Below are 54,683 nucleotides of genomic sequence, written 5' to 3' on the forward strand. Positions count from 1 at the left end.
ACGCGGGAGAGTAGGTCGCTGCCAGGCCTGCAAAGCACATGCGCATAATGCCCTATCCACAATCCCAAAAGCCCCCGTCCTGCAAATGCAGGCGGGGGCTTTTGCGCGTCTAAGCCATCGCCGCCGCACGCACACGCTGCAAGCGCCGCCTGCGCCTAAACACCGCACGCCCGCCGAAAGGCCGCGGAAAGCCCCGCCAGCGCGGCCTGCGCGGGGCTTTCCTTGGCCCGGTTGTGCAACATGATCGGCTGCCGGGGAAGGGCCGGCAGGCCGAGCCGCGGGCCGACATCGGCGGCGCCAAACGGCACCATGCGCGGCGAGAGCGCGGCCACGCCGAGCCCGGCCATCACGGCGGCCGAGACCGCCATCACGCCGCCGCCAACGAAGATTTCCGTCCACGGCACGCCCGCGCGATCAAGCAGTTGAGAGGCGAGCGCTCGGACACCGCATGGCTCGGCCATGGTTGCGATCGGCAGGGGCTCATCCGGGCGGTGTTGCCAGCCCGGTGCGGCGAACCAACCGAACTGCTCCTCGGCGATCAGCCTGCCATCGTCTCGGTCGGACCGCAGTCGCACCAGGACGCTGTCGAGCTCACGGCGATCAAATCGCTGCAGAAGTTCTGCGGAGGAGCCGATCCGGATCTCGATCACGAGCTGAGGATCCTGCCCGTTCATGCGGGCGATCAGGGCCGGAAGCTCGGGGCCCGCCACATGATCGCTGATTCCGATGGTCAGGCGCTGGCGCTGTCCCGACAAGGAGGCCAGGGCCCGGTCATGGGCTTCGAGCAAGCCACGCGCCTGATCGAGAAAGGCGGCGCCGCGGGCGGACAATTGAACGAAGCGGGGCGTGCGTTCGAACAGGCGGCAACCCAGCCTTCCCTCAAGCCGTTTCAGCTTGAGGCTTACCGCGGCCTGCGTCGTCCCCATGGCCTCCGCCGCGCGGGTGAAGCTTTCCAGTTCCGCGATGCGGACGAAGGTGCGCACGGCGTCGAGGTCGAGGGGTGGCTCATTCATTTCATCCTGATATTACAATAAGAACATCTGATAGCATATTGAAATGATGCCTCAGGTCGTATGGTCCATCCGTCTGCAATCGGACGGAGCTGACCATGCCCCTCACGCACATTTCTCTCAGGGCCGGCAAGACAGAGGCATATCGCCAGGCGATTTTCGACGGCCTGGCGCGCGCCATGCACGAGACGTTCAACGTGCCCAAAGACAACCAGTTCATGACCATGACCGAGCATTCGGCAGAAAACTTCAGGTTCGATCCGTCCTACATGGGCATCTCGCGCACGCAGGATCTGGTGTTCATCCAGATCACCGCGAACGACACGCGAACGATCGAGCAGAAGAAGGACATGTTTCGGCGTATCGCCCTCTATCTCGGCGAAAGCCCCGGGCTTCGTCGCGAAGATGTCTTCATCAACCTGATTGAAGTGAAGAAGGAGAACTGGTCTCTCGGCAACGGTCTCGCGCAATACGCCTGATCTCCCGCGCCAGACGGATCCGATTCCCGGATGGGGCAACGGCCCAATGGTCCGGGCCCCGAGCGTTGCCTCAGGGTCGCTTATTTACCCGGATGAAAAATCATTATATCATCCGGGTAAAATAGGAGACTTCATGGATCGTCAGGAGCGAAAGGCTGCCGTCGCGGTCTACAGGCAACGCAAGCCCGCATTCGGAATCTATGCGGTCATCTGCACCGCCACAGGGGAGGTGTGGGTGGGCACCAGCCGTACCGTCGACACCCACAAGAACAGGATCTGGTTTGAGCTCGGCATCGGCACCCACGCCAACGGCGCGCTGCAATCGGCGTGGAAGGCGCACGGCGCCGCGGAGTTCCGGTACGAGGAACTGGATCGTCTGCGGGAGGATTTTCCCGATTTCGAGCGGGACGACGAGTTGAAGAAGCGCCTGGACCTCTGGCAGAAGCGCCTTCGCGCCGCGCGTGTCTAGAGCGCAGTCCGATCATGTTGAAACAACTCGATCGATGAACCGCCCTCTCACGCGAAGAAAGAAAGCGCGTCAGCCGATCTGATTGCGCTGCAGCCAGATCGGCGGATGCTTTAAAGCGACGTGACACTGCGCTCGGCGGGGGCAGACAAGGCGCCGCCGGTCCCCCCTCGCGTGGTGATGATGGCGACCGGGCCGCCGCCGTCCGGTCCCTGATGTTCGGCGCCGCCGGACACATAGATCTCCGTGTGGCCGACCACGCCGGCCAGGGCACCGGCGACGAAGGCGCGGGCGTGGCGGGTGGAGGAGATGTCGCTGTCGTCCAGCATGGTGTGGCGTCGGCCGCGGATGAGGCCGCTGCGACTGGCCTCGGCTTTTGCGAGCACGATCATCTCGTCCCCCGGCGCGCCGCCCAGCGTGCCGATGGCGTGCCGGACCGGCGCGACATCGATAGCGTCCGCCATGACCGCATGGGCGATGGCGAGCGGTCCGCTCCAGTTGTTCGACATGCCGAGCACGACGATCTCGTGGCCCAGAAGCTCGATGCCGCTGGAACAGCTCGCGCGCGCTGACCACAAGCCGTAATCGGCGCAGATGGCGGCGTCGGCGAGGGCGTCCTGCGCAATCTCGCCCAGCGCGAGCGCAATGCCGAGCGCACTCGCACCGCGTGAGAGGCCCATGGATTTCAGCGTGTCAGAAGTGGCCGTCCGCGCGCCCCGCGTCTCGGCTTCGCGCACACGCGCGGCGGTGAGGAGCGGGCACTTCACCTGCACGAAGTGGACGTCGCCGGCATCGGTGATGCCCGCCGCTGCCATGGCGCGGCGCACCCCTACTGCCACGGAAAGAACCTGACCCATCCGGCCGAGCTGTTCGGGCGGAAGGTCCGGTGTATGGGCGCGGCCCACGGCAAGGGCCGGGGAGGGGGCTCCGGCGGCGTCATCCGCCACCTCGAAAACCAGAAGATGCGGCGACATCCCGCCCTCGGTTCCGCCCGACATGACGAGACACACCTCATCCGCCGCATCGCCGAGATGCGCGCGCAGCAGCGTCTGCAAGGCGGCGACTGCGAAGCCGCGGGAGAAGTCGTTGACGCAGCCGTTGCCCTCGGTCTTTCCGAAAATGGCAAGGATGCCCCCCGGCACGATTGCGCCGGAAGCGATGGCGGCGGCAAGGCCCGACACGTCGTCGGGGCTCGCCGTGGGGATGCGATGGACCTTGGCAGTGGGCATGGCGTGTCTCAGGCGAAGTCTGCCCCATCCTTGCGTCGCGCCCAGCCGATCACCCGCCCTTCGATAAGGGAGAAAATGGCGTAGAGGCCGACGCCCAGCAGCGCCAGCACGAGCAGCCCGGCGAAGACGAGGGGCACGTCGAAGGAGGAGGAGGCGATCATCATGAGGTTGCCGATGCCCTGGTTCGACGCCACCGTTTCGGCGATCACCGTGCCGACGAAGGCGAGCGTCACCGACACCTTCAGCGACGCGAAGAAATAGGGCATGGCGCGGGGCAGGCCGACATTGAACAGGATGTCGAGCTTGGTGGCGCGCAGCGCCTTCATCACGTCCTCCAGTTCCGGCTCCGTGGTGGCAAGGCCGGTGGCGACATTCACCACGATGGGGAAGAGGCTCATGATCATGGCGGTGAGCACCGCCGGGACCGTGCCCGCGCCGAACCACAGGACGAAGATGGGCACCACCGCCACCTTCGGGATGGAGGAGAAGCCGATCAGCAGCGGATAGCCCGTGTCATAGGCGAGCCGCGAGGAGCCGATGAGCACCCCGAGCAGCACGCCGGAGACGATGCCGAGGGCGAAGCCCACCAACGTGGTGTAGAGCGTCTGCACCGTATGCGGCCAGATGGCGGGAGCCTGGAGCCACAGGGTGGCGAACACCTGGCTGGGGCGCGGCAGCACGATCTCCTTGATGTGGAAGATCACGCAGGCGAGTTCCCAGACGACGAAGAAGCCGATGATGACGGCAGCGGAATTCAGGCGGCGGCGCAGGGCGTAGGTCATGCGGCGCTCTCCACTGCGGCGTCGGGTGTGGCGTCGGGCGCGCGGGCCGAGACGATGAGTTCGCGCAAGCGCTGGGTGAGGGAGACGAAGCCCGGCTCGTAGGTCATCTCGATGGTGCGGGGGCGGGCGAAGTCCACCGCGCAATCTTCGACGATGCGACCCGGCCGGGCGCGCATCACGCACACGCGGTTGGCGAGGTAGCCGGCTTCCTTAAGATCATGGGTGACGAGCAGCACGGTCGGCCGCCGCGTGAGCCAGAGATCCTGGAGGATGGCCCACAATTCCTCGCGCGTGAACTGATCGAGCGCGCCGAAGGGCTCGTCGAGCATCAGCAACTGCGGATCGTGAATGAGCGCGCGGCACAGCGAGGCGCGCTGGAGCATGCCGCCCGAGAGCTGCCAGGGAAACTTGTCGCCGAAGCCGGAGAGGCCGACCTGTTCCAGCAGGGCGTCGGCGCGGTCGCGGAACTCGGTCTTCTTCTTGGCCCGGTATTGCTGGCGGAAGGGCGGCACGATCTTCAACGGCAGCATCACGTTCTGCCGGATGGTGAGCCACGGCAGGAGCGTCGGGTTCTGGAAGGCCATGCCCACCCGCACCGGCTCCGCGCCCACTTCGCGCTGCGCGACGAACACCCAGCCAGCCGAGGCCGGGATGAGCCCCGTCACCAGCTTCAGGATTGTGGATTTGCCGCAGCCGGAGGGGCCCACGAGGGCGACGAAATCGCCCTTGCCGACCTTGAGGTTGGTCGTGCCGAGCGCCTCCACGGTGCGCTCGCCATGGCCGTAGGTCAGGCGCACGTCCTGGAGATGGACGAAGGGCGGGGCATCCTCGTTCATGCCGCCGCCTCCGGCCGCTGGGCGACGACCGCCGCCATGGTCTCGTCCGTGTGCAGCGGCTTCGCCTCCGGCATCTGCTGGATGGCGTGGACAGAGCGGCCATGCCCCTTCGTGTCCGCCACCAGCGCGCGATCCTTCATCACGAAGCGTCCGCGCACCATGGTGTGGCGCGGCAAGCCCACCACCTTCCGACCGTCCCACGGGGAGATCTTGGAGCGGGACTGGAGGTCCGCATCACGCAGGGTCCAGGCGTGGTCGAGGTCCACGAACGCGAGATCCGCGTCGGCGCCGGGCAGGATGGCGCCCTTCTTCGGGTAGAGGCCCCACACCTTGGCTGGGTTTACCGCGCTCCAGCGCACATAGTCGCGGATGTCATAGCGGCCAGACGCGACCTCGGTGAGCATCAGGGGCATCTGCGTCTCGACGCCGGGGAAGCCGCAATCCACGCTCCAGATATCGGCGCGGGTCTTTTCCTCGGGCGTGTGCGGGGCATGGTCGGTGGCGATCATGTCGATGGTGCCGTCGAGAAGGCCGGCCCAGAGCGGTTCGTTGTTCACGCTCTCCCGCACCGGCGGGTTGACGCGGATGATGCCGCGGCAGCGGGCATAATCGGCCTCGCCCAGCATCAGATAATGCGGACAGGTCTCACCGGTGATGTCCACACCGCGCGCCTTGGCGTCGCGCAGCGGGCCGAGCTCGGCGGCGGAGGAGATGTGCAGGATGTGGATGCGCGCCCCCGTCCATTCGGCGAGGATGGCGGCGCGGGCCACCGCCTCCACCGCCACCACGGCGGGGCGGGAGGCGAGATGGGCGAGGGGGTCGGTACGCCCGCTCTCGGTCAGGCGCTTCTGGCGCCGCTCCATCACCGAATTGGTCTCGGCATGCAGCGAGATGCGCTTTCCGGTGGGCGCCACCATCTCGAACGCCTCCAGCATCGCCCCCGTGGAGGGCGTCGGGATGCGGCCGAAGGTATTGCCCATGTAGCATTTGAAGCCGATGATCCCGGCCTCGATCAGCTCCGGCACCTTGTCGATGGTGTCTTCGCCGAGCACCGCATAGAGGCCGTAGTCCACATGCGCCTTGGAAGCGGCGATGGCGTGCTTGGCCTTGAGTGTTTCGCCATCCGCGACGGTCGGGATCGTGTTGGGCATGTCGAACACGGTCGTCACGCCGCCGAAGGCCGCAGCGGCGGTGCCGCTCTCGAAGTCTTCCTTGTGGGTGTAGCCGGGATCGCGGAAGTGCACATGCACGTCGATGGCGCCGGGCAGGATGTGGAGGCCCGTGGCGTCGAAGGTCTCCTTCGCCTCCGGCATGGCATCGGGCGCGCCCACAGCGACGATGGTCTCGCCGCGGATGGCGATGGAGGCTTCGATGACCGTCTCCGGGGAGACGATGCGCCCGCCATGGATGACGAGATCGACCGGTTCGTTCATGTCATCCTCCTCAGAGCATCGCCCAGCCGCCGTCGACCGGCATGTCGATGCCGGTGAGCTGGCGGGATACGTCGCTGGCGAGGAACAGGCAGGCGTTGGCCACGTCCTCGTCGGTGGTCACACGGCGCAAGGCATAGTCCGCCGCGTGGCGGGCCATGGCTTCCTCCAGCGTGATGGAAAGCTTCTTCGCCATGTCGGCGCAGACCTTCTCGCGGAAGCGCGGGCCGTCCACCATGCCCGGCTCCACGCAGTTCACGTTGATGTTGTGCGGTCCCACCTCCAGCGCGAAGCTCTTGGTGATTCCGCGCAGGCCCCATTTGGAGGCCGAATAGGCCATGCGGCCGGCCCGCCCACGCATGCCGAAGGTGCCGCCCACATTGACGATTTTGCCATAGCGGCGCGCGATCATGGTGGGCAGCACGGCGCGCATGGTGTGAAAGCAGCCGTTCATGTTGAGGGTGACGATCTCATCGAACTCTTGCGGCGTCGTCTCCACCCCGGTCTTGCCGATGGGGCCGGAGCCGCCAGCCACATTGACGAGGATGTCCACCGTGCCGAAGGCCTCGACCGTGCGCGCGGCTGCGGCGTCGCAGGCGTTGGCGTCGGTGAGGTCGCAGGCGATCACGATGGCCTCCGAGCCGGCGGCGCGCACCTCGTCGGCGACCGGGCCGATGGCCGCCGTATCACGGCCGATGAGGGCGAGGCGGCAGCCTTCGGCCGCAAACGCGCGGGTGATGGCGGCGCCCATGCCCTTGGCGGGGCCGGTGATGAGCGCGACGCGATCCTTGAGCTTGAGATCCATGGGAAGTCCGTTGGGTGCGGGGCGGGCGCCGCTCCGCTTCAGGGAGCGGCGCCGGATCGGGACGTCGAAGCGTCCAGTTCAGAACAGCTGCGTTCAGAACAGCTGCGTTCAGAACAGCTTCTTGGGCAGGTCCGCCACCGGCGGCAGGAAAGCGGGATCGAAGATCTGCGACGCCTTCGGCGTGGTGGGCAGCTTGTTGGCCTCCACCAGGATGTCGATGGAGTCCTGCAGGCGCTTCATGTCCACGTTGCCGAGGCCGATCTTCGCGATCTCCGGGTGGTTCATCTCCGCCTTCAGCGTGGCGTCGAGGCGCTCCTTCTCGAGCGGAACCTTGATGAGCGGCTCGCGCTTCGCCACGGCCGCCACCGCAGCGTCCGGATCCTTCAGCGTGTCGATGACGCCCTTGTTGAGGGCGCGCAGGAAGCCCTTGATGGCTTCGGGATTGTTCTTGATGAGATCAGCCGAGACGATGATGCCGTTGGAATAGAGGTCCATGCCGTAGTCGCCGAAATTGATGTAGCGCAGCTTGTCATCATCGGCGCCGATCAGCTTGGCGGAGAAGCGGATGGTGTTCACATAGCCGAACACACCATCCACCTGGCCCTGCATCAGCATCTGCTCGCGCAGGTTCGGCTGCATGTTGGTGATCTTGATGCCGGAGCAGTCGATCTTCGCCACCTTGCAGAAGGCGGGGAAGAGCTTCAGCGCGCCGTCATTGGCCGCGCCGCCCAGCGTCTTGCCTTCCAGATCCTTGGGCGTCTTGATCGGGCTGTCGGCCTTCACCGCGATGGTGAAGGGCGGCTGGTTGAACATGATGTAGACGGCGACAGGGGCGCCCTCCGGCTTCTTCGCGGCGAGCTCGATGAGCGCGTTCACGTCGCCGAAGCCCATGTCATAGGTGCCGTTCGCCACCAGCGGCACTGCGGCGCCGGAACCGTTGCCCTGGTCGAAGGTGACGTCGAGGCCTTCCGCCTTGAAGTATCCGCGGTCCTGCGCCAGGAAGAACATGCCCTGCGGGCCCTGATACTTCCAGTTCAGCACCATCTTCAGCTTGGTGTCCGCCAGCGCCGGCAGGCCAGCGGCAGCGGTGGAGGCGATGCCGAGGGCGAGGGCAAGCGCAAGTCGTCGGGAGAGTGTCCGGAGTGTCATTCTGAAGGTCCCGTCTGGCTCTGGTTATTGTTGAGGCTGGTCGGCAAGGGCGGACATGAGGTCGCCGCTCGAAAGCGTGACGCCGTAGAGCTGGCGCACGAGGAAGAGGATGGCGTCCGACACATACGCCGGAGAAACGGTGGCGCAGGCGTCTTCCACCAGCAGGCAGCCATAGCCGCGGAAGCTCGCATCGCAGAGCGTGGAGAACACGCAGCGGTCGATGTTCACGCCCGAGAACAGCAGCGTGTCGATGCCCCGGTTGCGCAGGATGGAGTCCAGCTCGTTGTCGTGAAAGCCGGACAGGCGATGCTTGTGGACCACGAGGTCGCCCGGCTCCGGCGCCAGCGCGTCGATGGTCGCGGCGCCCCAATCGCCCTCCACGAGAATGCGTCCGCGCCCTTCCACCGAGGGATCCGCATAGACGGGACGCGTGCCCGCGCCAGACGCCTTGGCGAGGAGCGGGGCCGACAGCTCCGCGCGGTCCGCCCGCACCCCCCAGTTCACGAAGATCACCGGCAGGCCCGCCGCCCGCGCGGCCGTCATCAGCGCACGCAGGGTCGGCACGATGGCGAGGAGCGGCGAGGGGTCGACGCCGAGGCGGGGAAACCAGCCGTCGGGTTCGAGAAAGTCGTTCTGCATGTCCACGATGACCAGCGCCGTGCGGGCGAGATCGATCTCGGCGGGCTGCGGTGCCCCTGGGATCGTCACCGGTCGGGGCGCCGGCACGGGACGGGCGAAGCGCAGCGGGGGAGGGCTGGACACGGACATGGGGCGCTCGCGGCAGGCTGGAGAGGGCTCTCCAAACGAATGGAGACTGGCATGGGCCACTGGTGCGATCCATTGCCGATTATTCCACATACTGTAGCCTAAAAAGCTACAAGCGTTGGAGACGGCATGCGGCATCTCAGATTTCTGCGCTACATGGACGAGGTGGCCCGCACCGGCTCCATTCGCGGCGCCGCCGACCGGCTAAACGTGACCCCCTCCGCCCTCAATCGACGGATCATGGACCTGGAGGAAGAACTGGGGCTGAAGCTGCTGGAGCGTCGCGCCCGGGGCGTGCGGCTCACCTCGGCCGGCGAAGTCTTCCTCACCTATGTGCGCGAACAGCTGAACGATGCCGACCGCATGCGCTCGCAACTGGAGGATCTGCGCGGGCTGCGGCGGGGCACCGTGCGCATCGCCTGCAGCCAGGCGCTGGCCCACGATTTCCTGCCCCGGCAGATGGGCGCCTTTCGCCAGCGCTATCCGCTGATGACGTTCGAGGTGATGGTGGTGGATCACGAGCGGGCCATGGGCCTGCTGGTCGACTATGTGGTGGACCTCATCCTCGTCTTTCGCCCGCCCTTCCTCGGGCGCCTCAGGCCGATCATGACCCTGCCGCAGCGGCTCGTGGCGCTGATGAACGCGGACCACCCGCTCGCCCGCAAGGCGAAGCTGCGCCTCGCCGATTGCACCGGCCATCCCATCGCCTTGCCGGAACTCTCCACCGGCGGGCGGCAGATGATCGAGGAACGGCTCTCCCGCGCGGGACTCAAGCTGTCGGTGGCGGCGGAGACCAATTCCTTCGAGCTGCTGCGCGGGCTCGTCGCCCACACCGGCATGATCTCCTTCCAGATCGAGATCGGCGCCGAGCCGGATGCCATGCCGCCCGGCATCATCGTGCGCCCGGTGGACGAGCGCGACCTGCCGAGCGCCGACCTCGTGCTCGGCCAGCTCCGCGACCGCAACCTGCCCCTTCCCAGCGCACAGTTCGCCGAACATCTGGCGGGCGTTCTGCGAGCAAGAGTGGAGACGGCGACGGGGTAGGGCATCGCGCCCGCAGAGGTTCCTCGCCGCGGCGTCTCAAGCCACCCCGTAGCCGAACCGCGAGGCGGCTGTGTGGACCCGCGCGATCTCGCCGCCGGTGGCAAAATCGAGCGTCTTTAAATACGCCTCACCGCAACCACCGCCGCCCGACGACTGACGGGCGTCCCGATATTCCCAGCTAACGGTTCGCCGGACGAGGGAAGATCACTCCCACTCGATTGTGCCCGGGGGCTTCGACGTCACGTCGTAGACCACGCGGTTGACGCCCTTCACCTCGTTGATGATGCGGGTGGCGGTGCGGCCGAGGAAGGTCATGTCGAAGGGGTAGAAATCGGCGGTCATGCCGTCGACTGACGTGACCGCGCGCAGGGCCAGCACGTGGTCGTAGGTGCGGCCGTCGCCCATCACGCCCACGGTGCGCACGGGCAGGAGCACGGCGAAGGCCTGCCAGATCACGTCGTAGAGGCCGGCGTAGCGGATTTCCTCGAGATAGATGGCGTCGGCCTTGCGCAGGATGTCGAGCTTTTCCTGCGTCACCGCGCCGGGGCAGCGGATGGCGAGGCCGGGGCCGGGGAAGGGGTGGCGGCCGACGAAGCTTTCCGGCAGGCCGAGTTCGCGGCCAAGCGCGCGCACCTCGTCCTTGAACAGGTCGCGCAGGGGCTCCACCAGCTTCATGTTCATGCGGTCGGGCAGGCCGCCCACATTGTGGTGGCTCTTGATGGTGACGGACGGGCCGCCGGCGAAGGAGACGCTCTCGATCACGTCGGGATAGAGCGTGCCCTGGGCGAGGAAATCGGCGCCGCCCACCTTCTTGGCCTCGGCCTCGAACACGTCGATGAAGAGCCGGCCGATGGTCTTGCGCTTCACCTCCGGGTCCTCGACGCCCTCCAGCTCCTTCAGGAACAGGTCGGCAGCATCCACATGCACGAGGGGAATGTTGTAGTGGCCGCGGAAGAGGGACACCACCTCATCCGCCTCGGCTTGGCGCATCAGGCCATGGTCGACGAACACGCAGGTCAGCTGGTCGCCGATGGCCTCGTGGATGAGCACGGCCGCGACGGAGCTGTCCACCCCACCGGAGAGGCCGCAGATGACCCGGCCGGTGCCCACCTGCTCGCGGATGCGGGCGATGGCGCGCTCGCGGAAGGCGCCCATGGTCCAGGTGCCTTCGAGGCCCGCCACCTTGCGTACGAAATTGGAGAGCAGGCGTGCGCCATCGGGCGTGTGGACCACCTCGGGGTGGAACTGCACGCCGTAATAGTTGCGCGAAACGTCGGCGATGGCGGCGAAGGGGGCGTTCTCCGAGGTGGCGACCACCTCGAAGCCCTCGGGCAGGCGGGTCACGCGATCGCCGTGGCTCATCCACACGGTGTGGCGCTCGCCGGGGCGCCAGACGCCGTCGAACAGGGGCACGGACTTCTGCACCGTCACCTCGGCGCGGCCGAACTCGCGGTGGTGGCCCGCCTCCACCGCTCCGCCCAGCTGCGCCGCCATGCACTGCTCGCCGTAGCAGATGCCCAGCACCGGCACGCCCGCGCCGAACGCCGCGTCCGGCGCCTTGGGGCTCTGGCCCTCGATCACCGAGGCCGGGCCACCGGACAGGATGATCGCCTTGGGCTTGAGGCGGGCGACGGCCTCCTCCGCCTTCTGGAACGGCACCACCTCGGAATAGACCCCGTCCTCGCGCACTCGGCGAGCGATGAGTTGCGTCACCTGACTGCCGAAATCGATGATGAGGACGGTGTCCTGGGAGGCGGCGGGCGCGGCGGTCATGGTGAAGCCTTGGGCGAGAGGGCGAATTTCGCCCCTCCTTTAACCGCAAAGCGCCGATTCCAAAAGTCAAGCGCCGCGCAGGGCTCGTATGAGCGCGCAGCGCGGGTCAGATGCGCGTCCAGTAGGGCTCGCAGCCAGCGGGCGCGTTCACGGCGCCGGAATGCCGGCGCTTCAGCTCGGCGCAGGCGAATTCACGGGCCTTCTCGGGAAGGCGGGAATTGATGGCGGTGCCGATCTCGTCATAGGGCTCGCCGGAGGCATAGACATAATAGGCCCAGTAGCCGCCGACGAGGACGACCACGAGGAGCAGCAGGCGGATGAGACCCATGGCGCGACGCCTTCTCCTTCACCCGTGCGCGTCACGGGCAAGGCGGGAACGCCGGAGTTCCGGTGAAGGTTCACGCCGGGCTGTTTGGCTGGAGTGGCGCGCCAGAGGGGAGCGAGGGGGGAGCACAGGGCGAGCATGAAGAAGAGCGGGATTGCACAGACGAGGACCCACATCGTCGCGCCCAACCCCATGGCTAGGTCAAACGCCATTGTCCGGAACTCCTCCGGCGTCGTCAGGGAGATATCCTCACTGATGACGTAGGGTGGTCCCTTTTGGTATTTCGCCTTCACTTCCTTCAGGATTTTCCACTCGGTCATGACTGCGGCGCGCCAGCACCAGTAGACCGTGGGAGCCAGGCCGAAACCAAACACCACCATCCCGATGGTGTTGTTTGTGTCGATTTCCCACCCCGGGCAGTAGGTCCGGCTGGAATCGACCCATGTCAGAATGCCGATCTCGGTGCCGAGGACCAGGAGGCACCCCAGCGCCGCCAGCCGCGTCACCTTCAACTGGAATTTCGGCGTCAGCTTGGGAAACGGGTTCCAGTCTTCGCTGTAGCTCGGCATGGCAGGCCTCTGCGGGACATAGGCGCCGCCTCACCCCGCCCGCTTCATCACGCTCACGAAGAAGCCGTCCGTGCCAGTGCGGCGCGGGGTCATCAGGAGGCCCTCGCGGCTGGTCAGTGCTGCTTCCGCCAGCGCGGAGCCGGAGGCGCCGAGCGCGAGGACGGCCTCGGTGGGCGAGACGGGGGAGAAATCCTCGCGCTTGTTGAGGAGGGCGCGCACCTGGGCACCGTTCTCCTCGTCCAGCAGCGAGCAGGTCACATAGGCGAGCCGGCCGCCGGGGCGGACATAGTGGGCGGCCTGTTCCAGGATCTTCGCCTGCTCGGCGGTGCGCTGGGCCAGCGCGCCGGGCCGCACGCGCCATTTGGCGTCGGGGTTGCGCCGCCAGGTGCCCGTGCCGGTGCAGGGGGCGTCCACGAGGACGAGATCCATCTTGCCTTCGAGGTCGTGCAGCACATCCTCGGCGCCGCGCGGGCTGCGCACCTGCACGTTGCGCACGCCGGCGCGGGCCACGCGCTCGTGCAGGGGCTTCAGGCGGCGGATGTCGCTGTCGTGGGCGTAGATCTGGCCCCTGTTGTCCATCAGCGCCGCGAATTCCAGCGTCTTGCCGCCGGCACCGGCGCACAAATCCAGCACCTGTCCACCTGGCACGGGGCGGGCGAGGATGGCGGCGAGCTGGGAGCCCTCGTCCTGCACTTCCACCTCGCCGCGCAGGAAGGCGGGCTCGGCGGAAACCGGCGGCGCCTTGCCCTCGGAATCGAGCTTGATGCGCAGGGCGAGCGGAGAGAAGCGGCAGGGCTCGGGGTGAAGGTGGGAGAGTTCCGCCTTCACCGCCTCGGGCTCGCCCTTGAGTGTATTGATGCGCAGGTCCAGCGGCGCACGGGCGGCCAGCGCCGCGCCTTCCTCGACCACGCTGTCGCCGAACACGTGCCGCAGCGAAGCGTGCAGCCACTGGGGGTAGTCGCCACGCACGAAGGGCGCCGCACCCTCGAGGCTCGGCTCGGCGAGGCGGGCGCGCTCGGCTTCGGAGAGGGGCGCCGGGGCGAAGCGGCCGCCGTCGGCGAGCGTCGCGATGGCGTCCACCGAAAGGCCGCGCATGAGCGCCAGCATCCCCAGCACCAGGGCGCGGGGCTCTTCGGAGCCCATCACCTGGGCGGCGGAGGCGCGCCGGCGCAGGGTGTCGTAGAGGATGCCGGCGATGGCCGCGCGGTCGCCCGATCCGGCGAAGCGGTGGGAGAGGCCCCAGTCTTTCAGCGCGTCGGCGGCGGGGCGGCGGCGCGCGGAGAGGTCGGCGAGGATCTCGATGGCGGCGGAAAGGCGGGCGGCAGGGGTCACGGCGGCTCTTCTGGTTGTCGGATCAGGCCTGCGGCGCGGCAGGGGCAAGCCCTTCCGCGCTCAGCTGGCGGGCAAACTGGTCCAGTGCGCGGGCCAGCTTCTCGTCGATGATGTGCAGATATTCGGTCCAGTCGGCATAGCCGGTCAGCTCGGCCTTGCCGTCGCTGATGCCGCGCAGGCCAAGGAGCGGCACGCCGTGGCGTCGGGCGGCGCGCAGCACGGCGAAGGTCTCCATGTCCACCATGTCTTCGGCAATCGCGTCATAGGCCGCGCCGGAGATGATGGCGCCGCCCGTCGAGAGGGAGGCCTCGGGCACGCCGGCGATGCGATGGGGCAGCTCCACCACCACCGGCTCGTCGAGGAACGGGGTCTTGCCGCGCTCGAAGCCGAGCGCCGAGGCATCCATGTCGCGATAGGCGACGCGGGCGACCTGATAGACTTCCGCATGGTCGAGCCGCCGCGAGCCGGCCGAACCTAGCGTCACCACCAGATCCGGGTGGCGGCCCTGATGGTGCAGGATGGCGAGGGCGCGGGCCGTCTCCACCGCCGCCTCCACCGGCCCGACGCCGGTGATGAGCGGGTCGATGCGGGCCTTGAGGTGCTCTCCGTATTCCTGGCTGGTGGCCATGACGAACAGGACGTCATGGCCTCCGAAGGCAAGGACGTGGCGGGCGGGGTCGGTCATCGCAAGTTCCACTGAGGCTCCCGGCCGGGCGCCCGGTCTGCAAAGACCTCAACTCCTCTTCTGCCACGGCCCGCCTGTCAACCGCCCCGCTTTCAGATGTTGAGGAGGATGGCGACGGCGAACAGAACCCACATGAGGGTCAGAACGGCAAGGCTCGCCAGATCGAGGCTGACCCCGCCGATGCCGCCGCGCGCCCGCGTCGAGAGCAATTGGGGGAAGGCAGCGGCGAGGCGCAGGAGCACGAAGATCCAGGCCAGCACCACGAAGGCCACGTCCGCCTTGCGGGTGAACAGGGCGAGGCAGGTCAGCGTGTAGAAGAGCAGGGCGGCGAGGCCGGCGCGCAGCCCGTCGGCCGTCACCTCGGTGGAGCGCACGGCGCGCAGCAGCACGGCGAGCACCAGCGCCACGTGAACGAAAAGCGGCAGCAGGATCATCTGAACGGTCATGGAAGCCTCCGGGGCGGGCTGTGCCTGTGTCCATCAAGCGCCAGCGCGGCCACGAGCGGAACCGCCGGCGCGGCCGTTCGTTCCCTCGCTGCGGTCTTTCAATGACCAACGCATCTGTGCGCGGTGCCCGTCTTTGCGCGGCCCCGCGGAGGCATCATACATGAGCACTCAGCAGGACATCCGGGAGCTGCGGCGCCAGGTCGAATCCGGACGCGCGCCGCGTCCCTTCTTCACCCGTGTCTCGCAGGCCGTTTCGCGGTGGGCGGGCAAGCCCGTCACCTTCATCATTGCGGTGCTGGTGCTGGTGGTGTGGGGGCTCACAGGGCCGATCTTCGCCTTCAACGACACCTGGCAGCTGGTCATCAACACCTCCACCAGCATCGTCACCTTCCTCATGGTGTTCCTGATTCAGAACAGCCAGAACCGGGATACGGCCGCGCTCCAGATCAAGCTGGACGAGCTGATCGCCCGCCTCGAGGGCCCGCGCGAGAGCCTGCTCGACCTCGAGGATCTGGACGAGGAGGTCCTCGAACGCCTGAGGCTGGAATACGCCCTGCTCGCCGACAAGGCGCGCGAGAACGGGGACAGCCGGGGGCGGGTGCCGCTTTCCGAGGCTCCGGAGTGCAATCCGGGGCAGGGGAAAGCGGAGGATGGTCCGGTCGCCGGCTGAGCGCCCCCTCAGGCGGGGACGGCAAACGCCTCGGGTGCTGCCCCCGCGCGCATCCGCGTCGCCATGGTCTCGTAGGCGATTTCGATGTGCCGCGCGTAGAGGTCCACGGCGAACAGCGGCGAGGCGGGCAGGGCTGCCTGAAGGCGGGTGCGCACCTCGGCAAGCGCCGCGGGATCATTGGCAAGGCCGATGGCGCGGGCCTCGAATGCCTCGGGCGTCGAGGTCGCAAGATCGCCGAGGCCGACCTGCCGCATGAGGCTGTCGGCCACCCGGGACGCGAAAGAGCGTCCCGTGCGGGTGACGATGGGCACTCCCCGCCGCAGGGCGTCGCTGGCGGTGGTGTGGGCGGTGTAGGGGAATGTGTCGAGGAAGAGGTCCGCATGGCCGATGCGGGCGAGATGTTCCTTCAGCGGCACCCGCGGGGCGAATACGAGGCGGGCGGGATCGATGCCGCGCCGCGCGGCCTCGCGGTGGAGATTGTCGGTGGTGCCGGGCCTGCCCTCCAGCAGCCAGAGGACCGAGCCGGGCACGGCGGCGAGGATGCGGGCGAAGCTGGAGAAGGTGTCCGGATCGAGCTTCCAGGCGGCATTGAAGGAGACGAACACGAAGGCGTCTTCCGGCAGCCCGCAGGCGGCGCGTCCGGGCGGCTCGGCAACGGGAAGGTCCGGATCGTTCGGCTGATAGCAATGCGGCAGCTGGACGATCTTTTCGCTGTAGAAGGGCGCATCGGTGAAGGGCAGAACCACCGGATCGCCGATCACGTAGTCGAAGAAGCCCGCCCCGCTGGTGCCGGGATAGCCGAGGAAGCCCACCTGGACCGGCGCCGGGCGATGGGCGAACAGGCTCATGCGCTCGCCTTCGGTATGCCCCATGAGGTCGACGGCGATGTCGATGCCCAGCCCGGCGATCTGCCGGGCGATGTCCTCCGGGCCCGCCTTCTCCACGTCGAGGAAGCGGTCCACCGCCCCCTTCACCCGCGCCCGCTCAGGCGAGCCGTCGTCGGGGCCGATGGAGACGGCAGTGATCTCGAACCGGCTGCGATCGTGCCGTTCCAGCAGGCCGGCGATGAGATGCGTGGTGGGATGGATGCGGAAGTCGGCGGAGACGTAGGCGACGCGGATCGGCCCCGTGGCCGCGCGCCGGGCCGCATGATCGAACACGAGCGGCCGCGCCGGCAGCTTCTCCGCCTCCACCCAGCGCCGTGCCCCGGCGAGGTGCAGCGCGGGGTCGTCGATATAGAGAGTGAGGAAGGGGATGGAGGGCGCGCTTTGGCCGATGGCGCCGAGCCGCAGGTTCTCCAGAAGCCGGTCGTGGCCGCGCCAGTCGCAGGTGGCGCGCCGCGCGGGAAACAGCACGTTGGCGGCCAGCGGAAGGGCCGGGTCTCGCGCGAAGGCCTCGCCCATGGCGGCGATTTCCTCGGCCTTGCGCTTCAGCGCACCGTAGGCGAGGGCGAGGTTGTAGTGGCACTTGGCATCGTCCGGACGCCGCGCCAGCGCCTTGCGGTAAAGCTCGATGGCCTCCAGCTCGCGGCCCTGCCGGGCGCGGCAGATGCCGAGCAGCTGGATCACGTCCGCATGGTCCGGCGCCGTCTTCAGGATCTTGCGATAGGCCCGCGCCGCATCCTCGTACTGCCCGCGCAACTGGAGCTGGTAGCCGTCGTAGAGCAGCTTCGCGAGGGGCGGCGGGAGCGGAGGGGGCTGGGACATGGTCTCGACGGGCTGGTCTCTGCAGGGCGGCGGGGCGCAATCCACGTGAAGAGAAGGCGCCGCGCGCCTCTAGCATGCGGGCGCCGATGGCGATAGGCAGGGGCTGGCGCGCCCGGCCGCCACGCCGGCCAACGCCCCACCTTCTGGAGGAAACTCATGCCGCTTTACGCCCTCGACGGCATCGCCCCGGAGCTGCCCGCCTCCGGCAATTTCTGGATCGCTCCCACCGCCGTGCTCATCGGCCGGGTGATCGTGAAGGAGGGGGCGAGCATCTGGTTCGGCGCGGTGCTGCGCGGCGACAACGAGCCCATCGTGGTCGGCGAAGGCACCAACATTCAGGAGAACTGCGTCCTCCACACCGATCCCGGCTATCCCATGACGCTCGGCCCCAGGGCCACCATCGGCCACAGCGTGACACTGCATGGCTGCACGGTGGGCGAGGGGGCGCTGGTGGGCATGGGCGCGACCGTGCTCAACGGCGCCGTCATCGGCGATCACTGCCTGGTCGGCTCCATGGCGCTCGTCACCGAGGGGAAGACCTTCGAGCCCTATTCGCTCATCGTCGGCGCCCCGGCCAAGGTCGCCCGCACCCTCGACGAGGCGGCCGCCGAGCGGCTGATCGCGACGGCGGCGGGCTATCAGCACCGCTGGCCTCAGTATGCCGCGGGCCTCAAGCGCATCGACTGAGCCGGCGCGCCTGAGGCATACGGAACGCAAAACGGGCCGGAACCGCGGCGTCGGTTCCGGCCCGTTTTCGTCTCGCTGAGGCTGAAGCCGGCGAGGCGACTGGAAAGAGAGATCAGCGGCCGGTGCCCACCACCGGCGGCACCCGGGTTTCTCCGAGCGACACCCACTGGGAGGGATCTTCCTTGGACTGGCGCTTGACGAAGCGATAGCCCGTGTCGGTCCAGCTGTGGATCTCGGCTTCCTGATTGTCGAGGATCAGATCGCCCTTGTCGGTCACGACCGTCAGCACGGCGTGGCCGTCGCCCTCGTGGTCGCGCACCACCGTGATGAGCAGAACCGAAGTCGGCCAGCCGGCGTTGATGAGGCGGCGGCGCTTTTCGAGCACGTAGTCCTCGCAATCGCCGCGGCCGTCGTCGGGGTAGGCCCAGCGCTCGGTCTCGCCGTAATGGTCGAGATCGGTCTCGGGCTGCACGACCTCGTTGACGGTGCGGTTGACGCGCTCGAGTTCGGCCTTGTGCTCGGCATCGAGCCGGATTGCGGGAATGATCGACCCCGCGGCGCGGCAGTCGGCGCCGTTCTCGGCGCAGAAGCGGACATAACCGGAGGGAGCGGACGTATAGCGCCCGTCGGCGAGATGGCGCGGCGCGAAAGCCGCGGCGAGGTTGGCGAGACGAATCTGCCCGCGGGCGTCCTGCGCGGTGGCGGGGACGCTTGCGCCCAGAAGCGCGACCCATGCGGCCAGCGCCAGAGGAAGGCTGAGGAGCGAAACGCGCTTCGACATTGCCGAGGGTCCGAGCGGAGTTAACAAAAAGATAATGCCTCAAGCCGCCGCGCTTGGCTCCGTCAACCTTCTGTTAACCTTAATTGCCCGGTTTTTAAATACCTCCCGTTTTGGCGATCTTTCGTCCCTGTTGCGCCGCCGCCACCCCGTGGCACGCCCTGCGACCGCGCGGCCCTTGGCGGTTCCGTGCGGTGATGCTAATGACTGACGCGTCAGTCATAATCGGTCGCTCCCATGGCGCGAAGTCCTTCCGATGCCCGCGAAACGTCGCCGGAGCCCAAGGCCCCGGTGCGGCGGCGGCGTGCGCCGGCCATGGACAAGGGGGAGCGGCGGCGCTCCATCCTCGATGCGGCGCTGGCGGAGTTCTCGGCCCACGGCTTCGCCGGCGCGCGGCTGGACGACGTGGCGCGGCGGGCCGGCGTCGCCAAGGGCACGCTCTATCTCTACTTCTCCGACAAGGAGGCGCTGTTCCGGGGGCTGGTGGAAGAGACCCTCTCTCCCGTCCTCGTCGATGCCGGCGGCATGGTGGCGCTGTTCCCCGGCGACACCCGCGATCTTCTGGACCTGCTCATCGAGCTTCTCGCCCAACGGGTGCTGGAAACGCCGGCGCAGGCGCTGGTGCGCCTCATGATCGCCGAGGGTCCGCGCTTCCCGGAACTCGCCGCTTATTACCATCGGGAAGTGGTGGTGCGCGGCCTTGCCCTCATTCGCGCCATCGTCGCGCGGGGCATCGCCCGCGGCGAGATCGACAGCGATATTCCCGCCCGCTTCCCCCAGCTTGTCATCGCCCCGGCCATCGTCGCGGTGGTGTGGAACGGCATGTTCGGCGCCTTCGATCCCCTCGACGTGCGCCAGTTCCTCGCCGCCCATCGCGACATGATCCTGCGCGGCCTTGGATGGAGAGAGACGTGATCCGCGCCCCCGCTTTGTGCGCCATGCTCGCGCGTACCCTCGCCCTCGCCGCCGCGATCGGCCTCGCCGGCTGCAACGGCGACGGGACAGGTGGCTTCTCCGGCTATGTGGAGGGGGATCTGGTGTTCATCGGTCCCACCGAAGCCGGGCGCGTCACCGCGCTTCTGGTGGAGGAGGGCGCGCAGGTGAAGGCCGGGCAGGTGCTGGCGAAGGTGGAGGACGATCTCCAGACCGCCGACCGCAACGCCGCCGCCGCCCAGCTCAGGGAAGCCGAGGCGCGTCTGGCCAATGCCCGCTCGCCCCTCCAGCGGCCGGAGGAGGTGGCGGTGCTGGAAGCCTCCGAGCGCCGCGCCGCCGCCGCCCTCGATTTGTCCCGCATCGAGCTGGAGCGCCAGAAGACGCTGGTGCCCAAGGGCGCCTCTTCCCAGGCCAATCTCGATTCCGCCCAGCACCAGTACGACCAGAACCAGGCCGCCCTGGACGAGGCCAAGCGCCGCATCGCCGCCGCCCGCATTGCCTCGCGCAACCAGGATATCGAAGCGGCCGAGCAGGCCGCCGAGGCGGCGAAGGCGAACCTCACCGCCGCCCAGATCCGGCTCGACCGCCGAAGCGTGAAGGCCCCGGCCGACGGCCCGGTGCAGACCGTCTATTACCGGCCCGGCGAGATGGTGCCGGAAGGGCGGCCCATCGTCTCCGTGCTGCCGCCGGGGCTGGTGAAGGTGCGTTTCTTCGTGCCGGAGGCGCAGTTGCCGAAGGTCAAGGCCGGCGCCCCCGTCACCGTCACCTGCGACGGCTGCGCGCCCTTCACCGCCAAGGTGTCCTTCATCGCGGCGCAGGCGGAATACACCCCGCCGGTGATCTACAGCCGCGAGGAGCGCTCCAAGCTCGTCTATATGGTGGAGGCACGGCCCGACGATCCGGCCAGGGCGAAGCCGGGACAGCCGGTGAATGTGAGTCTCGGAGCCACGCCGTGAGCATGGCGTCGGCACCGGCCGCTCCCGACCCGGATGTGGTGATCGAGGTGGAAGGGCTCTCCAAGAGCTTCGGCGGGCATCGCGTGGTGGACAACCTCACCATGCGGGTGCGGCGCGGGCAGATCTACGGCTTCCTCGGCCCCAACGGCTCGGGCAAGACCACCACCATCCGCATGCTGTGCGGATTGCTGACGCCGGACGCGGGGCGCGGCACCTGCCTCGGCATGGACATCCTCACCGAGTCCCGCGCCATCCGCGAGCACGTGGGCTACATGACCCAGCGCTTCTCGCTCTATCAGGACCTCTCGGTGCGGGAGAATCTGGAGTTCGTCGCGCGCCTCTATGGCGTGCCGCAGCCCGAGGCGGCGGCGGGCGCCGCGCTGCAGCGGCTGGGGCTGGAGGGGCGCGGCAAGCAGCTCGCCGGCGCGCTCTCCGGTGGCTGGAAGCAGCGCCTCGCGCTCGGCGCCTGCATCCTGCCCGGTCCCGACCTGCTGCTGCTCGACGAGCCCACCGCCGGCGTCGATCCGCAGGCGCGGCGCGAGTTCTGGGAGCAGATCCACGACCTCGCCGCCGAAGGGCTGACCGTCCTCGTCTCCACCCATTACATGGACGAGGCGGAGCGCTGCCACGAGATCGCGTACATCGCCTATGGCAAGTTGCTCGCCCAGGGCACGGTGCAAAGCGTGATCGCCGCCGCCGGGCTGACGACGGTCACGGTCGAGGTGAAGGGCGACGCGGGGCAGGAGGCCGGGCGCATCGCCCGCGACCTGGCCCGCGACCTCGCCCAGCGCGCGGGCGTGGATATGGTGGCCCCCTTCGGCACTGCCCTGCACATCTCCGGCCGTGATGCCGCGGCGCTGGAGGCGGCGCTCGCGCCCTTCCGCTCGGACGCGCGCCTCGCCTTCCGTGCCGACGCGCCGACGCTGGAAGACGTGTTCATCGACCTGATGCGCCGCTCCAAGGACGAGCTGCGATGAGCGCCCGTGCCGCGCGGGGCGGCTTCTTCACGCGCGTCGGCGCCATGATCGTCAAGGAGTTCATCCAGCTCCGCCGCGACCGCGTGACGTTCGCCACCATGATCATGATCCCGCTGCTGCAGCTGATCCTGTTCGGCTACGCCATCAACACCACGCCGCGGAACCTGCCAACGGCCGTCTTCACCCATGAGAACAACGAGGTCAGCCGGGCGATCCTCGCCGCGCTGCGCAACACCGCCTTCTTCGCCTTCGTGCGCGAGGTAAAGAGCGCCGAGGATGCCGAGCACATGATCCGCTCGGGCGAGGTGCTGTTCTTCGTGGAGATCCCGGCCGGCTTCGAGCGGTCGCTGCGGCGCGGGGAGACGCCCCAGCTGCTGGTCGCGGCGGACGCCACCGACCCGGTGGGCTCGGCCAATGCGCTCGCCGCGCTTGCCGGCGTGGTCAATTCGGCGCTCTCGCGCGAGCGCTTCGTGGATGCGCCGGGCAGCGCTTCCTTCGAGATCGTGCAGCACCGGCGCTACAATCCCGCTGGCACCAGCCAGCTCAATATCGTGCCCGGCCTGCTCGGCACCATCCTCACCATGACCATGTTGATCTTCACCGCCTTGTCGGTGACGCGCGAGATCGAGCGGGGAACGATGGAGAGCCTGCTCTCCATGCCCATCCATCCGGTGGAGATCATGCTGGGCAAGATCACACCGTATGTGCTGGTGGGCATCCTGCAGGCCCTCCTCATCATGGGCGCCGGGATGATTCTCTTCGGCGTCCCGCTTGAAGGGAGCGCGATCCTGCTGGCGGTGGCGACGCTTCTGTTCATCGTCGTCAACCTGTCCATCGGCTACACCTTCTCCACCCTGGCGCAGAACCAGCTCCAGGCGGTGCAGATGTCGTTCATGTTCTTCCTGCCCTCCATCCTGCTGTCAGGCTTCATGTTTCCGTTTTCGGGCATGCCGCTGTGGGCGCAGTGGATCGGCGAGGGGCTGCCGCTCACCCACTATCTCAGGATGGTGCGCGGCATTCTCCTGAAGGGCTCGGGCATGTCCGACCTCACCACGGATGCGGGCGCGCTGGTGGTGCTGATGCTGGTGGCGATGGCCATCGCCGTGGCGAGATTCCGGCAAACTCTGGACTAAAAGCCGTGCGGCATGTGGCCGCGAAGCATTGGCGCTTGCCCGAATTCGTCCTGTGGAAAATAGTGGGCGATGTGGTGGAGCCTGGAGGCGTTCCAGGCTCGCGCGTCCAGCGTTTGCTTGAAGGCTATGCGACCTGATGTCCGCTGCGCTGCGGCATTTGGCTTGGCAACTTGCGACGGCCCGCCACAGCGCACATCCGTATTTCGCCGGGCATAGCCTTTGACATGCGTCAAGGTGAAAAACGGTCCTAGGGCGTTGATCTGCGTCCTAGTCCCCCGGGTGTAGTTCTGCGCTCCGGCGTGAAGGGTCCACAGATGACAACATTGCAAGCTCCAATCCAGCCCCCGGCGAAGTCGTTGAGGTGGGGTGAGGGCGCTCTCATCGGGGTGTTCTCCCTCTTCGCCCTTTTCTCGATCGTCGTGGCGGCGAAGGCCTACACGCCGGAATACGCTTTTCATGCGTACCTGTTCGCGGCGGCGAGCATCGCGGCGGTGTTCGCCATCGGCAACCGCTACATGAACCGCCCGGCCGGCGACGTGCCGCAGTTCATCGACGGCAAGCCCAACTACAACATGGGCGTCGTGAAGTTTGCGACCATCGCCGCCGTGGTGTGGGGCATCGCCGGGTTCCTGGTGGGTGTCATCGCCGCCCTGCAGCTGGCCTTCCCGGTCGTGAACCTGGACCTGCCCTGGATCTCGTTCGGCCGGCTTCGGCCGCTGCACACCTCGGCGGTGATCTTCGCCTTCGGTGGCAACGTGCTGCTCGCCACCTCCTTCTACGTGGTGCAGCGGACCTCGCGCGCCCGCCTCGCGGGTGATCTCGCCCCCTGGTTCGTGATCCTCGGCTACAACTTCTTCATCGTCATCGCCGGTACGGGCTATCTGCTCGGCATCACCCAGGGCAAGGAATACGCCGAGCCCGAGTGGTATTCTGACCTGTGGCTCACCGTGGTCTGGGTCACCTACCTGCTGGTGTTCCTGGTGACGCTGCTGAAGCGTAACGAGCCGCACATCTATGTGGCGAACTGGTTCTATCTCGCCTTCATCATCACCATCGCGGTTCTGCACCTCGGCAACAACGCCACCATCCCGGTGTCGGTCTTCTCGCCGAAGTCCTACATCCTGTGGTCCGGCGTGCAGGACGCCATGTTCCAGTGGTGGTACGGCCACAACGCGGTGGGCTTCTTCCTGACCGCCGGCTTCCTTGCCCTGATGTACTACTTCATCCCGAAGCGCGCCGAGCGTCCGGTCTATTCCTACCGGCTCTCCATCGTGCACTTCTGGGCGCTGATCTTCATCTACATCTGGGCCGGCCCGCACCACCTGCACTACACGGCTCTGCCGGACTGGGCGCAGACGCTGGGCATGACCTTCTCGGTGATCCTGTGGATGCCCTCCTGGGGCGGCATGATCAACGGCCTCATGACGCTCTCGGGCGCCTGGGACAAGCTGCGCACCGATCCCGTCATCCGCATGATGGTGGTGGCGGTCGCCTTCTACGGCATGTCCACCTTCGAAGGCCCGATGATGTCGGTGAAGGCGGTGAACTCGCTCAGCCACTACACCGAATGGACCATCGGCCACGTGCATTCCGGCGCGCTCGGCTGGGTCGCCTACATCTCCTTCGGCGCCATCTACTGCCTGGTGCCCTGGCTCTGGAACAAGCGCGAAATGTATTCGGTCAAGGCCATCAACTGGCACTTCTGGGTCTCGACCCTCGGCATCGTGCTCTACATCTCCTCCATGTGGGTGGCGGGCATCCTGCAGGGCCTCATGTGGCGCGCCTACACGCAGCTCGGCTTCCTCGAATACTCGTTCATCGAGACGGTCGAGGCGATGCACCCGCTCTACGTGATCCGTGCCCTGGGCGGCATCCTCTTCCTGGCCGGCGCCCTCGTCATGGCGTGGAACGTCTGGAAGACCATCACCACCCCCCAGACCGCAGCCGAGCGCGAGCTCGCCCTGCAGGCGGCCGAGTGAGGAGGCGAGCATGGCGACCCAAGGCACCTCAATCTGGTCCAAGCATCAGATCTTCGAGAAGCACTCCTACTGGCTGATGCTCGGCATCCTGGTGATGATCGCCATCGGCGGTCTCGTCGAGATTGCCCCGCTCTTCTACCTGAAGAGCACCATCGAGAAGGTGGAGGGCATGCGTCCCTACTCGCCGCTCGAGCTGGCGGGACGCAACATCTACATCCGCGAGGGCTGCTACAACTGCCACTCGCAGATGATCCGCCCGCTGCGTGACGAGGTGGAGCGCTACGGCCACTATTCGCTGGCGGCCGAGAGCATGTACGACCGCCCGTTCCAGTGGGGCTCCAAGCGGACCGGTCCCGATCTCGCCCGCGTCGGCGGCAAGTATTCGGACCTGTGGCAGGTGGAGCACCTGAACAACCCGCGCTCCGTGGTGCCGGCCTCCATCATGCCGAGCTACCCGTGGCTGGCGAAGACCAAGCTCAACGCCAAGCACATCGGCGAAGAGATGCGGGTCCAGCAGATTCTCGGCGTGCCCTACACCGACGAGATGATCGCCAAGGCCCAGGACGACCTGAAGACCCAGTCGACCACCGACGCCGCCGACGCCGATGGCCTGCAGAAGCGCTATCCCAAAGCGCAGGGCCGCGACTACGACGGCAACCCGGGCGAGCTCACCGAGGCCGACGCGCTGATCGCCTATCTGCAGATGCTGGGCACGCTCGTCGACTTCAAGCTCTACGACAACCAGGCGAATGTGAGGTGATCGATGCACGAGACCTATCTCGGCCTCGCGGCCTTCGCCCAGACGGGGGGCCTGGTCCTCTTCGTCGTCGCCTTCCTGCTGGTGGTCGCTTACGCCTTCTGGCCCTCTAAGAAGAGGAAGAAGGAATTCGAGGACGCCGCCAACATTCCGCTCAAAGAGGATTGATCCCGTGAGCACGACCAACGACACCCACGGCAAGGTCGACCAAGCAACCGGCGTCTCGACCACCGGCCATGAATGGGATGGCATTTCTGAACTGAACAACCCGCTGCCGCGCTGGTGGCTGTGGGTGTGGTACGCATGCATCGTCTGGGCCATCGGCTACTGGATCCTGTATCCGGCGTGGCCGCTGGTCTCGTCCGCGACGCCGGGCATTCTCGGCTGGCATTCGCGCTCGGCGGTGGCGATCCAGATCGCCGACCTGAAGGCCGTCCGGTCCGAAAGCGCGGCCAAGCTCGCCAACGCCTCGCTTGAGCAGATCGAGCAGACGCCGGCGCTGCTCTCCCTCGCCCGGGCGCAGGGCCGCGTTGCCTTCGCCGACAATTGCGCGCCCTGCCACGGCGCGGGCGGCGGCGGCGCCACCGGCTTCCCCAACCTCAATGACGACGACTGGCTGTGGGGCGGTTCGCTGGAGCAGATCCAGACGACCATCGAGCACGGCATCCGCGCCAACGATCCGGATACCCGCCAGGGCAACATGCCGGCCTTCGGCAAGGACGGCATCCTCCAGAAGCCGGAAATCTCGGCGGTGGCGGACTATGTGCGCACCCTCTCCGGCATCGCCAAGCCGGGTGCGGACTTCGACAAGGGCAAGGAGGTGTTCGCCTCCAACTGCGCCGCCTGCCATGGCGAAGACGGCAAGGGCAACCAGGAAATGGGTGCTCCGAACCTCACCGACGGCATCTGGCTCTATGGCTCCGACAAGGCCACCATCGAGTACGGCGTCATCAACGGACGTGGCAACGTGATGCCGGCCTGGCACGCGCGCCTCGACCCGACCACGATCAAGGCTCTCACCGTCTACGTCCATTCGCTGGGCGGCGGACGCTGAGCCTGAGGTCCGGGGCGTTCCGCCCCGGACGCGCCCACCGGGCAGCCTTCCGGGCGGACACGCGCAGCGTCCGGAAAAGCCTCCTGGGCGGAGATGCCAAAAGGTCGCGCGACCAAACGTCGGCGCGACCTTTTGTTTTGGGGATCACAGCTACATTCTAAGATATGAATGTAGTGCAGCAGAGCGGAGACGGGGGTCTCCGCAATTGCGCCCGAGGGGCAAGGCCCCGACGTATGGCCGGTCCGTCTTGACCGGCGAACCGCGGTGAAGATGATGACTGCCCTGTCCACCAAGTCCGAGGACAAGAAGGCCCCCGTGGTCGTGAGCGGCGACGACGACATCCCGCTTTACGAGGCCCGGCGCCAGATCTATCCCCAGAGCGTCCACGGTCGCTTCCGCACCATCAAGTGGGTCCTGCTCGGCATCACCCTCGGCATCTACTATCTGCTGCCGTTCGTGCGCTGGGACCGTGGTCCGGACGCGCCGAACCAGGCCGTGCTCATCGATTTTCCGGCCCGCCGCTTCTATTTCTTCTTCCTCGAGATCTGGCCGCAAGAATTCTACTACGTCGCCGGCCTGCTCATCCTTTCCGCGCTCATCCTGTTTCTGATGAATGCGGTGGCCGGCCGCGTGTGGTGCGGCTATCTTTGCCCGCAGACGGTGTGGACTGATCTGTTCATGGCCGTGGAGCGCCTGATCGAGGGCGACCGCCGCGAGCGGATGATCGCCGACGCCCAGCCCTGGTCCATCGACAAGTTCGCGCACAAGACGCTGAAGCATTCCATCTGGCTGCTGATCGCGTGGTGGACCGGCGGCGCCTGGGTGCTCTACTTCGCCGATGCGCCGACCCTGGTGGTGGAGCTTGCCACCTTCCAGGCGCCCGCCGTGGCCTACATGTCCATCGCGGTGCTGACCTTCACCACCTATGCCCTCGCCGGCCACATGCGCGAGCAGGTCTGCACCTACATGTGCCCGTGGCCCCGCATCCAGGCGGCGCTGACCGACGAATATGCGCTCAACGTCACCTATCTCTACGATCGCGGCGAGCCCCGCGGTTCGGTGAAGAAGGCGGCCGTGCTGCGCGAGAAGGGGCTGCCCGCGGGCGACTGCGTGGACTGCGGCCAGTGCGTCGCGGTGTGCCCCACGGGCGTCGACATCCGCCAGGGGCTCCAGCTGCCCTGCATCCAGTGCGGCCTGTGCATCGATGCCTGCAACACGGTGATGCACAAGATCGGCCGTCCGGGGAACCTCATCACCTACGAGAGCGAGGCGAACCTTGAGGCGCGCGCCGCCGGCAAGCCTTTCGTCCAGCGCATCCTGCGCCCGCGCACCATCCTCTACGGGGTGCTGATCGCCCTCGTCTCGGGCCTCATGCTCACCGCGCTGATCGGGCGCTCGACGGAAGGCATCGCCGCCATCCACGACCGCAACCCGCTGTTCGTGCGGCTCTCGAGCGGCGCCATTCGCAATGCCTACACCATCCGCCTCATCAACAAGAAGCTGGAGGAGCGGACCTTCATCCTCTCCGTCGAGGGCGTTCCCGATGCCAGCATCGAAGTGATCGGCGACAATGCGGACGGCCTCACCATCGGCCCGGACCAGACGCGGGAGGTGCGCGTGCTCGTCACCACCAGCGACAAGCTCCCGCCCTCGGCGTCCCTGCCCGTGACCTTCCGCATCCGCGACAAGGCTTCCGGCCTCGCCGCCTCCGTCACCGACCATTTCATCGGCCCCTGATCGGGCCGCAGGGAAGGGAAACACACCATGGCTAGAGCCTCTGCCCCGGCCGCCAGCACCCCGAAGGCACCGCGCGAACTGACCGGCCGCGCGGTGCTCGCCATCCTCCTCGCCTTCTTCGGCGTGGTCATCGGCGTCAACGTCATCATGGCGCGCTTCGCCGTCACCACCTTCGCGGGGGTGGAGACCGAAAGCTCCTACAAGGCCGGCCTTGCCTTCACCGCCGAGCATCAGGCGGCGGAGCGGCAGGCGGCCATGCACTGGAAGGTGGACGTGGCCCTCGCTTCACCCGGTGGCGGTGCCCGCGAGGTGAACATCGTCGTGCGCGATGGCGCCGGAAAGCCCATCACGAACCTCGTCGCCGACGGCGAACTCGCCCACCCCACCGACGCGCGCCGCGACGTGGTGCTGGACCTCGAGCCGCTGGGCGAGGGCCGCTACCGCGCCCGCACCCAGGCCGGCGCCGGCCAGTGGGATCTGGTGATTGATTTTGCGCAAGGCGGCGAACGGGTCTTCCGGTCCAAGAATCGGGTGCAGCTTCCGTAAGCCGCTTGAACGGGCATCCGGCATCCTCCGGGCCTCCCGAGGCGGCATCGAGACTGCCGGGCGGCTACCGTCCAGTGCCGCCCGTGCCTTGAGTACGAGAGGCTGGGCGGTTCGTCGCGCCGCCGGCCTGTCGTACTCATTTTATTTCATGGCATGGTGCTGAACCGTGCCGCGGGCTCAGCCCGCACCCTCCCTGCAGCCCCCGGGGACCTGAAGATGTCTGAGGCGATCGACTATTCCATCTTCGTCGGCACGTCCGAGGACGGCCTGGCGCAGATGAGTCTCGCCATCGACGGCATCGATTGCGCCGCCTGCATCGGCGAGATCGAGAATGGGGTGAAGGCGCTGCCCGGCGTGGTGCGCGCCCGCCTCAACTACTCGACCCACCGCCTCACCGTCGCCTGGTCGGAAGGCACGTCGCCGGACCGGGTGGTGGGGCAGCTGGAAGCGCTCGGCTACCGCGCCCATCCCTTCGCCGGTCGGGCGGAGGAGAGCGAGGCGCGGCACGCCCGCTGGCTGCTGCGCTGCCTCGGCGTCGCCGGCTTCGCGGCCATGAACATCATGCTGCTGTCGGTCTCGGTGTGGTCGGGCAACGTCACCGACATCACCCCCGAGACGCGCGACTTCTTCCACTGGATTTCTGCGCTCATCGCGCTGCCGGCGGCGGCCTATGCCGGCCAGCCCTTCTTCCAGAGCGCTGTGCGCGCCATCCGCTCCGGCCGGCTGAACATGGACGTGCCGATCACCATCGGCGTCACGCTGGCGCTGGGCATGAGCGTGCTGGAAACGGCCATGAGCCAGCCGCACGCTTATTTCGACAGCGCCATCATGCTGCTGTTCTTCCTCCTCGCCGGCCGCTACCTCGACCACGAGGCGCGCAGGCGCACCCGCGCCACGGCGGGCAACATCGCGGCGCTCCGGGGCGAGATGGCCCATCGCCTGGGAGCCGACGGGGTGCCCGTGCTGGTGCCCGTGCAGGCGCTCCAGCCGGGCGACACCATCCTCGTGCATCCCGGCGAGCGGGTGGCGGCGGACGGCGTGATCGCGTCCGGCCTCTCGGCGGTGGATGAAAGCCTCGTCACCGGCGAGACCCTGCCGCGCGCGCTGAAGGCCGGGGACCATGTCTATGCCGGAAGCCTGAACGGGGAGGGCGCGCTGCACCTTACCGTCACCGCCGGCGGCGAGAACACGCTGGTGGACGACGTGCAGCGCCTGCTCGATGGCGCGCTGGCGGAAAAGGGCGCCTACGTGCGCCTCGCCGACCGGGTGGCCCGGCTCTACGCGCCCATGGTCCACCTCACCGCCCTCGTCTCTGCCATCGGCTGGCTGCTGGCGGGCGCCGGGCTGCACGATGCGGTGATGATCGCGGTGGCGGTGCTCATCATCACCTGCCCCTGCGCGCTGGCGCTCGCCGTGCCGGCGGTGCAGGTGACGGCGACCGGCCGGCTGTTCCGCGCCGGCCTCCTCATCAATGCCGGCGACATGCTGGAGCGCCTCGCCGCTGTGGATACGGTGGTCTTTGACAAGACCGGCACCCTGACCCTGCCCGAGCCGGCGCTGGCTCTGCCGCGCGGCGCCGATCCGGAACTGGTGGCGCTGGCCGGCCGGCTGGCCCTGTCGAGCCGTCATCCGCTGGCCGGCGTCATCGCCGCGCGAGCGAAGGGGCCGGCGCTGGAGCACGTCACCGAGGTGAGCGGTCAGGGCATCGAGGCGATCATCGACGGCCGTCGCGCCCGCCTCGGCAGCCTGTCTTTCTGCGAGGCCACGGCCCCCGCCGATCTGCCCGCCGATGCCTCCCTCATCGCCTTCCGCCACGGTGAGAAGGTGCTCGTCATGGGCGTCGCCCAGGCGCTGCGGCCGGATGCGCGCGAGGTGGTCGCCGAGCTGAAGGCGCGCGGCCTCGACGTGCGCATTCTCTCCGGCGACCGGCCGGCGGCGGTGGCGCCGGTGGCGGAAGCTCTCGGAATCACTGCGGCCGAGGCCGGCCTGAAGCCCGCCGACAAGATCGCCGCGCTGGACGCCCTCAAGGCCCAGGGCCGCCGCGTGCTCATGGTCGGCGACGGCCTCAACGACGCGCCGGCCTTGGCGGCCGCCACCGTCTCGCTCTCGCCGGCGAGCGGTGCTGCCGTCACGCAGGCCCATGCGGATGCGGTGTTCCTCGGCCGCCGGCTGTGGCCGGTGCTGGCCGCGGTAGATGGCGCCCGCACGGCGGCCCGGCTGATGCGGCAGAACCTCGCCATTGCCGTGGGCTACAACATCATCGCCGTGCCGCTGGCCATCGCCGGCTTCGTGACGCCGCTGGTGGCGGCGCTCGCCATGTCCGGCTCTTCCATCCTTGTGACCGTGAACGCCTTGCGCGCGGCCCGTCCCGGGCGCAAGGAAGAGGCGGTGGGGGACGACAGCGCGACGGGCGATGCCAGCGCGCTCACGGAGGTGGCGGCGTGAACGTCCTCGTCTATCTCGTGCCCCTCGCGCTGCTGCTCGGCCTCGGCGGCCTGTTCGCCTTCCTCTGGAGCCTCAAGAGCGGGCAATATGACGACCTCGATGGCGCGGCCGTCCGGGTGTTGTCCGACGACGACCTGCCGGAGAGCGCAAGACCGCCTTCCCACGCCGCCCCGGAAAGGCGCCGGCCGTGAGGCGCGCCGCGCCCGCTCCCGAGCCCCGCGCGGGGATGCTGGTCTGCGTCTGCGACCCACAACTCGACGCCCCGGCCAATGACAACGGCCCGCGCGCCGTCTCCACCTTCGGCCTTGCGCTGGGCTTCGCCTTTGCGGTGCTGGCGCAGACGGTGGCCTCTGCGGCGCTCCCGCTGGCCGGCGCGCAGCTGGCGCCGCGGCCGGAGCTCGTCACCTGGCCGTTCGCCGCCTTGCTGCTCGGTGCGGCGCTCGCCTCCTTCCCCGCCTCCTTCCTGCGCGATGCGTTCGGCCGGCGCACGGGCTTTGCGCTCGGCGCCTCGGTGGGCATTGCCGGCGGGGCGCTGCTGGTGGCGGCGCTTATCCAGCGGCAGTTCGCCTGGGCCTGTCTCGGCGCCCTGTGGCTCGGCATGGCGCAGGGCTTCTCCTTCTTCTACCGGCACGAGGCCGCCGCCGCGAGCGGCCGCCCCGCCGCCGCCACGGCCGGCGTGCTGGCCGGCGGCCTCCTTGCCGCCGTGGCCGGCCCGACGCTTGCAAGCTTCGCCGAAAGTCTCGCGGCGCCCTTCTTCCTTGTCGGCGCCGCCGGGTTGGCGGCACTGGCGCATACCTGCTCCCTGGGCGTCGCGGTGATGCTGGCGGACGATCCCACCTCCACTTTCCGCCCCAAGGTGACGGCGCCCCTCTCGGCCATCGTGTGGCCGACGCTGGTGGCGGGTATCGCGTGGTTCGGCATGAATGCCGTCATGTCCGGCGCGCCGCTGGCGCTGGTCGGCTGCGGCATCGGCGGGGCGGCGGTGTTCGGCTTCATCGCCTTGCACGTGGCGGCCATGTATGCGCCGGCCGTGCCGCTGGCCCTCGCGGGGGATCGCCTGCCGCCGCTGGCCATCGCGCTGACGGGCGTCGTGCTGGTCGCCATCGGCGTGCCGCTCCAGCGGCTCGCGACCCCGGAAAGCATCACGGCGGCGCTGATCTGCGTCGGCGCCGGCTGGTCGGTGGCCACGGTGGGCGCGACGGCGTGGATCTACCAGTCCGGCCAGCCGAGCCGCCTCGCGCTGGCGCTGCATGACGGCGGCCTGTTCGCCCTCGCGATCTGCGGCGCGCTCACCGGCTATCTGCTGGCCTGAAACCGCCGGGAGCGGTAGGCAGGGGGACAAACCCCGGAGCCCCGCCGTGACCCACCCCTTCGCCCTTGATGGACAGACCGCCCTCGTCACCGGCTCGGCCTCTGGCCTCGGCTTCGAGATGGCGCGGGCACTGGCCCAGGCCGGCGCCCATGTGCTGGTGAACGGGCGCCATGCGGACCGGCTCGGCGCGGCCGTCACCGCCATCATCCGCAAAGGCGGCAAGGCCGAGCCCTTCCTGCTCGATGTGTTCGACGCGGAGGCGGTGGATGCCGCCCTGGCCAAGGCCCCGCCCATCCACATCCTCGTCAACAATGCCGGCGCCCGCGACCGCCGCGCCTTCCTCGACATGGAGGATGCCGACTTCCGCCGGCTGGTGGAGGTGGACCTTCTCGCCCCGGCCCATCTTACCCGGCAGGTGGCGCGGGGCATGGTGGCGCGCAAGGCGGGCGGGCGCATCATCAACATCACCTCCATCGCCGGTCCGCTCTCCCGCGCCGGGGATGCGGCCTACACCACGGCGAAGGGCGGGCTGGAGGCGCTGACCCGCGCGCTCGCCGCCGATCTCGGCCCGCACGGCATCACGGTGAACGCCATCGCCCCCGGCTATATGCTGACCGCGGCCAACGAGGCGCAGTCGCGGGACCAGACACTCAGGGAATGGCTCTCCCGCCGCACCTCCCTCGGCCGCTGGGGCCATCCGGAGGAGGTGGCGGGCGCGGCGGTGTTCCTCGCCTCGCCGGCAGCGTCCTACATCACTGGCCAGATCCTGGCGGTGGACGGCGGCTACATGGCGCATTTCTGACGGGGGATCGCGCCCGTCAGCGCACCCAGAAGCGCGGCATGAACAGCACCAGCACGGTGAGGATTTCCAGCCGCCCCAGCATCATGGTGCCGGTGAGCAGCCACAGCGCGGGATCGGGCAGGCCGCCGAAATTGGAGGCCGGCCCCACCACCGGCCCGAGTCCCGGCCCCACATTGGCGAGGCAGGCGATGGCCGCCGAGAAGGCGGTGCGCAGGTCCAGGCCCATCACGTTCAGCGCCACGCCCACCAGGAAGAAGGTGAGCAGGAACAGGAAGACGAAGGACAGCACCGAACCCACGACGTCGTCCGCGACCGGCGCCCCGCCATAGCGGATGGGGAAGATGCCGGCCCGGAACGAGATGCGCTTGAGGTGCTGGCGGATGGCCTTGGCGGTGATGGCGAGACGCAGCGCCTTAAGCCCGCCCGAGGTGGAGCCGGTGCAGCCGCCGAGGAACATCAGCACGAAGAAGAGGGAATCCGAGAGGGGTCCCCAGTTCGTGTAGTCCACCGACATGAATCCGGTGGTGGAGATGAGCGAGCTGACCGTGAACAGGGCGTTCCGGAGCGCCGTCTCGCCGCTGGCGATGCCCTGAAGGCTCTGCTGGGCGAAGGACAGCAGCGTGAAGGCGGCGACGATGGCGAGGAACACCCGCACCTCGGGATTGGTGAACAGGCGGCTCGCATCTCCCGACAGCGCCCGGACATAGAGCGGGAAGGGCAGGGCGGCGGCGAGCATGAAGACGATGGCCACATAGTCCACCGCCGGATTCGCGAACACCGAGAGCGAGGAATCCGAATTGGCGAAGCCGCCGCTCGACAAAGTGGACATGGCGAGCGTTACCGCATCGAACGGCTTGAGGCCCGCCGCCAGGAAGCACCCGGCGCAGATGACGGTGAGCAGCACATAGGCCTGCAGCAGGCGCTTGGCGATGCTGCCGGCGCGCGGCAGGAACTTGTCGGACTTGTCCGAGGATTCCGTGCGGAACAGCTGCATGCCGCCGATGGAGAGCACCGGCATGACGGCGATGGCGATGGCGATGATGCCAATGCCGCCGAACCAGTGCAGCAGCGCCCGCCACAAAAGGATGCCCGGCGACATGGCATCGAGCCCCGACATGACGCTGGCGCCGGTGGTGGTGAGGCCGGACATGCTCTCGAACATGGCCCGCGTGAAGGAGAGGCGGGAGGGCCCCCACATGAGCGGCAGGGCGGCGAACACGGACAGCACCACCCAGACCGAGGTGGTGAGCAGGAAGGCCTGGCGCAGGTCTAGCTTGCGGGTGAGCTGGCCGCGGCCGGTCATCCACAGAAGGACGCCGACGAAGATGGTGACGGCGGCGGAGCCGACGAAGGCAGCGCCCGCGAAGGTCTCCCGGCTGTTGGCGCGGGCGGCGAAATCGACCACGGCCGGCGCCAGCATGGCGGCGCCGAGGATGGCGAGCAGGATGCCGAGCGTGGCCGCGACCGGGCGCAGGCTGAGGACCGATACGGCCTCGGCCTCCACGGTGGGAATGCCCGCGTGCATGATCTCCCCTCTCGCCCGGTTCGCAGCAACCTCAATAAAGGACAGGGGCCAAAAAAAGTTAAAGCTGAAAGGCTAAAGCTGAAATCGTCCCGCCCGGCCTTCGCCGGGCGGATGGATGCGGTCAGTTGAGAACGCGGCGCACGTCCGGCACGTCCAAGGAGAAGGCTGGAATCTCGATGGAGAAGGCCTCCCCCGTGTCGGTGACCATCTCGTAGCGTCCGCGGATGATGCCGGTCGCCGTGTTGAGCGGCACCCCGCTCGTGTATTCGAACCGGCCACCGGGCGGCAGGGTCGGCTCCTCGCCGACGACGCCGGCACCATGCACCTCCTCGGTGCGGCCGTTGGCATCGGTGATGATCCAGTGGCGCGCCTTGAGCTGCACCGTCTCCTGGCCCAAATTGGCCACCTCGATCGTATAGGCCCAAAAATGACGGCCCTGGTCGGGCTCAGACCGCTCGGCCACATAACGCGGCGTCGCGGTCACCTGAATATTCCGAGTGATGGCGCGGTACATACCCGCTCGACCTCCCCACACCGCGGGAGAAAATGCTCCCGCGGGCGCATAGTGAACCTGCGTTGCCGCCCGCGCGCAACAGGACATGGTGCGGCGCGGCAAGGTGCGCGCCGCGACGTCAGCAATCACAAGGCTTCGGCAGCACCGGCAAGGTCGGCGATCAAGTCGTCGGCGTGCTCGAGGCCCACCGAGAGGCGCAGCAGGCCGTCGGAAATGCCCATCTCGGCCCGCGTCTCCGGCGTGAATCGCTGGTGGGTGGTGGTGGCCGGGTGTGTGATGAGGCTCTTCGCATCGCCGAGATTGTTGGAGATGCGGATGAGCCGCAGGGCGTTGGCGAAGCGGAAGGCTCCTTCCTTGCCGTCCTTCACCACGAAGGTGACGAGGGTGCCGCCGCCCTTCATCTGCCGCTTGGCCAGCTCGGCCTGCGGATGATCGGCGCGGCCGGGATAGATCACCTTTTCCACGCCCGGCAGGCTGGCGAGGGCATCGGCCACCTTGCCCGCGCTCGCCTGCATCCGCTCCACGCGCAGGGCCAGCGTCTCCAGCCCCTTCAGCATGATCCAGGCGTTGAAGGGGGAGATGGAGGGGCCGGTCTGGCGCAGGTAGGTCTGCAGGTGGTCGGTGACGAACTGCTTGGAGGAGAGGATCACCCCGCCCAGGCAGCGGCCCTGTCCGTCCACATGCTTGGTGGTGGAATAGACCACCACGTCCGCCCCCAGCTCGAACGGATGCTGGAGGAGCGGGGTGGCGAACACATTGTCCACCACCAGCTTCGCCCCCGCCGCGTGCGCGATCTCCGCCACGGCGGCGATGTCGATGAGGTCCAGCGTCGGGTTGGTGGGGCTTTCCAGGAACAGGATCTTGGTGTTGGGCTTCACGCCCGCCTTCCAGGCGTCGAGGTCGCCGCCGTCGATGAGCGTGGTCTCGACGCCGAAGCGCGGGAGGAAGTCCTCCAGGATCCAGCGGCAGGAACCGAACAGGGCGCGGGCGGCGAGTACATGGTCGCCGGCCGAGAGCTGGCACAGCAGCGCGGCATTCACCGCCGCCATGCCCGACGCGGTGGCGCGGGCCGCTTCCGCCCCTTCGAGCAGCGCCATGCGCTCCTCGAACATGGCGGTGGTGGGGTTGGAATAGCGCGAATAGACGAAGCCGGGGTCCTCGCCCTTGAACCGCGCCTCGCAGCTTTCGGCGTCGTCATAGACGAAGCCCTGCGTCAGGAAGAGCGCCTCGGAGGTCTCGCCGAAGGGGGAGCGCGTCGTCCCGCCATGGACTAGCCGTGTTTCCGGGTGGAGTGTAAGGGGATCGCGGGGGACGAACCGGGGGGTGGGCTTGGGCGCCACGGACATGACGGTCTCCGAGGGGAGGCCGAGGGGACCGGACCGGGCGCACGCCATCGGACACGCCGATGAGGCTTCCCTTGTCGTCTCCCCGGCCTTTTAGCATGGTTGTTTAACGTGGCTGCAAGCCGGCCGGCTCAAATTCTCCACGGCCGCACTAAAGAGCGGGGCCCCCTTGGCGTCAAGGGCCTCGTCCGGTAAATCGAACAAAAAGGACGGGAAAGCGGATATGACGGTGCGTGCCACGGAGCATCTGAAGCCCGGCATCCTGCCCGCAGAGGCGATAGGGACGCTGAAGGCGTCCGGCGCCATCGCCTGCCGCAAGGCGCTGGACGACGACCAGATCCAGCCGGCGAGCCTGGACCTGCGTCTCGGCCGCACCGCATGGCGGGTGCGCGCGAGCTTCCTGCCGGGCGCCGGCGTTTCGGTGAAGGAACGGCTTGGCGACCTCGCTTTGCACGATTTCGACCTCACCAAGGGCGCTGTGCTGGAAACCGGCTGCGTCTATCTGGTGGAACTGTTCGAGCGGCTGAAGCTGCCGGCGGACCTTGCCGCCGCTGCCAATCCCAAGAGTTCCACCGGGCGCCTCGATGTGTTCGTGCGCGTCATCACCGACGGCGCGCGGGCGTTCGACACCATCCCGGCCGGCTATAATGGCCCGCTCTATCTGGAAATCTCGCCGCGCACCTTCCCCATCCTGGTGCGCACCGGTTCCCGGCTGTCGCAGGTGCGGTTCCGACGCGGCGTCTCGCGCCTGTCCGATCTGGAATTGCTGAACCTCCAGTCCGCCGAATGCCTCGTGGATGCGACGAGCCCGGACGTGGCGGCGGGCGGCATCGCGCTGGGCGTCGACCTCGCCGGCGATGCGCTGGGCGGGCTCATGGGCTTCCGCGCCAAGAAGCATACGGGCGTCATCGACGTGGATCAGGCGGGCGTGCTGGACGTGGCGGACTTCTGGGAGCCCATCCACGTGCGGCCGGACCGGCCGGCCAGCCTCGTGCTGGACCCGGATGCCTTCTACATCCTCGCCTCCCGCGAGGCGGTGCATGTGCCCCCGGATTATGCGGCGGAGATGGTGCCGTTCGATCCGCTGGTGGGCGAGTTCCGGGTGCATTATGCCGGCTTCTTCGATCCCGGCTTCGGCAATCCGGCGGCTGGCGGGCGCGGCGCGCGCGCGGTGCTGGAGGTGCGCTCGCGCGAGGTGCCGTTCATCCTGGAGCACGGGCAGACCGTGGGCCGCCTCGTCTACGAGCGCATGGCCGCGCGCCCGCACACGCTCTACGGCGCCGACATGCGCTCGCACTATCAGGGGCAGGGGCTGAAGCTCTCCAAGCACTTCAAGCCGGTGGCGCTGTAGCGCGCGATCCGAGCGGATTCAAATCAAACCGCTCGGGCCGTCGTTCAAGAAAGCCGCACCGGGCGCCAGACACGGCTCGCTTGGTCAGCGCGAAATGGTCGCCTTCCACTTTCCAGCAGCTTTGGACCAGGCGCAGTTGTAATCGCCAGCGACCGTGTTGCCCTTTACGGTTCCGGTATATTCGCAGCCGGCCTTGCCGACACCGGGCCCGGACGTGTCATCCCGCGTGATCGAAACGACATTTCCATTCACGGTCATCAGCAGATTGGCGCGGACAACGCGATTGTCTTTGGTCCAGACAGCCTGAAATGTGTTGGACCGCCCGACGCGCGTCCACACGCCCTGCCATCCCGCTTCCTGCTCGTTCCAGATTGTGCCCAGATCGACGGGTGTCTGGGCGTTCGCCAGATTTATCCCCGCAGTCGCAAGCGCCATCACAGCGACCAAATTGCAAACGCCAGCCCGCGTCATCGTCTTCCCCCTGCATGGGTGATGGTCGTGGCACCCCGATTCGGCCATCACCTCGATTCGACACTAAAGCCACATGGACTGCGATCAAGCCTGGATCTAAGGCGCCGGCGTCGCGGGAGCCGCGCCGGCGGCGATCATGTCCTCCTTGCGCCAGGGCTTGTCGCGCAGGCCGGCATTGAGTTCGCGCAAGGGGCGCAGCAGCGCCTCCGAATAGGCGAGATAGTCCGCCACCAGCGGCAGCGTTTCCCTGAGCTTCGCATCGTCCGCGAGGCCCAACACGGTTGAGACGGCCGCCGCCACGGCGGGATTGGCGGCATCGGCGCTCCCGGCGCCGGCCTCCCCCAGCACCACCTCGAAGGCGGTCAGCGTGCGCGAACGGGCCGCCTCCACCACGGTCACCAGTTGCTCCGAGGGGTTCGCGGCGGCGAGGCGGTGGGCCACGTCCTCCATCAGGGCGAGATAGGTGATGAGCACGTCGAGCGTGGAGACGATGTTGGCCACGTCGCCCGCCGAATGGCCGAACACCTGCTCCGCGCCGAGATTGGGCAGGCGCAGGCCGAGGCCGCGCACATCCTGCACCAGGGCGGCGACGCTGGTGGTCTCGCCCGGATGCGGCCACCAGGAGGCGAAGGCGGTGCGGCAGCGCCGGAGCAGCGCCCGCACCTCGGGCCGCACCTGATCGGTGAGGTAGACCGGCAGCACGATGAACGACACGGCCAGCGCCACCGCCGCGCCGATGGCGGTCTCGTAGACGCGGGCGATCATGCCCTCCGGCCCGAGCCCGGAGATGATGTGGAGCCCCAGCACCACCGAGAGGCCGACGGCGGCGGAGGCGATGTCGTAGCGGTCCTTCTGGGTCACCACGGCGACCATCTGCGCGAGCATGCAGAAGCCGGCCATGACCCAGATCTGCCCTTCCAGCGCGAGGAACAGGCCGAAGCCGAGCGCCACGCCGATGAGCGTGCCGACCGTGCGGTAGCGGACCCGCATGTAGGTCTCGCCCACGCTGTTGCCGATGACGAACATGACGGTCATCGTCGCCCAATAAGCATGATCGAGATGCACGAGGAGGTCGAAGGCGGTGGTGATGGCCGTCGCCATCGCCCCCTGGCAGGCGACCCGGTAGGGCGCGGAAAGGATCTGGCGGCCGTCCGGCCCCTTGACGAAGAGCGGGATCGCCTTGGGCGGCGGAGGCAGGTCGTCCGGCGTCGCATCCGGATGGGGCGGCGGGAAAGGCGCCATCTCGGCCGCCGCGATGCCGGTGACCACCATGGAGAGGCGATCGAAGGCGGTCAGCGCCCGCAGCAGCGCGAAGCGCGCCTCGCCGGGCAGCTCCGGCGAGAAGGCCACGAGGCGCAATTGCGCCACGGCGCGCTCGAACCGCTCTTCCGCATGCACGTCCGAGACATCCACCGCCTCCAGCCGGCGGGCGATGTGGTCGGCTGCCGCCGCGAAGGGGTGGCGCCATTCCACGGTATCGGGCGTGTTCTTGGGCACGCAGCCGGCGAGAAGCTGCACCGCCACGCGCAGCCGGTAGAAGCGCACGCGCAACTGCTCGAAATCGGGCTGCGCGGCGGGGTCTTCCGCAATGGCATTGGCGAGGGCATTCCACACCCGGCCGCGCAGATGCTCCAGCACCTCGGATGCATCCGGCGGGAAGGGATGGTTTTCGCGCACCGCCGCCGACAGCTCGCGCAGATAGCTGGCGACCGCCCCCTGCATGTCCAGGGTGGTGTCCACGAAGGCGTTCACGGCGGACGGCCGCCACGGCGAGAGCCGCACCGCGGCCGCCACCAGCGCCCCCTGGCAGAAGGCGAGCAGCAGCATGGCCGCCTCCATCCGTGTCGGGCGGATGATGGTGCCCACCGTCGCCACCACGATGAGCGCGAGGCCGAGGCGCTGGCCGTCCATGCCGCCGCGCCGCAAGGCCAGCGCGATGAACGACAGCGGGATCAGCAAGAGCTTCTGCAGCATGTCGTTGGCCGCGCCGTTGCCGGGGCCGATGGCCGTGAGCAGCGCGAGAAAAGCGACGGAAACGGTGAACAGGCGCAGCATGGTGCGCCCCTCGGCGGCGACGCTGGCGCCGGGATTGAACGAGATCATCACCAGCGCGGCGCAGCCCGCCATCATCGGGAAGGTGGTGTCCATGCCCAAGCGGAAAGCCACCGAGGTGGCATAGCCGGTGACGATGACGATGACGAAGGAGATGCCCAGCGCCAGCGCGCGCGTGGTGTCGATGCCGCCGGGATCGTGGTCCGCGAGCCAGCGCTTCACGCTGCGGGCGAACGGCTCGCGCGGCTGGACGGGGCTTGCGGGCGGCGGGGACGGGGACTCCATCGTGCGGGCTCGGCTGTTTCCTGTCGGGCGGGACGGTGGATGAACGCGGAATTTGGCCTTAGCGCGGTCGCGCGCGCGGGATGTGCCCCAACCTCTACTGCTTCGCTCCATCGGGCAATGGCAGGGTGCGGCGAGTTCCGGTTTGCCGGCTAGCGCTTCAACTTTGGTCCGATCTGCTCTAAGCGGATGCGGCAATGCACAAGCGCCGTCAGGCGCGGCAACGGTGAAGGCGCCGGGAACGGCGCGTGAACGGGAACACGTTCATGGCGGGCGAGACGACGGCGCGGGTCACGGAGCTGTATGCGGCGAAGCTTGCCGCCGGCGACATCTCGGAAGACCCGGCCCAGGCGGAAGTGGTCGAGGAGTTCGCCCGGCTGGAGCTGGAACTGCGGCAGCGGGCGCTGGCGCAGAAATCCTCCGCGCTCGGCTGGCTGTTCCAGCGCCGCGCTCCGGTGCAGCCCAAGGGCATGTACGTCTATGGCAAGGTCGGCCGCGGCAAGACCATGCTCATGGACCTCTTCTTCGATGCGCTGCCGGCCAAGGGCAAGCGCCGGGCGCATTTCCACGAATTCATGGGCGACGTCCATGAGCGCATCTTCCGCGAGCGGCAGGCGCAGAAGCAGGGCGAGCGCAAGAGCGCCGACCCCATCGCCCCGGTCGCGCAGGCCCTGGCCGACGAGGCCAAGGTGCTGTGCTTCGATGAATTCCACGTCACCGACATCGCCGACGCCATGATCCTTGGCCGGCTGTTCGAGAAGCTGTTCGCCGACGGCGTGGTGGTGGTGGCCACCTCCAACGTCGCGCCGCAGGATCTTTACGCCGGCGGCCTCAACCGCGCGTTGTTCCTGCCCTTCATCGGCGAGATCGAGCAGCGCATGCGCGTCATGTCCCTCGATTCCCGCACCGATTACCGCATGGAGAAGCTGGAGGGCGTGAGCACCTGGCATACGCCGCTCGGCCCGGCCGCCGACGCGGCGGTGGCGGCGGCCTGGCGGCGGCTCGCCGGCCCCACCGGCGGACGGCCGGGGGAGATGCTGTTGAAGGGCCGCAAGCTCGCCATTCCCGCCATGGGGCAGGGCGCGGCGCGCTTTTCCTTCGCCAATCTGTGCGAGGCGGCGCTGGGGCCGAACCCGGATTATCTCAGCCTCGCCCGGCTGTTCCACACCATCGTGCTGGAGCACATCCCCATTCTCGGGCCGGACCAGCGCAACGAGGCGAAGCGCTTCATCTCGCTGATCGACACGCTCTACGACGCCAACGTGAAGCTCATCGCCTCGGCCGCCGCCGAGCCCGAGCAGCTCTATCTCGGCACCGAGGGCGCCGAAGCGTTCGAGTTCGCCCGCACCATCTCGCGCCTGCACGAGATGCGCTCCAGCGAATATCTCGCCAAGCCCCACGGCCGGTCGGATTCGGCGGCTTCCGGCAACACCACCGGCCTCGTCGAGACCTGATGCCCATCGCCGGGATGCCTGCCGTCAGGGTCCCTACCGCTCGGTGAAGAAGGTCATCACCACCTTGTCCTTCTCGCCCACGAGGCAGAGGAAACGGTGGGCCTTGTCCGAGCGATCGCGCTTGATATAGGCCTCGCCCATCAGCACGGCCGTGATCTTCTCCTGCCCCACCGCCACGTCGGCCTTCGCAATGGTGAGGCCGTCCATGTCGATGAAGATGTCGTCGACCGAGGGCGAGCGGGCCTTCAGCCGCACCATCGCATGGGCCTTGCAGGCGGCAGCGCGCTCGGCGTCCTCCGGCGCCTCGGCCTCGGCGGCCTTGAGCGCTTCTTCGGTGACGGTCTGTTCCGCCCGCGCCTTCAGCGCGTCCTCGGGCTTGGGGGCGGCGAGCGGCGGCGCCACCTTCGGCGAGACCACGGGCGGTGTCGCCGGCGCGGGGGGTGCTCCGGCGGGCGCGGGGCGTGGCGGAACGGGATCGGCCGGGGCGGCCTGCTGGGCCAGCGCGGCGCCGCTCAGCAGCGTACCGGCGAGGAACACCCCCGCTATCGCAGGGAGAAAGAAGCGGGTCGGGCGGGCAGACGGCATCATGTCCTCCGGATGGTTTGGGAGGACAACGCAGGCGCGGCCATATGGTGCCGCCGCGCCTCTGCTTTCGGTTAACCTTATCTGACGTGCCGGCCCGTCAGGGCATAGCAGAAGGCGTCGAGCATTTCGGCCTCAGCGTCCTTCAGCGACCCATCGGCGCTGATGACGCGCATGCCGGCCTTGAGCAGGGTGGCGATGGCTTCGGTGCCGCTCTCGAACAGGGTGTCGAGCGAGCTTTCCACGGACTCGGGCGTCGGCCGCAGTCGGGCGACCCAGGCGGCGAGGCGCTCGCGTTCGGCGCCGGTCAGGTCGATCTCCTCGGCGGCGCAGGCGCGCTCGCAGAAGAACACCATCTCCTCCACCTCGGCGGCCCCGATCTCGCGATCGGCCCGCGCCAGCGCGGCCAGGAGCGCGATGCCGGCCTTGCGGATGACCATGCGGATGCGGTCCCAGCGCTGGTCCTCGGGCTCTTCGGGGGCGACCACCTCCGCGTCCTTCGGCCAGATGAAGCCGAAGGTCTCGTAGAAGAAGCGCGACAGCGGCTCGCGCTTCGCGCCATCGAGGTCAGTCACCGCGGTGATGCGGTCCACCCGGAACGCGCGCGCCGCCTGCCGTTCGTGGCACTTGGCGATGAGGATGGGCACGCCCTCCACATTGCGCTGCACCGCCCACACCGAGATGCGGCGGTGGCTGATGTTGCCGGCGTGGTCCACGTAATCGATGGCGAAGGACTGCCCGTCGGCCGGGTCATGGTCGTCCGCGGCGCCGGCGGCGAGGGTATCGTGGGGATCGTCCTCGGGCACCGAGAGGCGGTGGGCGTCGGTATAGAAGGGGGCGCCGATCATCTCGACACGGTCGAGGATGAAGGACTTCAGCGAGGTGATGGCGTTCATGGGGGCGCTCACACTGAGGCCGACGATGTCCCCATCGGGCCGACGACTATTCCCCCATAGATAGCTGGCGCAGCGTCGCCGATAAAGCTTTTCCCCGTGGTCACTACCCCTGTGCCTCAATCCCGGTCCAGCGCATCCCGGATCAGCAGCGCGATGTGGCGCGCCTTGCGGCCTGACCCGTGCTCGATCTGATGGCGGCAGGAGAAGCCGTTGGCGATCAGAGGCGCGTCCTCCGGCGCGGCGCGCATGGCCGGCAGCAGGGCGATCTCGGCCATCTGCATGGAGGCATCATAGTGCTCCGCCTCCAGCCCGAAGCTGCCGGCCATGCCGCAGCAGCTCGTCTCCACGATGTCGTAGGAGAAGCCGGGAATGAAGGAGAGCACCTTGCGCGTCGCCTTCATCACGCCGAACGCCTTCTGGTGGCAGTGGCCGTGCAGCACGGCCTTGGCGCCGGGAAGCGCCTTGAGCTTCAGCCGGAGCCCCCGGTTCTGGTGCTCGCGGGCGAGGAATTCCTCGAACAGGTAGAGCTGCTTGCCGAGCGCCCCGATCTTCGGGCCGAGGCCGAGGCTGTAGAGTTCGTCCCGCAGCGAGAGCAGGCAGGAGGGCTCGAGACCGATGATCGGCGTGCCGGCGGCGATCTCGCTCTCGAAGGCGGCGAGCACGCGCTGTCCCTCGCTGCGTGCCTTCTCCACCATGCCGGTGGTGAGATAGGTGCGGCCGCAGCACAGGGGCCGGTCCGGCTCTGCGTCGGAGGGGTCAGGCTTGGCGATGCGCACGCGGTAGCCGGCGAAGGTCAGCACCTCGCGGGCGGCCTCCGCCACCTCCGGCTCGAAATGGTGGCAGAAGGTATCCACGAACAGGATCACGTCGCCCCGTTCCGCCAGATGGGGCGCGGCGGGCGGCGGGACATAGGCAATGGGCGCCGGCTCCGGAATGGGGCGGCGGGCAGTAATGCCGAAGACGCGCTCGGCGAGGCGGGCCATCAGCGGCACGCGGTTGCGCACGAGAATGGCGAGGCGCAGAAGGCGGCGATGGCGGCCGGTCCATTCCGGCACGCCGCCGAAGAGGCGGGTGCGCAGGGGCACGCCCTTGATCTCGTGCCGTTGCGCCAGGTACTCGGTCTTGATGAGCGTCATGTCCACGGCGCTCGGGCATTCCTTCTTGCAGGCCTTGCAGGACACGCACAGGTCCATGGCTTCGTCGAGCCGGGGATCGGCGAAGGCGGCGGCGTCGCTGCCGTCGTTCAGGGCCGCCTTGAAGGCGGCGACGCGGGCCTCGGTGGAATGGGCGCGGTCGCCGGTGATGCGGTAGCTCGGGCACATCACGCCCTTGCCGGTATTCTGACAATCGCGGCTGTGCATGCACACGGCCACGGCCTTGGCGTAGTTCCCGCCGGTCGCTGGAATGCCGGAATAGGCGTCGCCGATGCCGTAGGTGTCGTAAGCCGACCAATCCAGGAAGGTTTTCATGCCGCGCGGGTCCTTTTCACCCGCGCCCATGCAAGAGGCATACCCCATGGCGGCCGGAACAAGAGCCGTGCGCCGGCGCTTGCACGGCGCAGGAGGTGCGCCCCGGCCATGCAGATCGGTCCCCTGTTCCTCGATCCCGGCGACATCGACAGCGCCCTCCGGCTGGTGGCGGCGACGGCGGCTGGCATGTCGCTGGGGCTCAACCGGGATCTCAGCGACAAGCCGACCGGCATGCGCACCCTCGGCCTCGTGGCCCTCGGGGCGGCGCTGGCCGCCCTCGCCGGGCTCCGGGCGGAGGGGGTGTCGGGCGATCCGGACGCGACGAGCCGCGTCATCCAGGGGGTGATCCAGGGCGTGCTCACCGGCATCGGCTTTCTCGGCGCCGGCGTGGTGCTGCGCGATCGCAGCGCCGGGCGCATCCGCGGGCTCACCACGGCGGCGTTGGTGTGGGTCACCGCCGCCGTCGGCATCGCCTGCGCGCTGGCGTCATGGGTGCTGATCCCGCTCGGCGTCGGGCTCGCCCTGTTCCTGCTGGTGGTGCTGCACCCGCTGGAAAAGAAGCTGGAACGCAGGGCCGGTGGGGACCAGCCATAGATGGGCCCGGCGGCGCACGTGGGATAGGCGTGCGCCACCGGGCGCCGGCCGCAGCCTGCGGGACGCGCAGGACTCATGCAGCCGGAGGGAGACGGCGCCGGTTCGGCCCGTCTCTGGATCGAAGCGGAAACGCCTCGCGGGAGGTCAGAACCGCGTCGTCAGCGTTGTCAGCCAGGCCGGGGAGACCTGGACCAGGGCCGCTTCGATCCGCTTGTCGGCGCCGGTGGCGATCAGCAGGCCAACCACCACCAGCACCAGACCCATCAGGGCCTTTGCGCCCTTGCCGCCGGAAATCATGCGCGAGCGCCAGCGCATCAGCGTGGGGCGGGAGAGGGTTCCGGCGAGCGCCAGCGGCAGGCCGGCGCCGAGGCCGAACAGGCCCATCACCGCCGCCACCTCGCCGAGGTTTCGGCCCTGCGCCGCGAGCACCGATGCCGCGCCGAGGGTCGGGCCGACGCAGGGGCTCCACACCGCGCCGAGCAGAAGCCCCACGGCGAACTGACCGCCGACCCCCTCGGTCGCGAAGCCGGAAAAATGCCGGCTGGCGAGGTCGCTCACCGGACCACCCGCGGTGGCGAGCCGCGTCTGCAGCGGCGGCACGGCGAGCACTGCGCCGATGCCGATCATCAGCACCGCGCCCACCATGCGGAAGGTGTCGCCCTCCAGCCCGATGGCGTAGCCGATGGTGGCGACGAACAGGCCGATGACGGTGAAGGAGAGCGTCACCCCCACCGCCAGCGCCAGCGGGGCGAGGCGGTGCTCGGCCGCTGCCGCCCCGAGCACCAGGGGCAGCAGCGGCACGACGCAGGGCGACAGGATGGAGAGGACGCCCGCGAGAAACGCGAGGCCGAGGCTGCCGAGAGCCATGGTCGCCTCAGACGCCCTTGGCCAGCAGCGCCTCGATGGACGGCTTCGCGGTGTCGCCCACGGAACGGCCTTCCTCGGTCTTGCCCTTGTAGACGATGAGGGTGCTCTGCGCGCGGGCGCCGAACGCCTTCACCGCATCCTTCTGGCTGTCGAAATCCACGCGGAACACCACCATGTCCTTGAATTTCGGCGTCGACAGCAGCTCGCCGAGGATGGGGGCCTGGGCCGCGCACACGGGGCACCAGCCGGCGTGGATTTCCACCAGGATGGGCTTGCCCGCCTTCTGCGCGTCGGCAAAGGCGGCGGGGGTATAGGCGGCATGGTCGGTGGCGGCCAGGGCCGACGCGCCGGCGAAGGCGGCCGCGGCCAGGGGGAGGGCGACGGCAAAGGCAAGCGTGATACGGCGGGTGAACATGATGGCGTCCTTCTTCCCTTGATCGGCTGCGCTTGGCCGACATGGGGCTTTTCGCAAGGCGGTTCCGGGCGGTTACAGGGGGGCGGAGCCATCACGGGCAGTTGAAGGCGTTCACAGGCCCGGCCAATTCCGCTAGACCACGGACCAGACAGGGGCCGGCGCGGGTCGGCTTGGGAGGATTTTGCTCCGTGAACGATCAGGTGAAGCTCGTCCTTGCCTCCGGCTCTCCCCGCCGCCTCGCGCTGCTGAACCAGGCCGGCATCGAGCCGGACCTTCTCATGCCCGCCGATGTGGACGAGACGCCCGAGCGCGGCGAGCTGCCCCGCCGCCTCGCCCAGCGCCTGTCGCAGGAGAAGGCGAAGCTGGTGGCCGGCCGCGCCAAGGACGCCGAGATGAATGCGCTGGTGCTCGCCGCCGACACGGTGGTGGCGGTGGGTCGGCGCATCCTGCCCAAGCCCGATCTGGTGGACGAGGCGGAGGCATGCCTGCGCCTGCTCTCCGGCCGCACCCATCGCGTCTATACCGGCGTTTGCCTCATCGATCCGCGCGGCCGTTCCGCCACCCGCCTCGTGGAGACGCGGGTGCGCTTCAAGCGGCTGTCGCGCGACGAGATCAACGATTACCTCGCCTGCGGCGAGTGGCGCGGCAAGGCGGGCGGCTATGCCATCCAGGGCATCGCCGGCGGCTTCGTGGTGAAGCTCGTGGGCTCCTACACCAATGTGGTTGGCCTGCCGCTCTCGGAAACCCTCGGCCTCCTCACCGGCCAGGGCTACGACGTGCGCGCCGGCTGGGTGGAGCGCGCGGCGTGAGCGCGGATACACCTGCCAAGCCCATCCCCGCCGCCCGGCCGTGCCCCATCTGCGGCAAGCCGCCGGTGGAGCGCTATCACCCCTTCTGCTCCAAGCGCTGCGCCGACGTGGACCTCAACCGCTGGCTTTCCGGCAGCTACGCCATCCCCGGTCGTCCCGAGGAGGACGAGGACGGGGAGAGCGGCCCGCCCGAGCGGGGATGAACCCCATTCGGGCTCTCGCGTAAAAATATGCCTTTTCAGTAAACGCAACTTTAAATAGAGTTGCGTGGGGAGGGCATCCTATGCATGCAGCGATCTTGTCCGTGCTGCCGGCGGTCGTGCTTGCCGCCGGGCTTCTGGTTCCGACCGCTGGGGCGCAGGCACAATCCGCATGTCCGGTGGCATCCGGGCAGCTTATGCCTGGCCAGCTTTATCTGCGCTCGCCCGACGGACGACAGTGGATCGACGCCACCGGACCGGGAGTGAAGTCCGTGATGGCCACGTCAGACCGCGTCCGCGCCATCTATGCCCTGCCACCGGACCGCGGCGGCGTGGTCGCGATCAAGCTGCGCAACGAGGCGCCGCGCACCGAGCGGGACAACGCGGACGTGCAGGAAGTCCATATCGAGCGTCCGGCCCTCAATGAAAGCTGCTTTGCGGGCAGGCGGGGTCCCATGGATCGTCGGGTGGCGGCCCGGGAATACGACGATTACCACGCGGCGGGTCTCAAGGAATCCCAACTGCTGCATGCCTTCCATTTCCGCTACCGCTCCACGGAGCAGCCGGAGTGCCACCGGACCGACGACGCCAACGTCGGCGGGCGGAGACATTATTCGTTCACCCAGCCGAGCGAGTCCGGCGAGCCTACTCTTCGGGTCGCCGTGATTTCCGACGATGGCATTCCCCCGATCCTCGTCCCCATACGCGATGCGCTCGCCGCGATCTCCGGGCTGAAGCCGGCCCAGGCCAGCACCGGTGGCGGGCCTGGCATGCGCTATGTCTATCTGCGCACCATGCTGCGGCGCTACCAGCCGGTGCCGCAGGGCGCGGCGAACTGTGTCTCTTTCAGCTTCGACGCCGCTGCCAACGTGACTACCACCTATGTGACGGTCGCCGACCTTGACTCCGGCAAGCAGTCCGCCGTGCAGCAAACGACCTGGACCCTGCGCTGGGCACGCCCGGAGCGATAGGCATGGCCGGAAAGCTGGTCGATACCCTCAAGCGCAACATCCAGGTCTTTTTCGACGCCTTCTATTCCACCCGTGTTCCGCCGCTGGGCCAGGACGCTCCCGGCGAGAAAAAGGATGCGGTCGCGCTGTCGCAACTGCTTCTGGTGACGGTGCTGGTGCTCGTCTCCCGCAGCTTTCTGGCAGGCGGCGGCATCTCCCTGTCGGTGCCGGCGATGCTCGCAGGTGTCGCCCTGGCGGCCGTGATCCTCGTGTCCCTGCTCGCCTACATCTTCTACCCCAAGGCCGATCCGAAGACGCAGAGCCTGCGCGGGTCGGTTTTCGTGATGTGCTATCTGATCCTGACGATCATGCTGTTCATCCTCATCGACGGCGTCGGGCTGTTCGCGCTCGGCCAGGCGCCTTCGACGCTGCTGGCCGACGCGATGTTCGCGGTCGGTCTCGATCCCGTCCGCTTCGGAGATTTTCTCACGGCTTTGGTCTTCAGCCTGCTGGCCTGGATCCTCCTGACGGTGCGCACCGTATTGCAGTTTCCGCCGACCTCTTGGACAGACGCCTTCTGGACCCCGCAATTCCCCACCTTCGTGCTCATGAATGCCGGGCTGTTCTACGTGGTCATTCTCACCTGATCGGTGAAGGTCTGCGCCCACCTTGACGGCTCCCGTTACGGCGCGCGAGGGTGCCGCAGGTCCGGCAGCGGCCGGGTCTGGTAGCGGAGCGAGCATCATGGCGGCGGTGGAACGGGCGGCGGCGGACATTCCTTCCTTCCGAACCCACGCCTTCATCGACGGAGCCTTCCATCCGGCCGCCTCGGGCCGCACCTTCAGCGCCGTCAATCCGGCGACCGGCCACACCATCGCCGAGGTCGCGGCCTGCGATGGCGAGGATGTGGACCGTGCCGTGAAGGCGGCGCGCCGCGCCTTCGAGGATCGCCGCTGGGCCGGCCAGCGCCCGCTGGAGCGCAAGCGCGCTTTGCTGCGCTTCGCCGATCTCATCCGCGCCCACCGCGACGAACTCGCCCTCACCGAGACGCTGAACATGGGCAAGCCCATCTCGGATGCCCGCGCCATCGACGTGCGCGCGGCGGCCGACTGCTTCGCCTATTACGGGGAGTGCTGCGACAAGGTCTATGGCGAGGTGGCGCCCACCACGGACGACAACCTCGCCCTCGTGCTGCGCGAGCCCCTCGGCGTGGTCGGCTGCGTGACGCCGTGGAACTTCCCGATGATCATGGCCGCCTGGAAGGTGGCGCCGGCGCTGGCCATGGGCAATTCCGTGGTGCTGAAGCCGGCCGAGGAAAGCCCGCTCACCGCGCTGCGCCTCGCCGAGCTGGCGGCGGAGGCTGGCATCCCCGACGGCGTGTTCAACGTGGTGCCGGGGCTGGGTGTCGAGGCCGGCAAGGCGCTGGGGCTCCACATGGATGTGGACGCCATCGCCTTCACCGGCTCCACCGAGGTCGGCCGCTACTTCCTGCGCTATTCCGCCGAGAGCAACATCAAGCGCGTGGCGCTGGAGCTGGGCGGCAAGACCGCCTTCGTGGTGGCCCATGACGTGAAGGACCTCGGTGCCGTGGCCGAGGCGGTGGCCGGAGGCATTTTCTTCAATCAAGGCGAGATGTGCACGGCGGCTTCGCGCCTCCTCGTGGACAACCGCATCCGTGCCGAGCTGGTGGAGCGCGTCGCCGCCCTTGCCCCGCGTTGGATGCCGGGCGATCCGCTCGATCCCGATGCGCCCGCCGGGGCCGTGGTGAGCCGCGAGCATCAGGGGCGCATCCTCTCGGCGATCCAGGCCGGCGGCGAGAGCGGGGCGCGGCTGGTGACGGGCGGCATGGCGGTGCGCACAGAAACCGGCGGCGCCTTCGTGGCGCCCACCGTGTTCGACGACGTGGCCCCATCCTCCACGCTGGCGCAGAACGAGATCTTCGGGCCGGTGCTGTCGGTGATCGGCTTCGATGGGCTGGACGAGGCGGTGGAGATCGCCAACGGCACCGTCTACGGCCTCGGCGCCTCCGTCTGGAGCCAGGACCTTGCCGCCGCGCACAAGGTGGCGCGCCGCTTCAAGGCCGGCATCGTCTATGTGAACTGCTTCGACGCCGACGACATCACCACCCCCTTCGGCGGCGTGAAGCAATCCGGCTTCGGGCGCGACAAGTCCCTGCACGCGCTGGAGAAGTATTCCGACCTCAAGACGGTGTGGACGCGGCTTTAGGGCTTAGCGGCTGGCTCCCCGGACAAGCGACACCGCAGGTGGAGCGCCGATCCGGGGTCCAGCGCAACACTCCCGCGCAGCGGGCCATGCCTGAGAGCGGCAGGGTTCGGAAGCGCCTGCGGCAGACTATTGCGCTGGGCCCCGGCTCGCATTCCGCTGTCGCTGCATGCGGCCGGGGCGCCAAGCCTCACCGCCGCGCCAGCAGATGCACCTCTTCTGTCGCTTCCCACTGCCCCTTGAGGGCGTCCGGCCGGGTGACAGCGTCGATCTGCGTCACCACATAGGCCCCGCCATGCAGCGCATGGACCTCCGTGGAAGGCACTGAGAAGGGCGGGCCGCCGACGAGGGACTGGTCGTAGACGATCGTCACCACCAGTTGCGGCGCGGGGCCGGCGAGGGCGGTGACGTGGCTGGCATAGCGCGGGCGCATGTCGGGCGGCAAAGCGATCAGGGCGGCGCGGTCATAGACGGCATCCACCGGCCCGAGGGTACCGGTTTCGAGCGCGAAGATGTCGCCCTGGTAGATGTCGAGGCCCGGCGCGCGGAAGCGCAAGAGGTCGCCGGCTTCGGTGATCTCAGGCACCACCTCCAGCTCGGCGAACAGCTCCTCCACCGCGATGCGGCTCAGTTCCGCCCCGGCCACCGTGAAGCCCTGCGCGAGCAGATAGGCGATGTCCCGCGTCTTGCCGCACAGGGGCAAAAAGATGCGCGCGCCGGGCGCGAGGTCAAGGCGCGGCAGGTGCTTGACCAGATAGGCATTGGGCTTGCCCTCGTGGAAGCCGATCTGCTTCGTCTCCCAGCGTGCGCGCCAGAAATCCGGTTCCATACCCTCGCCTCCGCTGGCTCTGTGATGGGACGCAGCTTTAGCAGATCAGGCGCGCCGCGCGAGTGCGGGGGTGGCCCACGGTCCCGCTTTCGCGCTAGAACCGCAGAGGTTCAACACGGAGCATCGCCATCGTGACGTCCGCCCCCCTGTCCAACTCCACCGCCCACTGGCGCGCGCTGGATGCGGCGCACCACCTGCACCCCTTCTCCGACACCAAGGCGCTGAACGCCGAGGGGGTGCGGGTCATCACGCGGGCCGAGGGGGTCTATGTCTTCGACAGCGACGGCAACAGGATTCTCGACGGCATGTCGGGCCTCTGGTGCTCGCAGGTGGGGCACGGGCGGCATGCCATCGTGGATGCCATCGCCCAGCAGCTCCATCAGCTCGACTATTACAACACCTTCTTCAAGACCACCCATCCCGCCGCGGCGGAGCTGGCGGCGGCCATCTCCGAGGTCGCGCCGGCCCACATGAACCACGTGTTCTTCACCTCCGGCGGCTCGGAGGCGGTGGACACCGTGCTGCGCATGGTGCGGCACTATTGGGCGGCGCTCGGCAAGCCCGAGAAGCACATCTTCATCTCCCGCCGCAACGGCTATCACGGCTCCACCATGGGCGGCGCCTCGCTCGGCGGCATGAAGCCCATGCATGCGCAGGGCGGCCTGCCCATTCCCGGCATCATCCACGTGGCCCAGCCCTATTGGTGGGCCGAGGGTGGGGAGATGAGCCGCGAGGACTTCGGCCTCTTCGCCGCCCGGGAGGTGGCTCGCGCCATCGACGAGGCGGGGCCGGAGAATGTCGCGGCCTTCATCGGCGAGCCCATCCAGGGCGCCGGCGGCGTCATCATCCCGCCCGCCAATTACTGGCCCGAGGTGGAGAAGATCTGCCGAGAGCGCGACGTGCTGCTGATCTGCGACGAGGTGATCTGCGGCTTCGGGCGCACCGGCCGCTGGTTCGGCTCCGAATTCATGGGCGTGAAGCCCGATCTCATCACGTTTGCCAAGGGCGTGACCTCCGGATACTTCCCGCTGGGCGGGGTGATCGTCGGCGACCATTTCGCCGAAGGCTTCATCGAGCACGGCGGGGACTTCAACCACGGCTACACCTATTCCGGCCATCCCGGCGGCTGCGCCGCGGCGCTCGCTAACCTGAAGATCATGCACGAGGAAAAGCTGGTGGACCGGGTGCGGACCGATATCGGCCCCTACCTGCAGGAACGCTGGCTGAAGCTTGCCGAGCACCCGCTGGTGGGCGAGGCCCGCATGGTGGGCCTCATCGGCGCCATCGAGCTGACGCCGCAGAAGGCGACCCGCGCGGCCTTCGCGGCCGAGGAGGGGACGGTGGGCCTCATCTGCCGCGATTTCTCCTTCAAGGAGGGGCTGGTGATGCGCGCGGTGCGCGACGGCATGATCCTCGCCCCGCCCTTCACGCTGTCGCACGAGGAGGCGGACGAACTGGTCGCCACCGCCTGGCGGGTGCTGGACCTCACCCACGCGGAGCTCATCAAGCGCGGCCTGATGGTTCCGGTTCCGCGGGTGCCAGCGAAGGCCGCCTGAGCGCGCGAACGGCAAAGCCGAAGTCTAGGATGGCGCAGGCGGGGCAATGGCCAAGATTTTGCCCCGCGCTGTTCGAAGTCCTGTGACGGATTCCGAAGCTGTTGCGTGCTGTCGGGAACGTTTTTGCGTCGAGGACTGTTTCTGCTGCGATCTTAACGCAGCAGGAGAGGTAAGATGCGAAAGACGTTGCTGATGAGTACCGTGATCGCCGCCCTTGCGGCTCCCGTGATTGTTCCCGCCGCGGCGTTCGCGCAGGCCTCTACCGCCACCGGCGCGGTGGGCGGTGCGGCAGTCGGCGCCGTGGTCGGCGGCCCTGTGGGTGCGGTGGTTGGCGGCGTGGTCGGCGCCGGCGTCGGCGCGGCGGGCGAACCGCCCCAGGAAGTGCGCACCTACGTGATGAAGGAGCGCCGCCCCTCCGTCCGCATGGAGCAGGAAGTGGTGGTGGGCCGCCAGCTGCCGCCCAACGTGACGCTCTACGACATCCCGCAGAACAGCGAGTATGAATACACGGTCGTCAACGACCGCCGCGTCATCGTCGAGCCCAAGACCCGCAAGGTGGTCTACATCGTCGAGTGACGAAAGCTCTGGTACCGCGTCGAAGGCGCCGTCCGAAAGGACGGCGCCTTTGGCGTGTCAGGCAACCGGAGCGGACTCGGCGAAGGTCGGATGCGCGGCGCTGAAGGCCTCGAACCAGGCGACGAGCT

56 protein-coding genes and 1 riboswitch (1 of these 57 running past the window's edge) are annotated in these 54,683 nt (G+C 68.3%); of the genes, 29 read left to right on the forward strand and 27 right to left on the reverse strand.

Features of this window, described 5'->3' with window-relative positions; genetic code table 11:
• Positions 1-155: 155 nt before the first annotated feature.
• Positions 156-1,013 carry a LysR substrate-binding domain-containing protein gene (locus ACT535_RS23840; protein WP_476366272.1) on the reverse strand — a complete coding sequence of 286 codons (858 nt, stop codon included), beginning with the start codon at positions 1,011-1,013 and terminating at the stop codon, positions 156-158.
• A gap of 95 nt (positions 1,014-1,108) precedes the next feature.
• Between ACT535_RS23840 and ACT535_RS23845 the strand changes: the two genes are divergently transcribed.
• On the forward strand, positions 1,109-1,489 hold the full coding sequence (locus ACT535_RS23845) for a tautomerase family protein (RefSeq protein WP_168462400.1): 381 nt from the start codon (positions 1,109-1,111) through the stop codon (positions 1,487-1,489).
• Between the two features lie 133 nt (positions 1,490-1,622).
• Complete coding sequence (locus ACT535_RS23850) at positions 1,623-1,958, forward strand: GIY-YIG nuclease family protein (protein ID WP_476366273.1); 336 nt, start codon at positions 1,623-1,625, stop codon at positions 1,956-1,958.
• A 110-nt stretch (positions 1,959-2,068) separates the two neighbouring features.
• Here ACT535_RS23850 and atzD read toward each other — a convergent pair whose 3' ends face one another.
• The 7 genes from atzD to ACT535_RS23885 form a co-directional block, all read right to left on the reverse strand.
• On the reverse strand, positions 2,069-3,184 hold the full coding sequence (gene atzD, locus ACT535_RS23855) for a cyanuric acid amidohydrolase (RefSeq protein ID WP_476366274.1): 1,116 nt from the start codon (positions 3,182-3,184) through the stop codon (positions 2,069-2,071).
• Between the two features lie 8 nt (positions 3,185-3,192).
• On the reverse strand, positions 3,193-3,966 hold the full coding sequence (locus ACT535_RS23860; protein WP_476366275.1) for an ABC transporter permease: 774 nt from the start codon (positions 3,964-3,966) through the stop codon (positions 3,193-3,195).
• Positions 3,963-4,802 (reverse strand): ABC transporter ATP-binding protein, encoded by an 840-nt coding sequence (locus ACT535_RS23865; RefSeq protein WP_476366276.1) that lies wholly within the window; start codon positions 4,800-4,802, stop codon positions 3,963-3,965. Before ACT535_RS23865 ends, ACT535_RS23860 begins: the two co-directional genes overlap by 4 nt.
• Complete coding sequence (gene allB / locus ACT535_RS23870) at positions 4,799-6,235, reverse strand: allantoinase AllB (protein WP_476366277.1); 1,437 nt, start codon at positions 6,233-6,235, stop codon at positions 4,799-4,801. Before allB ends, ACT535_RS23865 begins: the two co-directional genes overlap by 4 nt.
• 10 nt (positions 6,236-6,245) lie before the next feature.
• Positions 6,246-7,037: an SDR family NAD(P)-dependent oxidoreductase gene (locus tag ACT535_RS23875; protein ID WP_476366278.1), complete on the reverse strand. Its 792-nt coding sequence runs from the start codon at positions 7,035-7,037 to the stop codon at positions 6,246-6,248.
• A 108-nt stretch (positions 7,038-7,145) separates the two neighbouring features.
• Positions 7,146-8,186 carry an ABC transporter substrate-binding protein gene (locus tag ACT535_RS23880; RefSeq protein ID WP_476366279.1) on the reverse strand — a complete coding sequence of 347 codons (1,041 nt, stop codon included), beginning with the start codon at positions 8,184-8,186 and terminating at the stop codon, positions 7,146-7,148.
• Positions 8,187-8,210: 24 nt separating this feature from the next.
• Positions 8,211-8,954, reverse strand: coding sequence for a cysteine hydrolase family protein (locus ACT535_RS23885; RefSeq protein WP_476366280.1), 744 nt, complete (start codon positions 8,952-8,954; stop codon positions 8,211-8,213).
• A 126-nt stretch (positions 8,955-9,080) separates the two neighbouring features.
• Here ACT535_RS23885 and ACT535_RS23890 point away from each other — a divergent pair, with 126 nt between their 5' ends.
• On the forward strand, positions 9,081-9,995 hold the full coding sequence (locus ACT535_RS23890; protein ID WP_476329132.1) for a LysR family transcriptional regulator: 915 nt from the start codon (positions 9,081-9,083) through the stop codon (positions 9,993-9,995).
• Between the two features lie 204 nt (positions 9,996-10,199).
• Here the strand turns inward: ACT535_RS23890 and guaA are convergent, their stop codons facing one another.
• The 5 genes from guaA to ACT535_RS23915 all read right to left on the reverse strand — a co-directional run bounded on the left by guaA (position 10,200) and on the right by ACT535_RS23915 (position 15,125).
• On the reverse strand, positions 10,200-11,768 hold the full coding sequence (guaA, locus tag ACT535_RS23895; protein WP_476329130.1) for a glutamine-hydrolyzing GMP synthase: 1,569 nt from the start codon (positions 11,766-11,768) through the stop codon (positions 10,200-10,202).
• Positions 11,769-11,874: 106 nt separating this feature from the next.
• The gene (locus ACT535_RS23900; protein WP_168462411.1) at positions 11,875-12,096 is read right to left on the reverse strand and encodes a hypothetical protein; all 222 of its coding nucleotides are present in this window, start codon (positions 12,094-12,096) and stop codon (positions 11,875-11,877) included.
• A gap of 596 nt (positions 12,097-12,692) precedes the next feature.
• Positions 12,693-13,994 (reverse strand): RsmB/NOP family class I SAM-dependent RNA methyltransferase, encoded by a 1,302-nt coding sequence (locus ACT535_RS23905; RefSeq protein WP_476366281.1) that lies wholly within the window; start codon positions 13,992-13,994, stop codon positions 12,693-12,695.
• Between the two features lie 22 nt (positions 13,995-14,016).
• A complete protein-coding gene (locus tag ACT535_RS23910; RefSeq protein WP_168462413.1) occupies positions 14,017-14,679 on the reverse strand; it encodes a 5'-methylthioadenosine/S-adenosylhomocysteine nucleosidase in 663 nt (220 codons plus the stop codon).
• A gap of 92 nt (positions 14,680-14,771) precedes the next feature.
• Complete coding sequence (locus tag ACT535_RS23915) at positions 14,772-15,125, reverse strand: hypothetical protein (RefSeq protein WP_476366282.1); 354 nt, start codon at positions 15,123-15,125, stop codon at positions 14,772-14,774.
• Positions 15,126-15,285: 160 nt separating this feature from the next.
• On the opposite strand from ACT535_RS23915, the gene ACT535_RS23920 reads away from it, so the two are divergent.
• On the forward strand, positions 15,286-15,795 hold the full coding sequence (locus ACT535_RS23920; RefSeq protein ID WP_168462415.1) for a low affinity iron permease family protein: 510 nt from the start codon (positions 15,286-15,288) through the stop codon (positions 15,793-15,795).
• An 8-nt stretch (positions 15,796-15,803) separates the two neighbouring features.
• On the opposite strand, the gene ACT535_RS23925 is transcribed toward ACT535_RS23920, so the two are convergent.
• Complete coding sequence (locus tag ACT535_RS23925; protein WP_476366283.1) at positions 15,804-17,501, reverse strand: O-linked N-acetylglucosamine transferase, SPINDLY family protein; 1,698 nt, start codon at positions 17,499-17,501, stop codon at positions 15,804-15,806.
• Positions 17,502-17,657: 156 nt separating this feature from the next.
• Here ACT535_RS23925 and ACT535_RS23930 point away from each other — a divergent pair, with 156 nt between their 5' ends.
• A complete protein-coding gene (locus tag ACT535_RS23930; RefSeq protein ID WP_168462417.1) occupies positions 17,658-18,188 on the forward strand; it encodes a gamma carbonic anhydrase family protein in 531 nt (176 codons plus the stop codon).
• Between the two features lie 112 nt (positions 18,189-18,300).
• Here ACT535_RS23930 and ACT535_RS23935 read toward each other — a convergent pair whose 3' ends face one another.
• A complete protein-coding gene (locus ACT535_RS23935; RefSeq protein WP_476366284.1) occupies positions 18,301-18,969 on the reverse strand; it encodes a transglutaminase-like cysteine peptidase in 669 nt (222 codons plus the stop codon).
• 234 nt (positions 18,970-19,203) lie between these two features.
• On the opposite strand from ACT535_RS23935, the gene ACT535_RS23940 reads away from it, so the two are divergent.
• From ACT535_RS23940 to ACT535_RS24005, 14 genes are all read left to right on the forward strand, one after another.
• Entirely contained in the window at positions 19,204-19,881 is a 678-nt protein-coding gene (locus tag ACT535_RS23940) for a TetR/AcrR family transcriptional regulator (RefSeq protein WP_476366285.1), read from the forward strand.
• Complete coding sequence (locus ACT535_RS23945; RefSeq protein ID WP_476366286.1) at positions 19,878-20,855, forward strand: HlyD family secretion protein; 978 nt, start codon at positions 19,878-19,880, stop codon at positions 20,853-20,855. The genes ACT535_RS23940 and ACT535_RS23945 overlap by 4 nt, the downstream gene beginning before the upstream one ends.
• A gap of 2 nt (positions 20,856-20,857) precedes the next feature.
• Positions 20,858-21,832 (forward strand): ABC transporter ATP-binding protein, encoded by a 975-nt coding sequence (locus ACT535_RS23950; RefSeq protein WP_476366379.1) that lies wholly within the window; start codon positions 20,858-20,860, stop codon positions 21,830-21,832.
• On the forward strand, positions 21,829-22,965 hold the full coding sequence (locus ACT535_RS23955; protein ID WP_168462420.1) for an ABC transporter permease: 1,137 nt from the start codon (positions 21,829-21,831) through the stop codon (positions 22,963-22,965). The genes ACT535_RS23950 and ACT535_RS23955 overlap by 4 nt, the downstream gene beginning before the upstream one ends.
• Before the next feature lie 314 nt (positions 22,966-23,279).
• Positions 23,280-24,944, forward strand: a complete 1,665-nt coding sequence (ccoN, locus tag ACT535_RS23960; protein ID WP_476329110.1) for a cytochrome-c oxidase, cbb3-type subunit I — start codon at positions 23,280-23,282, stop codon at positions 24,942-24,944.
• 10 nt (positions 24,945-24,954) lie between these two features.
• On the forward strand, positions 24,955-25,704 hold the full coding sequence (gene ccoO / locus ACT535_RS23965) for a cytochrome-c oxidase, cbb3-type subunit II (RefSeq protein ID WP_168462422.1): 750 nt from the start codon (positions 24,955-24,957) through the stop codon (positions 25,702-25,704).
• Between the two features lie 3 nt (positions 25,705-25,707).
• On the forward strand, positions 25,708-25,869 hold the full coding sequence (locus ACT535_RS23970) for a cbb3-type cytochrome c oxidase subunit 3 (RefSeq protein WP_476366287.1): 162 nt from the start codon (positions 25,708-25,710) through the stop codon (positions 25,867-25,869).
• 4 nt (positions 25,870-25,873) lie between these two features.
• Complete coding sequence (ccoP, locus tag ACT535_RS23975) at positions 25,874-26,755, forward strand: cytochrome-c oxidase, cbb3-type subunit III (RefSeq protein ID WP_168462424.1); 882 nt, start codon at positions 25,874-25,876, stop codon at positions 26,753-26,755.
• Between the two features lie 273 nt (positions 26,756-27,028).
• Positions 27,029-28,492, forward strand: coding sequence for a cytochrome c oxidase accessory protein CcoG (ccoG, locus tag ACT535_RS23980; RefSeq protein WP_476366380.1), 1,464 nt, complete (start codon positions 27,029-27,031; stop codon positions 28,490-28,492).
• Positions 28,493-28,519: 27 nt separating this feature from the next.
• Entirely contained in the window at positions 28,520-29,038 is a 519-nt protein-coding gene (locus tag ACT535_RS23985) for a FixH family protein (protein WP_168462425.1), read from the forward strand.
• 216 nt (positions 29,039-29,254) lie between these two features.
• A complete protein-coding gene (locus ACT535_RS23990) occupies positions 29,255-31,483 on the forward strand; it encodes a heavy metal translocating P-type ATPase (protein WP_476366288.1) in 2,229 nt (742 codons plus the stop codon).
• A complete protein-coding gene (gene ccoS / locus ACT535_RS23995) occupies positions 31,480-31,674 on the forward strand; it encodes a cbb3-type cytochrome oxidase assembly protein CcoS (RefSeq protein WP_168462427.1) in 195 nt (64 codons plus the stop codon). Before ACT535_RS23990 ends, ccoS begins: the two co-directional genes overlap by 4 nt.
• Positions 31,671-32,795, forward strand: a complete 1,125-nt coding sequence (locus tag ACT535_RS24000) for a hypothetical protein (RefSeq protein WP_476366289.1) — start codon at positions 31,671-31,673, stop codon at positions 32,793-32,795. Before ccoS ends, ACT535_RS24000 begins: the two co-directional genes overlap by 4 nt.
• 46 nt (positions 32,796-32,841) lie before the next feature.
• Positions 32,842-33,597, forward strand: coding sequence for an SDR family oxidoreductase (locus tag ACT535_RS24005; protein WP_476366290.1), 756 nt, complete (start codon positions 32,842-32,844; stop codon positions 33,595-33,597).
• A gap of 16 nt (positions 33,598-33,613) precedes the next feature.
• Here the strand turns inward: ACT535_RS24005 and ACT535_RS24010 are convergent, their stop codons facing one another.
• The 3 genes from ACT535_RS24010 to ACT535_RS24020 all read right to left on the reverse strand — a co-directional run bounded on the left by ACT535_RS24010 (position 33,614) and on the right by ACT535_RS24020 (position 36,982).
• A complete protein-coding gene (locus ACT535_RS24010; RefSeq protein WP_476366291.1) occupies positions 33,614-35,122 on the reverse strand; it encodes a TrkH family potassium uptake protein in 1,509 nt (502 codons plus the stop codon).
• 121 nt (positions 35,123-35,243) lie between these two features.
• Positions 35,244-35,636 (reverse strand): Co2+/Mg2+ efflux protein ApaG, encoded by a 393-nt coding sequence (gene apaG, locus ACT535_RS24015; RefSeq protein ID WP_024277461.1) that lies wholly within the window; start codon positions 35,634-35,636, stop codon positions 35,244-35,246.
• Positions 35,637-35,761: 125 nt separating this feature from the next.
• Positions 35,762-36,982, reverse strand: a complete 1,221-nt coding sequence (locus ACT535_RS24020) for an O-succinylhomoserine sulfhydrylase (protein WP_476366292.1) — start codon at positions 36,980-36,982, stop codon at positions 35,762-35,764.
• 70 nt (positions 36,983-37,052) lie between these two features.
• Positions 37,053-37,133: riboswitch (SAM riboswitch) on the reverse strand.
• Positions 37,134-37,202: 69 nt separating this feature from the next.
• On the opposite strand from ACT535_RS24020, the gene ACT535_RS24025 reads away from it, so the two are divergent.
• Positions 37,203-38,330 (forward strand): 2'-deoxycytidine 5'-triphosphate deaminase, encoded by a 1,128-nt coding sequence (locus ACT535_RS24025; protein WP_476366293.1) that lies wholly within the window; start codon positions 37,203-37,205, stop codon positions 38,328-38,330.
• An 84-nt stretch (positions 38,331-38,414) separates the two neighbouring features.
• Here the strand turns inward: ACT535_RS24025 and ACT535_RS24030 are convergent, their stop codons facing one another.
• Together ACT535_RS24030 and ACT535_RS24035 are read right to left on the reverse strand one after the other, a co-directional pair.
• Complete coding sequence (locus ACT535_RS24030) at positions 38,415-38,765, reverse strand: hypothetical protein (protein WP_476366294.1); 351 nt, start codon at positions 38,763-38,765, stop codon at positions 38,415-38,417.
• Positions 38,766-38,897: 132 nt separating this feature from the next.
• Positions 38,898-41,138, reverse strand: coding sequence for an FUSC family protein (locus ACT535_RS24035; RefSeq protein WP_476366295.1), 2,241 nt, complete (start codon positions 41,136-41,138; stop codon positions 38,898-38,900).
• A 263-nt stretch (positions 41,139-41,401) separates the two neighbouring features.
• On the opposite strand from ACT535_RS24035, the gene zapE reads away from it, so the two are divergent.
• Positions 41,402-42,589, forward strand: a complete 1,188-nt coding sequence (gene zapE / locus ACT535_RS24040) for a cell division protein ZapE (RefSeq protein ID WP_168462536.1) — start codon at positions 41,402-41,404, stop codon at positions 42,587-42,589.
• A 33-nt stretch (positions 42,590-42,622) separates the two neighbouring features.
• On the opposite strand, the gene ACT535_RS24045 is transcribed toward zapE, so the two are convergent.
• The 3 genes from ACT535_RS24045 to ACT535_RS24055 all read right to left on the reverse strand — a co-directional run bounded on the left by ACT535_RS24045 (position 42,623) and on the right by ACT535_RS24055 (position 45,536).
• Complete coding sequence (locus ACT535_RS24045; protein WP_476366296.1) at positions 42,623-43,177, reverse strand: hypothetical protein; 555 nt, start codon at positions 43,175-43,177, stop codon at positions 42,623-42,625.
• Between the two features lie 74 nt (positions 43,178-43,251).
• On the reverse strand, positions 43,252-44,067 hold the full coding sequence (locus ACT535_RS24050; protein WP_476366297.1) for a WYL domain-containing protein: 816 nt from the start codon (positions 44,065-44,067) through the stop codon (positions 43,252-43,254).
• Between the two features lie 116 nt (positions 44,068-44,183).
• Positions 44,184-45,536 (reverse strand): (Fe-S)-binding protein, encoded by a 1,353-nt coding sequence (locus ACT535_RS24055; RefSeq protein ID WP_476366298.1) that lies wholly within the window; start codon positions 45,534-45,536, stop codon positions 44,184-44,186.
• 108 nt (positions 45,537-45,644) lie between these two features.
• On the opposite strand from ACT535_RS24055, the gene ACT535_RS24060 reads away from it, so the two are divergent.
• Positions 45,645-46,130: an MgtC/SapB family protein gene (locus ACT535_RS24060; RefSeq protein ID WP_476366299.1), complete on the forward strand. Its 486-nt coding sequence runs from the start codon at positions 45,645-45,647 to the stop codon at positions 46,128-46,130.
• Between the two features lie 144 nt (positions 46,131-46,274).
• Here the strand turns inward: ACT535_RS24060 and ACT535_RS24065 are convergent, their stop codons facing one another.
• Entirely contained in the window at positions 46,275-46,997 is a 723-nt protein-coding gene (locus ACT535_RS24065) for a cytochrome c biogenesis CcdA family protein (RefSeq protein WP_476366300.1), read from the reverse strand.
• A 7-nt stretch (positions 46,998-47,004) separates the two neighbouring features.
• Positions 47,005-47,412, reverse strand: coding sequence for a thioredoxin family protein (locus tag ACT535_RS24070; RefSeq protein WP_476366301.1), 408 nt, complete (start codon positions 47,410-47,412; stop codon positions 47,005-47,007).
• 188 nt (positions 47,413-47,600) lie between these two features.
• Between ACT535_RS24070 and ACT535_RS24075 the strand changes: the two genes are divergently transcribed.
• The 5 genes from ACT535_RS24075 (at position 47,601) to ACT535_RS24095 (ending at position 51,597) form a co-directional block, all read left to right on the forward strand.
• The gene (locus ACT535_RS24075) at positions 47,601-48,221 is read left to right on the forward strand and encodes a Maf-like protein (protein ID WP_168462441.1); all 621 of its coding nucleotides are present in this window, start codon (positions 47,601-47,603) and stop codon (positions 48,219-48,221) included.
• Positions 48,218-48,424 (forward strand): DNA gyrase inhibitor YacG, encoded by a 207-nt coding sequence (yacG, locus tag ACT535_RS24080; RefSeq protein ID WP_476366302.1) that lies wholly within the window; start codon positions 48,218-48,220, stop codon positions 48,422-48,424. The genes ACT535_RS24075 and yacG overlap by 4 nt, the downstream gene beginning before the upstream one ends.
• An 80-nt stretch (positions 48,425-48,504) precedes the next feature.
• Positions 48,505-49,392 (forward strand): hypothetical protein, encoded by an 888-nt coding sequence (locus tag ACT535_RS24085; protein WP_476366303.1) that lies wholly within the window; start codon positions 48,505-48,507, stop codon positions 49,390-49,392.
• A gap of 2 nt (positions 49,393-49,394) precedes the next feature.
• Entirely contained in the window at positions 49,395-50,018 is a 624-nt protein-coding gene (locus ACT535_RS24090; protein ID WP_476366304.1) for a hypothetical protein, read from the forward strand.
• A 97-nt stretch (positions 50,019-50,115) separates the two neighbouring features.
• Positions 50,116-51,597: an aldehyde dehydrogenase gene (locus ACT535_RS24095; protein ID WP_476366305.1), complete on the forward strand. Its 1,482-nt coding sequence runs from the start codon at positions 50,116-50,118 to the stop codon at positions 51,595-51,597.
• Positions 51,598-51,784: 187 nt separating this feature from the next.
• Here ACT535_RS24095 and tmpT read toward each other — a convergent pair whose 3' ends face one another.
• Complete coding sequence (gene tmpT, locus ACT535_RS24100; RefSeq protein WP_476366306.1) at positions 51,785-52,423, reverse strand: thiopurine S-methyltransferase; 639 nt, start codon at positions 52,421-52,423, stop codon at positions 51,785-51,787.
• Positions 52,424-52,554: 131 nt separating this feature from the next.
• Here tmpT and ACT535_RS24105 point away from each other — a divergent pair, with 131 nt between their 5' ends.
• Positions 52,555-53,979 (forward strand): aspartate aminotransferase family protein, encoded by a 1,425-nt coding sequence (locus ACT535_RS24105; RefSeq protein ID WP_168462445.1) that lies wholly within the window; start codon positions 52,555-52,557, stop codon positions 53,977-53,979.
• Between the two features lie 174 nt (positions 53,980-54,153).
• Positions 54,154-54,555: a DUF1236 domain-containing protein gene (locus tag ACT535_RS24110; protein WP_476329063.1), complete on the forward strand. Its 402-nt coding sequence runs from the start codon at positions 54,154-54,156 to the stop codon at positions 54,553-54,555.
• A gap of 57 nt (positions 54,556-54,612) precedes the next feature.
• Here ACT535_RS24110 and ACT535_RS24115 read toward each other — a convergent pair whose 3' ends face one another.
• On the reverse strand, positions 54,613-54,683 hold the end of the coding sequence (locus ACT535_RS24115) for a glutathione S-transferase N-terminal domain-containing protein (RefSeq protein WP_476366307.1). Its footprint extends 529 nt past the window's final position; the window shows 71 of its 600 coding nt (coding positions 530-600); the start codon falls outside the window, past its right edge; its stop codon occupies positions 54,613-54,615.

The organism is Xanthobacter sp. DMC12 (genome assembly GCF_056314105.1).

Excerpts from the sequence above, each read along its gene's own strand:
- ACT535_RS23840 (WP_476366272.1), bottom strand. The coding sequence starts at position 1,013 with ATGAATGAGCCACCCCTCGACCTCGACGCCGTGCGCACCTTCGTCCGC.
- ACT535_RS23845 (WP_168462400.1), top strand. The coding sequence starts at position 1,109 with ATGCCCCTCACGCACATTTCTCTCAGGGCCGGCAAGACAGAGGCATAT.
- ACT535_RS23850 (WP_476366273.1), top strand. The coding sequence starts at position 1,623 with ATGGATCGTCAGGAGCGAAAGGCTGCCGTCGCGGTCTACAGGCAACGC.
- atzD (WP_476366274.1), bottom strand. The coding sequence starts at position 3,184 with ATGCCCACTGCCAAGGTCCATCGCATCCCCACGGCGAGCCCCGACGAC.
- ACT535_RS23860 (WP_476366275.1), bottom strand. The coding sequence starts at position 3,966 with ATGACCTACGCCCTGCGCCGCCGCCTGAATTCCGCTGCCGTCATCATC.
- ACT535_RS23865 (WP_476366276.1), bottom strand. The coding sequence starts at position 4,802 with ATGAACGAGGATGCCCCGCCCTTCGTCCATCTCCAGGACGTGCGCCTG.
- allB (WP_476366277.1), bottom strand. The coding sequence starts at position 6,235 with ATGAACGAACCGGTCGATCTCGTCATCCATGGCGGGCGCATCGTCTCC.
- ACT535_RS23875 (WP_476366278.1), bottom strand. The coding sequence starts at position 7,037 with ATGGATCTCAAGCTCAAGGATCGCGTCGCGCTCATCACCGGCCCCGCC.
- ACT535_RS23880 (WP_476366279.1), bottom strand. The coding sequence starts at position 8,186 with ATGACACTCCGGACACTCTCCCGACGACTTGCGCTTGCCCTCGCCCTC.
- ACT535_RS23885 (WP_476366280.1), bottom strand. The coding sequence starts at position 8,954 with ATGTCCGTGTCCAGCCCTCCCCCGCTGCGCTTCGCCCGTCCCGTGCCG.
- ACT535_RS23890 (WP_476329132.1), top strand. The coding sequence starts at position 9,081 with ATGCGGCATCTCAGATTTCTGCGCTACATGGACGAGGTGGCCCGCACC.
- guaA (WP_476329130.1), bottom strand. The coding sequence starts at position 11,768 with ATGACCGCCGCGCCCGCCGCCTCCCAGGACACCGTCCTCATCATCGAT.
- ACT535_RS23900 (WP_168462411.1), bottom strand. The coding sequence starts at position 12,096 with ATGGGTCTCATCCGCCTGCTGCTCCTCGTGGTCGTCCTCGTCGGCGGC.
- ACT535_RS23910 (WP_168462413.1), bottom strand. The coding sequence starts at position 14,679 with ATGACCGACCCCGCCCGCCACGTCCTTGCCTTCGGAGGCCATGACGTC.
- ACT535_RS23915 (WP_476366282.1), bottom strand. The coding sequence starts at position 15,125 with ATGACCGTTCAGATGATCCTGCTGCCGCTTTTCGTTCACGTGGCGCTG.
- ACT535_RS23920 (WP_168462415.1), top strand. The coding sequence starts at position 15,286 with ATGAGCACTCAGCAGGACATCCGGGAGCTGCGGCGCCAGGTCGAATCC.
- ACT535_RS23925 (WP_476366283.1), bottom strand. The coding sequence starts at position 17,501 with ATGTCCCAGCCCCCTCCGCTCCCGCCGCCCCTCGCGAAGCTGCTCTAC.
- ACT535_RS23930 (WP_168462417.1), top strand. The coding sequence starts at position 17,658 with ATGCCGCTTTACGCCCTCGACGGCATCGCCCCGGAGCTGCCCGCCTCC.
- ACT535_RS23935 (WP_476366284.1), bottom strand. The coding sequence starts at position 18,969 with ATGTCGAAGCGCGTTTCGCTCCTCAGCCTTCCTCTGGCGCTGGCCGCA.
- ACT535_RS23940 (WP_476366285.1), top strand. The coding sequence starts at position 19,204 with ATGGCGCGAAGTCCTTCCGATGCCCGCGAAACGTCGCCGGAGCCCAAG.
- ACT535_RS23950 (WP_476366379.1), top strand. The coding sequence starts at position 20,858 with ATGGCGTCGGCACCGGCCGCTCCCGACCCGGATGTGGTGATCGAGGTG.
- ACT535_RS23955 (WP_168462420.1), top strand. The coding sequence starts at position 21,829 with ATGAGCGCCCGTGCCGCGCGGGGCGGCTTCTTCACGCGCGTCGGCGCC.
- ccoN (WP_476329110.1), top strand. The coding sequence starts at position 23,280 with ATGACAACATTGCAAGCTCCAATCCAGCCCCCGGCGAAGTCGTTGAGG.
- ccoO (WP_168462422.1), top strand. The coding sequence starts at position 24,955 with ATGGCGACCCAAGGCACCTCAATCTGGTCCAAGCATCAGATCTTCGAG.
- ACT535_RS23970 (WP_476366287.1), top strand. The coding sequence starts at position 25,708 with ATGCACGAGACCTATCTCGGCCTCGCGGCCTTCGCCCAGACGGGGGGC.
- ccoG (WP_476366380.1), top strand. The coding sequence starts at position 27,029 with ATGACTGCCCTGTCCACCAAGTCCGAGGACAAGAAGGCCCCCGTGGTC.
- ACT535_RS23985 (WP_168462425.1), top strand. The coding sequence starts at position 28,520 with ATGGCTAGAGCCTCTGCCCCGGCCGCCAGCACCCCGAAGGCACCGCGC.
- ACT535_RS23990 (WP_476366288.1), top strand. The coding sequence starts at position 29,255 with ATGTCTGAGGCGATCGACTATTCCATCTTCGTCGGCACGTCCGAGGAC.
- ACT535_RS24010 (WP_476366291.1), bottom strand. The coding sequence starts at position 35,122 with ATGCACGCGGGCATTCCCACCGTGGAGGCCGAGGCCGTATCGGTCCTC.
- apaG (WP_024277461.1), bottom strand. The coding sequence starts at position 35,636 with ATGTACCGCGCCATCACTCGGAATATTCAGGTGACCGCGACGCCGCGT.
- ACT535_RS24020 (WP_476366292.1), bottom strand. The coding sequence starts at position 36,982 with ATGTCCGTGGCGCCCAAGCCCACCCCCCGGTTCGTCCCCCGCGATCCC.
- ACT535_RS24025 (WP_476366293.1), top strand. The coding sequence starts at position 37,203 with ATGACGGTGCGTGCCACGGAGCATCTGAAGCCCGGCATCCTGCCCGCA.
- ACT535_RS24030 (WP_476366294.1), bottom strand. The coding sequence starts at position 38,765 with ATGGCGCTTGCGACTGCGGGGATAAATCTGGCGAACGCCCAGACACCC.
- ACT535_RS24035 (WP_476366295.1), bottom strand. The coding sequence starts at position 41,138 with ATGGAGTCCCCGTCCCCGCCGCCCGCAAGCCCCGTCCAGCCGCGCGAG.
- zapE (WP_168462536.1), top strand. The coding sequence starts at position 41,402 with ATGGCGGGCGAGACGACGGCGCGGGTCACGGAGCTGTATGCGGCGAAG.
- ACT535_RS24045 (WP_476366296.1), bottom strand. The coding sequence starts at position 43,177 with ATGATGCCGTCTGCCCGCCCGACCCGCTTCTTTCTCCCTGCGATAGCG.
- ACT535_RS24050 (WP_476366297.1), bottom strand. The coding sequence starts at position 44,067 with ATGAACGCCATCACCTCGCTGAAGTCCTTCATCCTCGACCGTGTCGAG.
- ACT535_RS24055 (WP_476366298.1), bottom strand. The coding sequence starts at position 45,536 with ATGAAAACCTTCCTGGATTGGTCGGCTTACGACACCTACGGCATCGGC.
- ACT535_RS24060 (WP_476366299.1), top strand. The coding sequence starts at position 45,645 with ATGCAGATCGGTCCCCTGTTCCTCGATCCCGGCGACATCGACAGCGCC.
- ACT535_RS24065 (WP_476366300.1), bottom strand. The coding sequence starts at position 46,997 with ATGGCTCTCGGCAGCCTCGGCCTCGCGTTTCTCGCGGGCGTCCTCTCC.
- ACT535_RS24070 (WP_476366301.1), bottom strand. The coding sequence starts at position 47,412 with ATGTTCACCCGCCGTATCACGCTTGCCTTTGCCGTCGCCCTCCCCCTG.
- ACT535_RS24085 (WP_476366303.1), top strand. The coding sequence starts at position 48,505 with ATGCATGCAGCGATCTTGTCCGTGCTGCCGGCGGTCGTGCTTGCCGCC.
- ACT535_RS24090 (WP_476366304.1), top strand. The coding sequence starts at position 49,395 with ATGGCCGGAAAGCTGGTCGATACCCTCAAGCGCAACATCCAGGTCTTT.
- ACT535_RS24095 (WP_476366305.1), top strand. The coding sequence starts at position 50,116 with ATGGCGGCGGTGGAACGGGCGGCGGCGGACATTCCTTCCTTCCGAACC.
- tmpT (WP_476366306.1), bottom strand. The coding sequence starts at position 52,423 with ATGGAACCGGATTTCTGGCGCGCACGCTGGGAGACGAAGCAGATCGGC.
- ACT535_RS24110 (WP_476329063.1), top strand. The coding sequence starts at position 54,154 with ATGCGAAAGACGTTGCTGATGAGTACCGTGATCGCCGCCCTTGCGGCT.